This window comes from Bradyrhizobium tropiciagri (assembly GCF_001189845.1).
GTDB lineage: Bacteria > Pseudomonadota > Alphaproteobacteria > Rhizobiales > Xanthobacteraceae > Bradyrhizobium > Bradyrhizobium tropiciagri.
This window is the reverse complement of the sequence record NZ_LFLZ01000028.1, coordinates 1-57,671: the sequence shown is the minus strand read 5'-3', so window position 1 is coordinate 57,671 and position 57,671 is coordinate 1. Positions and strand designations below refer to the sequence as shown.

The 57,671-nt window shown below is 65.5% G+C and carries 41 protein-coding genes, 2 pseudogenes and 1 riboswitch (1 of these 44 running past the window's edge); of the genes and pseudogenes, 10 read left to right on the top strand and 33 right to left on the bottom strand.

The window, feature by feature from the left end; translation table 11 throughout:
• Positions 1-209, bottom strand: partial view of an alkaline phosphatase family protein gene (locus AKN84_RS22355; protein ID WP_050422769.1) — the beginning only. It extends 1,561 nt beyond the left edge of the window; only the first 209 of its 1,770 coding nucleotides appear in the window; it begins with the start codon at positions 207-209; its stop codon lies off the left edge, out of view.
• Between the two features lie 325 nt (positions 210-534).
• On the opposite strand from AKN84_RS22355, the gene AKN84_RS22350 reads away from it, so the two are divergent.
• Positions 535-1,950, top strand: coding sequence for a cytochrome c peroxidase (locus tag AKN84_RS22350; protein ID WP_244485384.1), 1,416 nt, complete (start codon positions 535-537; stop codon positions 1,948-1,950).
• 11 nt (positions 1,951-1,961) lie between these two features.
• Here the strand turns inward: AKN84_RS22350 and AKN84_RS22345 are convergent, their stop codons facing one another.
• The 4 genes from AKN84_RS22345 to AKN84_RS22330 all read right to left on the bottom strand — a co-directional run bounded on the left by AKN84_RS22345 (position 1,962) and on the right by AKN84_RS22330 (position 7,226).
• The gene (locus AKN84_RS22345) at positions 1,962-2,648 is read right to left on the bottom strand and encodes a hypothetical protein (RefSeq protein WP_244485382.1); all 687 of its coding nucleotides are present in this window, start codon (positions 2,646-2,648) and stop codon (positions 1,962-1,964) included.
• 132 nt (positions 2,649-2,780) lie between these two features.
• Positions 2,781-4,829 (bottom strand): phospholipase C, encoded by a 2,049-nt coding sequence (locus tag AKN84_RS22340; RefSeq protein WP_244485380.1) that lies wholly within the window; start codon positions 4,827-4,829, stop codon positions 2,781-2,783.
• Between the two features lie 238 nt (positions 4,830-5,067).
• Positions 5,068-6,444, bottom strand: coding sequence for a cytochrome c peroxidase (locus AKN84_RS22335; protein ID WP_050422767.1), 1,377 nt, complete (start codon positions 6,442-6,444; stop codon positions 5,068-5,070).
• Positions 6,441-7,226: an EfeM/EfeO family lipoprotein gene (locus AKN84_RS22330; RefSeq protein WP_050422766.1), complete on the bottom strand. Its 786-nt coding sequence runs from the start codon at positions 7,224-7,226 to the stop codon at positions 6,441-6,443. Before AKN84_RS22330 ends, AKN84_RS22335 begins: the two co-directional genes overlap by 4 nt.
• Positions 7,227-7,469: 243 nt before the next feature.
• On the opposite strand from AKN84_RS22330, the gene AKN84_RS22325 reads away from it, so the two are divergent.
• On the top strand, positions 7,470-7,961 hold the full coding sequence (locus AKN84_RS22325) for a prepilin peptidase (protein ID WP_050422765.1): 492 nt from the start codon (positions 7,470-7,472) through the stop codon (positions 7,959-7,961).
• A 7-nt stretch (positions 7,962-7,968) separates the two neighbouring features.
• Here the strand turns inward: AKN84_RS22325 and AKN84_RS22320 are convergent, their stop codons facing one another.
• Genes AKN84_RS22320 through AKN84_RS22270 form a run of 11 tightly spaced genes read right to left on the bottom strand, consistent with a single transcriptional unit; the run spans position 7,969 to position 16,195 of the window.
• On the bottom strand, positions 7,969-8,613 hold the full coding sequence (locus AKN84_RS22320; RefSeq protein ID WP_244485379.1) for a hypothetical protein: 645 nt from the start codon (positions 8,611-8,613) through the stop codon (positions 7,969-7,971).
• A complete protein-coding gene (gene gspM / locus AKN84_RS22315) occupies positions 8,613-9,173 on the bottom strand; it encodes a type II secretion system protein GspM (protein WP_050422763.1) in 561 nt (186 codons plus the stop codon). The genes AKN84_RS22320 and gspM overlap by 1 nt, the downstream gene beginning before the upstream one ends.
• Positions 9,170-10,243, bottom strand: a complete 1,074-nt coding sequence (locus AKN84_RS22310; RefSeq protein ID WP_050422762.1) for a PilN domain-containing protein — start codon at positions 10,241-10,243, stop codon at positions 9,170-9,172. The genes gspM and AKN84_RS22310 overlap by 4 nt, the downstream gene beginning before the upstream one ends.
• Positions 10,243-10,635, bottom strand: coding sequence for a hypothetical protein (locus AKN84_RS49200; protein WP_347337362.1), 393 nt, complete (start codon positions 10,633-10,635; stop codon positions 10,243-10,245). The genes AKN84_RS22310 and AKN84_RS49200 overlap by 1 nt, the downstream gene beginning before the upstream one ends.
• Complete coding sequence (locus tag AKN84_RS49195) at positions 10,632-11,201, bottom strand: hypothetical protein (RefSeq protein ID WP_050422760.1); 570 nt, start codon at positions 11,199-11,201, stop codon at positions 10,632-10,634. The genes AKN84_RS49200 and AKN84_RS49195 overlap by 4 nt, the downstream gene beginning before the upstream one ends.
• Complete coding sequence (locus tag AKN84_RS22295) at positions 11,201-11,896, bottom strand: PulJ/GspJ family protein (RefSeq protein ID WP_244485377.1); 696 nt, start codon at positions 11,894-11,896, stop codon at positions 11,201-11,203. The genes AKN84_RS49195 and AKN84_RS22295 overlap by 1 nt, the downstream gene beginning before the upstream one ends.
• Entirely contained in the window at positions 11,893-12,324 is a 432-nt protein-coding gene (locus AKN84_RS22290) for a prepilin-type N-terminal cleavage/methylation domain-containing protein (RefSeq protein WP_244485375.1), read from the bottom strand. Before AKN84_RS22290 ends, AKN84_RS22295 begins: the two co-directional genes overlap by 4 nt.
• Positions 12,290-12,754, bottom strand: a complete 465-nt coding sequence (locus tag AKN84_RS22285) for a type II secretion system protein (protein WP_050422807.1) — start codon at positions 12,752-12,754, stop codon at positions 12,290-12,292. The genes AKN84_RS22290 and AKN84_RS22285 overlap by 35 nt, the downstream gene beginning before the upstream one ends.
• A 15-nt stretch (positions 12,755-12,769) precedes the next feature.
• Entirely contained in the window at positions 12,770-13,285 is a 516-nt protein-coding gene (gspG, locus tag AKN84_RS22280) for a type II secretion system major pseudopilin GspG (protein WP_050422759.1), read from the bottom strand.
• Between the two features lie 17 nt (positions 13,286-13,302).
• Positions 13,303-14,514 carry a type II secretion system F family protein gene (locus AKN84_RS22275; RefSeq protein ID WP_050422758.1) on the bottom strand — a complete coding sequence of 404 codons (1,212 nt, stop codon included), beginning with the start codon at positions 14,512-14,514 and terminating at the stop codon, positions 13,303-13,305.
• 4 nt (positions 14,515-14,518) lie between these two features.
• The gene (locus tag AKN84_RS22270; RefSeq protein ID WP_050422757.1) at positions 14,519-16,195 is read right to left on the bottom strand and encodes a GspE/PulE family protein; all 1,677 of its coding nucleotides are present in this window, start codon (positions 16,193-16,195) and stop codon (positions 14,519-14,521) included.
• A gap of 327 nt (positions 16,196-16,522) precedes the next feature.
• Between AKN84_RS22270 and gspD the strand changes: the two are divergent.
• Both gspD and AKN84_RS22260 read left to right on the top strand, forming a co-directional pair.
• A pseudogene (gene gspD, locus AKN84_RS22265) lies at positions 16,523-18,897 on the top strand (type II secretion system secretin GspD).
• Between the two features lie 76 nt (positions 18,898-18,973).
• On the top strand, positions 18,974-19,447 hold the full coding sequence (locus AKN84_RS22260) for a tetratricopeptide repeat protein (RefSeq protein WP_050422806.1): 474 nt from the start codon (positions 18,974-18,976) through the stop codon (positions 19,445-19,447).
• Between the two features lie 104 nt (positions 19,448-19,551).
• Here AKN84_RS22260 and AKN84_RS22255 read toward each other — a convergent pair whose 3' ends face one another.
• From AKN84_RS22255 to AKN84_RS22205, 11 genes and pseudogenes are all read right to left on the bottom strand, one after another.
• A complete protein-coding gene (locus tag AKN84_RS22255) occupies positions 19,552-23,217 on the bottom strand; it encodes a filamentous hemagglutinin family protein (protein WP_050422756.1) in 3,666 nt (1,221 codons plus the stop codon).
• Complete coding sequence (locus AKN84_RS22250; RefSeq protein ID WP_128971064.1) at positions 23,184-31,754, bottom strand: two-partner secretion domain-containing protein; 8,571 nt, start codon at positions 31,752-31,754, stop codon at positions 23,184-23,186. Before AKN84_RS22250 ends, AKN84_RS22255 begins: the two co-directional genes overlap by 34 nt.
• A 196-nt stretch (positions 31,755-31,950) precedes the next feature.
• A complete protein-coding gene (locus AKN84_RS22245; RefSeq protein ID WP_050422754.1) occupies positions 31,951-32,931 on the bottom strand; it encodes a FecR family protein in 981 nt (326 codons plus the stop codon).
• Positions 32,932-32,993: 62 nt separating this feature from the next.
• Entirely contained in the window at positions 32,994-33,536 is a 543-nt protein-coding gene (locus tag AKN84_RS22240) for an RNA polymerase sigma factor (RefSeq protein ID WP_050422753.1), read from the bottom strand.
• Positions 33,533-34,315 carry an STN domain-containing protein gene (locus AKN84_RS22235; RefSeq protein WP_128971063.1) on the bottom strand — a complete coding sequence of 261 codons (783 nt, stop codon included), beginning with the start codon at positions 34,313-34,315 and terminating at the stop codon, positions 33,533-33,535. Before AKN84_RS22235 ends, AKN84_RS22240 begins: the two co-directional genes overlap by 4 nt.
• A 59-nt stretch (positions 34,316-34,374) precedes the next feature.
• A complete protein-coding gene (locus AKN84_RS22230; protein ID WP_050422751.1) occupies positions 34,375-35,868 on the bottom strand; it encodes a cytochrome b family protein in 1,494 nt (497 codons plus the stop codon).
• A 2-nt stretch (positions 35,869-35,870) separates the two neighbouring features.
• Positions 35,871-38,150 carry a TonB-dependent receptor gene (locus AKN84_RS22225; RefSeq protein ID WP_050422805.1) on the bottom strand — a complete coding sequence of 760 codons (2,280 nt, stop codon included), beginning with the start codon at positions 38,148-38,150 and terminating at the stop codon, positions 35,871-35,873.
• Between the two features lie 106 nt (positions 38,151-38,256).
• Positions 38,257-38,452: riboswitch (cobalamin riboswitch) on the bottom strand.
• Positions 38,453-38,676: 224 nt separating this feature from the next.
• Positions 38,677-39,600 (bottom strand): CobW family GTP-binding protein, encoded by a 924-nt coding sequence (locus AKN84_RS22220; protein ID WP_050422804.1) that lies wholly within the window; start codon positions 39,598-39,600, stop codon positions 38,677-38,679.
• Between the two features lies 1 nt (position 39,601).
• Complete coding sequence (locus tag AKN84_RS22215; protein WP_050422750.1) at positions 39,602-41,092, bottom strand: amidohydrolase family protein; 1,491 nt, start codon at positions 41,090-41,092, stop codon at positions 39,602-39,604.
• A 153-nt stretch (positions 41,093-41,245) separates the two neighbouring features.
• A complete protein-coding gene (locus tag AKN84_RS22210) occupies positions 41,246-41,647 on the bottom strand; it encodes a hypothetical protein (RefSeq protein ID WP_244485373.1) in 402 nt (133 codons plus the stop codon).
• 152 nt (positions 41,648-41,799) lie between these two features.
• Positions 41,800-43,655, bottom strand: a pseudogene (locus AKN84_RS22205) (ABC transporter ATP-binding protein/permease).
• Between the two features lie 194 nt (positions 43,656-43,849).
• On the opposite strand from AKN84_RS22205, the gene rpmE reads away from it, so the two are divergent.
• A complete protein-coding gene (gene rpmE / locus AKN84_RS22200; RefSeq protein ID WP_016845230.1) occupies positions 43,850-44,077 on the top strand; it encodes a 50S ribosomal protein L31 in 228 nt (75 codons plus the stop codon).
• A 340-nt stretch (positions 44,078-44,417) separates the two neighbouring features.
• Here the strand turns inward: rpmE and AKN84_RS22195 are convergent, their stop codons facing one another.
• From AKN84_RS22195 to AKN84_RS22185, 3 genes are all read right to left on the bottom strand, one after another.
• Positions 44,418-44,972 carry a hypothetical protein gene (locus tag AKN84_RS22195; RefSeq protein ID WP_050422748.1) on the bottom strand — a complete coding sequence of 185 codons (555 nt, stop codon included), beginning with the start codon at positions 44,970-44,972 and terminating at the stop codon, positions 44,418-44,420.
• A 218-nt stretch (positions 44,973-45,190) separates the two neighbouring features.
• Positions 45,191-45,808 (bottom strand): LysE family translocator, encoded by a 618-nt coding sequence (locus AKN84_RS22190; RefSeq protein WP_050422747.1) that lies wholly within the window; start codon positions 45,806-45,808, stop codon positions 45,191-45,193.
• Between the two features lie 144 nt (positions 45,809-45,952).
• Complete coding sequence (locus AKN84_RS22185; protein ID WP_050422746.1) at positions 45,953-46,579, bottom strand: FMN-binding negative transcriptional regulator; 627 nt, start codon at positions 46,577-46,579, stop codon at positions 45,953-45,955.
• Positions 46,580-46,677: 98 nt separating this feature from the next.
• On the opposite strand from AKN84_RS22185, the gene pdxR reads away from it, so the two are divergent.
• The gene (gene pdxR / locus AKN84_RS22180) at positions 46,678-48,186 is read left to right on the top strand and encodes a MocR-like pyridoxine biosynthesis transcription factor PdxR (RefSeq protein ID WP_050422745.1); all 1,509 of its coding nucleotides are present in this window, start codon (positions 46,678-46,680) and stop codon (positions 48,184-48,186) included.
• 16 nt (positions 48,187-48,202) lie between these two features.
• Here the strand turns inward: pdxR and rcdA are convergent, their stop codons facing one another.
• Positions 48,203-48,715, bottom strand: coding sequence for a protease adaptor protein RcdA (gene rcdA, locus AKN84_RS22175; protein ID WP_050422744.1), 513 nt, complete (start codon positions 48,713-48,715; stop codon positions 48,203-48,205).
• A gap of 448 nt (positions 48,716-49,163) precedes the next feature.
• Positions 49,164-49,355 (bottom strand): DUF1192 domain-containing protein, encoded by a 192-nt coding sequence (locus AKN84_RS22170; RefSeq protein ID WP_050422743.1) that lies wholly within the window; start codon positions 49,353-49,355, stop codon positions 49,164-49,166.
• A 269-nt stretch (positions 49,356-49,624) separates the two neighbouring features.
• On the opposite strand from AKN84_RS22170, the gene metG reads away from it, so the two are divergent.
• The 3 genes from metG to AKN84_RS22155 all read left to right on the top strand — a co-directional run bounded on the left by metG (position 49,625) and on the right by AKN84_RS22155 (position 55,369).
• Positions 49,625-51,304 (top strand): methionine--tRNA ligase, encoded by a 1,680-nt coding sequence (gene metG / locus AKN84_RS22165; protein WP_050422742.1) that lies wholly within the window; start codon positions 49,625-49,627, stop codon positions 51,302-51,304.
• Positions 51,305-51,373: 69 nt separating this feature from the next.
• Entirely contained in the window at positions 51,374-52,372 is a 999-nt protein-coding gene (locus tag AKN84_RS22160) for an NAD(P)H-quinone oxidoreductase (protein WP_050422741.1), read from the top strand.
• 120 nt (positions 52,373-52,492) lie between these two features.
• Positions 52,493-55,369 carry an EAL domain-containing protein gene (locus tag AKN84_RS22155; protein ID WP_050422740.1) on the top strand — a complete coding sequence of 959 codons (2,877 nt, stop codon included), beginning with the start codon at positions 52,493-52,495 and terminating at the stop codon, positions 55,367-55,369.
• Between the two features lie 264 nt (positions 55,370-55,633).
• Here AKN84_RS22155 and AKN84_RS22150 read toward each other — a convergent pair whose 3' ends face one another.
• On the bottom strand, positions 55,634-55,891 hold the full coding sequence (locus AKN84_RS22150; RefSeq protein ID WP_050422739.1) for a DUF7662 domain-containing protein: 258 nt from the start codon (positions 55,889-55,891) through the stop codon (positions 55,634-55,636).
• Positions 55,892-56,007: 116 nt separating this feature from the next.
• Here AKN84_RS22150 and AKN84_RS22145 point away from each other — a divergent pair, with 116 nt between their 5' ends.
• Complete coding sequence (locus tag AKN84_RS22145; protein ID WP_050422738.1) at positions 56,008-57,501, top strand: GGDEF domain-containing protein; 1,494 nt, start codon at positions 56,008-56,010, stop codon at positions 57,499-57,501.
• Positions 57,502-57,671 lie beyond the last annotated feature (170 nt).

Below are 57,671 nucleotides of genomic sequence, written 5' to 3'. Positions count from 1 at the left end.
CTGTGGTTTTCCTGAAAGATGACGACGATGTGCTTGTACTGATGCACGCCTTCATGGCCGCGGTCGCGCAACTCACGCAGCTCGTCCCGCACCTCGTGCTTGAACTCATCAACGATCTTTTCGACCAAATTCTCGGCGTTTGCCACCGGTGAGATGGCAACGGCGCCAGCAACAACTGCGAGCGCCGGAATGGCTCCCCAAAGCCGCATAGTGCTCTCCTGATTTCAGAAAGAAATAGAAATGGAGTTACACGCTATGCAAAACACATTTCGCTGGGATGACTGTTTTTCGACGCGCGCACAAACGCGTGAAAAGACCCGCACACGCCGATATTTTTTCTTTCTGTCACATGCAGCCCGGATTGCGGCTCGTTGATCGATCGTCATCAAACCGCAATCAACAGTCGTCTATCCAAACAGATGGTCATTGATCCTGCCGACAGGAAACTGTCACCTCCGTGACATCTTCTGACTTACGGCGGCGCATATGCATTGTGACAAGGGGCGTTTTCTCGCAATGGCTTGGGATATTCTGGTGTCCGGCTCCGGAAAATGTCATGCGGCATCTGCCGTTCGCCGCGGCGTCACACCGGCGCGAACCGCATTGCTCGCGCTCGTGGTTGCCTTGCTGCCGTTGCAAGCGCTGGCGTTTCCGCTCGGCGGCGATCAGACCGTGCTGCCGGCCGGCACGGAATTATCCGAGGACGCGCTGGCGCGGCCGCGCGAGCTCTTTCATTCCGAGGCGATGGGCGGGCGAAAGTCCTATTTGGTCAATCTCGGCGATCTCGCGTTCAACTCGCCGTCCATCTTCGGCGGCAAGGCCCGTCAGGCCGAGATGAGCTGCGGCACCTGCCACGTCAACGGCGCATCGAACCCGAAATTGTTCGTTCCGGGCCTATCGTCCCGCCCCGGCACCTTCGACACGACGAGCCTCGTCTTCAACGCGAAGACGTTCAACAGCATCCTCGATCCGGTCAGGATTCCGAGCCTGCGCGGCGCCCGCTTCCTCGCCCCCTATGGCCATGACGGGCGCATCACCTCGCTGCGTGAGTTCGTCTATAATGTCATCGTCAACGAGTTTTCCGGGCCGCGGCCAAGCGACGAGGTTCTCGACGGCCTCGTCGCCTATATCAACGACATCGACTTCCTCCCCAATCCGAAGATTGCGCCCGGCGGCAGGCTTGGCGCGCAGGCGAGCGTGGCCGAGCGCCGTGGCGAGGCGCTGTTCTTCAAGCCGTTCCCGAAGCAGGCCGAGTTAAGCTGCGCCGGTTGCCATCTTCCGGCTGGAACCTTCAACGACCAGGTGCGTCACGACGTCGGATCGGGTGGACTGGTGAAGACCCCGACCCTGCTGAACGCCAATTTCAATGCGCCGTACTTCCACGACGGCCGCTACGACACGTATGAGCAGGTGGTCGAGCATTTCGACCGTGTGTTCGACCTCGAACTGTCGGCCCAGGACGTGCAGGACCTCGTCGCTTATCTGAATGCGGTCGGCGACGGCGAACGTCCGTTCGACAAGGACGGCGTCGTGCTCCGGATGAAGGAAGTGCTGGAATTGTCGAGCGTGCTCGAGGCCGCGATCCCGGCCGCCGATACCGCGGTGGTGTCGCTGGCCGTGACCGGGGTCGGCGCCGAGCTGCGCGAGTTGACCGAGCACATCCCCGACATCAGGAACACTTCGATCGGCGGCAAGGACGAGCGGCTGGCGGCGCGCGCGATCCTGAAGGACCTCGTCCTCACGCTGCGCCGCATCGACCTCGAAGTCGCGGCCGGTCATATCGACGAAGCGATGACGGAGTATCGCAAATTCGCCCAGCTGGTGAATTTCGACGTTTCCGTTGCGCTAAAGAAGGCCGAGCCGTGGTCGCTGTTCAACGGCAACGTGCATCAAGCCCACTACACGGCGCTCGGCCGGATGCTGCCGGTGACGAGCGGGCAATCGCAATAGCGCGCGGCCCATCACTGCGACGCCGGCGGCTCGACCCATACGTCGCTCTGCTGGATCCGGCGGATCAGTGCTTGCGGATCGAACTTGCGCAGACCCGCGGGAATTTCGAAGCTTTGCGCCGGCTGGGGCTCGTCCCGAATGTGATCGGCTGATATCACCGTCCCGTCCACGGTCTTGATCTGCACCGGAAAGCTGCGCGCGCGGTCGATCCAGCCGGTAAAGCTCAAACCGGGCGGTCCGGCGATTCGATAGATTTCGGTGCTGCGTCCCGCGATTGCTTCCTGTCCATCGTGCTGGCAGTGCCAGGTCGAAAGATCGACCGTCGCAGATAGCTGCGCCATCGCCAGCCATTGCCGGCACGGATCGTCGGGATCGACCGGCACGAACAGCTGGGTGAGCGGGCTCGATTGCATCGCATTCATGTAGACATATGCGGCCGGCCGCACGAAATAGGCGGCGGATCTGGCCGCATCGATCAGGAAGAAGCCGTCGGGCAGCGCAGTCGCCTCGATGCGCGCTTTTCCGCCCGAGACCCGCAGCGTTCCTATGACCGTTGCCGTATCGTCCTTCCGCGCGACGAGGTCGGCGGAGAATTGCTGCGCCGTGGCCGGCATCGGCGCAGCGGCCAGGATGGCGGCGACAAACAGATAGGCCGCCGCGCGTCTGCGTCCCTTGCACGTCCTCTCGCTGCGCGTCATCGCATATCCCCGGTCGTTCGGCTGATGGGCAGGCAAAACATGACGGCGCCGACCAAACCAAAGGTTCGATCGGCGCCGGCCTTGGATGGATTCTTGGATGGATTCAAGACCTCGTCCAGGACGAGAGCTCGATCACTCGGTGTAGGACAAATTGACCGGCTTGCTGAAGTCGAACGCGTCGAACAGGTCAGACAGCGCCGGGCTGTTGGTCGGGACGTACTCGTTGTTCTTCGAGTAGCTCGGGTTCGGCAGGTTGTCGCGGCTGCGGTTCGTCAGCGGCTGGAGGCCCCAGTTGCGTTCGATGAACTTCAGCAGCGAAACGTGGTCGGCGTAGTTGTGATTGACCTTGCCGCCCGTCGAATAGGGCGAGAGGATCAGGGTCGGAATGCGCGGTCCGTCGCCGAAGAAGTCGATCGACTGCTGGTAACCGGAGTCCCAGTAGCCGCCGGCCTCGTCCCAGGTGATGAAGACCGCGGTGTCAGCCTTCAGCTCCGGATTGTTCTCCAGCGCGTTGAGCACGTTCAGGACATAGGCCTCGAACAGATCAACCTTCGAGCTCTGCGGGTGACCGTCGAGCAGACCGTCCGGCTTGCCGAACGACACCGCAGGCAGCTTGTTGTTCTGGATCGCCGTGATCAGATCGGCAGTGTCCTTCATGTGAGCCTGACGCACGGCCGGGTTGGCCATGATCGAGGTCGCATACTGGAACGGATTGCAGATCTGGCAGTAGGCAACGCCGAGAGCGTGCGCCGGATCGGCGAGCGCAGCGGCGCCAAGGTTGGGGTTCGACGGATTGGCGGCAACCGCGGCATTGGCAAGCGCCACGGCGTCGTTGAACGCGCCACCATAGAACGCCCAGGAGATGTTCTTCTCCATCAGCGCATCGCCGATCGTGCGAACCGACGACGGCGGAACGTTGTTACCGCCCGACAGCGCGCCGTTCGGCAGATAGCCCGGATTGACGTTATTGAGCATGTAGTAGTGGTTGGGCTTGCAGTTCGGCTCCGCCGCGTACGGCAGATTGTTGAGATAGGTGACGATCGGCTTCACGCCGGGCTGGAACACATCCGAACAGTTGCTCCAGTTGCCGTCGACGGTGTAGCGGTTGACCGAGCCCGTGACCGGGTTCGGGTTGGCGATCAGGTTCGCCGGCGGCGTCACCGGATTGCCCTTGCCGTCGCTCCAGAAGGCCGCGTCGCCGGTGCCGAGCATGAAGTGGTTCGCGCCGGTGCCGCCATGGAACGACTGGTGGAAATTGTCGCTCAGGGTGAAGCGGTCGGCGAGCATCTTCAGGACCGGGGCCTGACCCTGCTGGGCGTTGTAGAAGCCCATCGAGTTGGCCATGCTCTTGTTCGACGCCGAATAGGTCGCCATCACGAACGGGAACAGGTCGTTCAGGCAGCCCGAATTGTTCTTCTTGGTGGCGTTGGCGGCGCTGCAGTCTTCCTGCTGCCAATCCTGATAGAAGCGATGGGTCGAGTCGCCCGTGTAATCGTCGTCGCTGATCTGCTCACCCTGCAGCGGGAACGGTCCGTTCAGACCGCCGGCGCCGGGAACGCGGGTATCCAGCACACCGGTCGGCAGGCCGCTGAAGCCGGTGGTGAGGATGTCGAGATCGGCCGGGTCCATGTCCTTCTCGACGCTGGCCTCGGTGATCGTCTTGAACGGGGGCGCCGCGTCGCTCTGCGCCGTCGGCGTGCCGTTGGTGTTCGGCTGCGGCATCAAATTGGTCGCGTTGTAGGGCGACTTCGAAATCGCCGGCGCACCGATGTAGTACAACGGCTGGCCAGCCACCGAGGCCTGCTGCGCCTGCGCGAAGTTCGGTCCCGGCGTCCCGTCCTCGTTGACGATGCCCTTCGACAACAGGTTGGAGATGGTCTGCCCCTTGCCCTTCGGCTTGTAGATCCCGAAGGTGTGATCGAGACCGCGGTTCTCGCCGATCAGAATGATGACGTGCTTGATCGGCGACGCCGTCTTGCCCTTGTCGTGATCCTTGTCGCCGTGATCATGCTTCGCACGATCGCCCTCTTCGTGCGCCTGGTGATTGTGATGCGAACGCTTGTCCCAATCACTGCGACCGCCCGGATAGTGAGCGGCATATGCGGCTGTTGCGACGAGCACCGATGACGCGATGCAGAGCGCGGTGCTGGTTCGCCAGTGCTTTTTGTAATTCAAACTCATTGTCGACCTCAGGGTGTTTGCGGTTAGCAACACGCCCTGCTTAGTGCGACAGTATGACGCATGCTTTTCGCTTACGTGAAAGCGCGCGAGAAATTTCGAAACGTTCAAAGATTTTCTGTGAAGACATCTGCCGCCGCACGCTGCATCTCCACGATTCGACTCTTCAACTGAAGATCGAAAATTGACGAAGCAATGCACGCAACAGCGTGTTGCGCGACTGCACTACAATACAAGTCAATCAATGCGAACCGTGCCTCGATCGCATCACCTCGCGAAGTGCAGCGTAATGCTGGTCATGCACGCCTTGATTGAACAGCGACCACGGCTCGGCGCTGGCCAACAACGCAGGCACCGCAGCAGCCATCAGGTTGCGATAATTCCTGAACTCGGTCGCAGCGTCCGCATTGCGCCCCGTTGCAACGGCCATCTCGATTCGCCGCAGCGTCAGCACGAGCTCCTTCAGCCCGTTGCGCGCAAGCACACGCTGCTGCTCGCCGCCCGACACGCTGGTGTTCTTGCGATCGGGATATTGCTCGGTCAATTCGCGCAGCTCGCGGCCGATCGTATCGACCGCCAGCGCGACAACGTCCTTGTCCCCGGCAGGAATCGCGGTCGCGAGCACCGTCGAGAAATCGTTGATCTCCTTCAGCGTCGCACCGGCGCCGTCGCGTTCATAAGGCTGCACGCCATCGCCGACGGCCGTGAGGTAGGCGACGAGGTCGCCCTTGTCCTGCGCCGAGAGCTCGAGCTGAAAGGTCCGGTCGAAATAGTCGACCACCTGGTTGTAATTATCGAACCGGCCGTCGTGGAAGTACGGCGCGTTGAAGTCGGCGTTGCGCAACGTCGGCGTCTTGAACAGTCCGCCCGAACCGACATCGTGCTGCTGGTGATCGACAAAGCCGGACGACGGAACGTGGCACCCCGCGCAGCTCAGTGCAGGATCGTGCTGGAACGGCTTTGCGAACAGCGCTTCGCCGCGGCGCTCCGCATCGGTGATCTTGCCGGCCAGCCGCCCGGCGGGACCGAGGCTCGGATTGGGCAGGAAGTCGATATCGTGAAGATAGGCAACGATCGCATCGAGCGTTGCCGGCGACGGCTCGGGTCCGGCGAACTCGCTGGTGATGACGTTGTGGACGAAGTCGCGCAGCGAAGCGAACCGGCCGTCGGCGCCGTAGGGCGCAAGGTAGCGCGCGCCGCGCAGGCTCGGAATCCGCACCGGATCGAACGCCAGGTTGTTGGCCTTCGGATTGAACAGCGGGCCGGTGGTATCGAACGTGCCGGGCCGGCTCGACATCTTCGGCATGAAGAATTTTGCGTTGTTGGCGCCGTTGACGTGGCAGGTGCCGCAGCTCACGCCGGCCTGCCGCGCCACCTCGCCAAGCAGCCCCGGCGAGTTGAAGGCGAGATCGCCGAGATTGACCAGATACGACTTGGCTCCGGTCCGCTCCGACTGGAACACCTCGCGCGGCTTGTCGAGCGCATCCTCGTTCAGCTCGGTCGCGACCGGCAGCACGGTCTTGTCGCCGTCGACCGGAAACGCCACCGCATGCCCGTGCAGCGCAACGGTGATCACACCGGCGAGCAGCGCAGCCAGACGCCGGTGAAGCGATGTCATCGCGCCTGCGCCTCCAGGGTCGGGCGCTGCAGCCCGAGCTTTGCCGAGGCGCTCTGCAACGCGACGACCAGCTCTTCGCTGGTCCGGCGCAGATCGGCGATATTGACGTGAGGCAGGTCGGGCGTGGCGACGATCGCCTGCAGCTGCTCGATGCGGTTCGTCACCATCTCGTCGAGCTTGCCGTCCACCGTGTTGAGCGCGGCAGAGAAAATCGTGTGATAGGCGAAGTCGATGCCGGCGATATTGTTGCGCATATCGTCCAGCGAGGTGCCGCTGATGCGCGACTCGCCGCCATCGGCCTTGCTCTCGCCGACTTCGTAGGCGAGCCGCGCCGTGCCGTCCAGCAGCCCCTGCGGCGTCAGCTTGATGTCCTTGATCTTGCCGTGAAGGTCATTCAGATGCTCGACGAGCCCCGTCGCATCGGTCGCAACGTCAGTGCTCGCAGCGCCGAACAGCTTGGCCTCGATGGCATGAAACCCGCTGTCCGCGTTCGGCCAGGCGTCGATCTGCGCATCGAGCTCGGGCACGAAGCCCGCGGTGAACACTTCCGAGCGCTCCCAGCCGGCGCGCGCCGACAACCAGGCCTTCTTTGCACCGGGCAAATCCGCAGCAGCGGCGCGTTCACGCAACGCACGCGCGCCCGCCAGCGCGCTGCCAACGCCCTCGATCAGGTACGGCCGATAACGCTCGGCGCCGTCCTCGAGAGCGCCCGCATTCGCGGCGCGCACGTTTGCCGACGCTGCCAGCAAAGCCAGGCACGCCGCCACTCGCATCTTGTACATAGGCAACCCACTCATCTGCCGCGAAGGGCTCGCGGCACGTAGCGGAGCGAACTATTGTCGGTATCCTATGCGGATTTGTGACAGCGCAGACTTTTTGTCGCATCTTTTCTGTTTCGTCATCGGTGATGACGATCACAATCCCGCAAGCGCCTCACGCGGCTGCCGATCGATGAAAATGCACTGTTCAACGCGCGCGAGTTGTTGCAACACAATGTGTTCACGCGTCACACTTGTCCCGTCACCATGCAGATTGATCACGAAGCTCTTTATTTCATTGCATCTTACGGCGCGCTCTGCGTGCTCTGCTGCAGCGTTGCGCTGATCGATCTTCGTCACGGCATCATTCCCGACTGGCTGAATCTTACGATCGCAGCGCTCGGGCTTGCCAACGCCGTCATCACTGACGGCACGACGGCCGCGCTCACTGCGATGGCGATCGCCGCCCTCGTCGGCATCGTGTTCTGGCTGTTGCAGCGCCTTTACTTTGCGCTACGGCACGTGGACGGGTTGGGACTTGGCGACGTCAAGTTTCTTGCAGCAGCGGCGATCTGGGTCGGCGCGTCGGGGATTCCGACCCTGCTGCTGATCGCGGCGCTCGCGGCACTTGGTGTGGCCGGCGGCCTGCAACTCGCAGGACACGAGATGAAGCGCCAGACGTCGATTCCGTTCGGCCCGTTTCTTGCGCTCGGGCTTCTCCTGACGCCGGCCCTTCAAAACTGGCTCGCGTTGAATTAGCGCGCAATCACCTCTGGATCCGCGCGGCCAATGGCTTCCGCTCGGTGCTGACCGGAACGAGGCGAGCCTCGCCGCTCTCATCACCGCCGGGCTGCGGCAGTGTGAGCACCGCGCCATGCTCGTCTTTCTCCATCGTGGCTTCGCGCGCCTTGATGGTTCGCAGCTTCCAGCCCTGGAAATCGTCGCCGATCCTCAGCCGCAGTGCAGTCTTGTTCGATTGATCGAGAAAGATCCCGAAGCTTTCATCATCTCCGGAGATGGTGCCGACCAGCGACAGCGGCGGCGGCTCGGTCGCGACCTTGCGCGGCGGTGGCGGCGGCGGCTTGCTGACCTCCGGCTCCGCAACGGCGACAGGCGGCGGCCGCCGCGACGGCGAGAACACCGGGCGGTCGCGGGTGTTGGACAGCGTGGTGAGCGGGATGCCCCACAATGGATTGGCGCTGAGCGGCCGGGGCGTCGGCGCCGGCGCAGGGGCCACGCGGACCGACGTCACCGGCTCTGAGGCCGGCGGCGAACTCAGCACCGGTCCACCCAGGCGGGTTTCGTCGAGCAACCCGGCATCGAGCGCATCGCCGGACCGGTCAGGCACGGCAGCCAATGCGGCATGAACCGACACCGCCAACAGCACGATGGTCGCAGCATAGCGTCGCATCATTTGGCTCCTCGCCATTGTCCGGAGACACCAAGCAGCACCCGCAACTTGCCGGGATCGCGGCCCTTGGCAGCTTCGTCGGCAACCGGTTGCACCACCAGTTGGTCGATGAACAGGAACGGCATGCCGGCTTCGAGGTCGTAGAGCACCTGCTGCAATTGCGCCTGCTCGATCTCGCTGCTTGCCACCATGCTGATGAAGCCGGCCTTGGCCGGCGCGTTGGGCACGTCGAGCTGCGTCGACAGCACATTGCCGCCGGCCTTGATCACCGCGCCCGACACCCGCTGCAGCAGGGTGGCGCCGGCGACCGTGACGGTCGCCCCTTCGAGATAGGCGGAACCGGTCGGCATGGCCGCCTCTCCGGGCGCGGTCTTCGCCTTCGATCGTCCCTCCAACTGCTCCAGCATCCCGGCCGACGCCGCGACATCGCTGCGCAGGCCGATGATGTCCGAGAGCGACGAGATGACGACAAAGAGCAGCAGCACGAACAGACCGAGATAGCTCGCGGTCGCGACCAGTGGCGAGGTGCTGACGGCGGTCAACGATCGGGATGCGCTCATGAGCCGGATCCAAAATAAGCAGAGATATTGGCCTCGACGTGGAACCGCTCCGCCGATTCATTCGCGGCGCGGGTCGTCGGCGCGAAGAACGTCGCGCGGGTGAATTGCGGCGACTGCTCCAGCAGCCGGATCAGGGACGGCGCATCCTGGGTCAGCCCCACCACCTGCACCTTGTTGCCCTCGATGCGGAGCTCCGTCACATAGGTCGTGTCGGGCAGCACGCGCGAGATCGCTTCCAGAACCATGACGCTCGACGGCGTCGTCTGCTTGCGCTTGGCCAGCAGGCCGAGGCCGGACGTATCGCCATTGGCATCGAGACGCAGCGCGGCACGGCGCTGCGAGATGCGGTGTTGCAGGTCCTCCTGCTCGGATTGCAGCCAGCCGCCGACATAGATGTTGAGCAGCAGGCAGACCGCGGCCGCGGCCGCCGTCGAGGCCAGGCCGATGCGCAGCAGCCGCGGCACCGCAGGTCCGGCGAGGCCGCGCAGCGATCGGTCGAGCAGCGTCACCTGCTGCGGGGTACCGTCGCTGCCGACCGCCGGCGCCGTGACCGCAATGGAGGCGGCGCCGAGCATCCTGGCCATCCGGATCAACGGATCGACCTTGGCCGCCGCGGTGGCGCTGAACGCGACTTCGATGCGGTCGTTGGAAATCGGCTGCGGCGAACCCCAGCCGAAGACTGCATCGGCGGCGGTCCATGGCGTCAGCCGGTCGACCTGCGCGCGGATCATCCCGTCAAGGAAGTCGGCCGCCTGACTCGGGAAGTCGAGCACGCGGCTGACGACATGATCCGATCGCAATCGCACCTCGATGCGGCTGCCATCGAGGGCCGTCTTCCAGTCCGCCGGCAGCGGAGGCTGCGGCGCGTCGTGATCGAGCCGGAACGACGCCGGCGTCAGGGGCGAGCCATCCTTCGCCACCGCGAGACGGGCGGTGAACGTGCCGTCGCCATTCTCGTCGAACTCGACGCTGCGCCGGCGCATGAACCTGCCCGCGACGCCGTCAACGGCAGTTGCGACCGCTCCGATCCATTGCTCGAACCATTGCCGTGCTTCGGCCAGCATTGCCATCACCCTCTCCCGCGCAACAGAACCGGGCTTCTCGGTTCAAGGTCGTTCTGCCAGGACAACACACGATAAGGCTCCGCTTTGTCGCCGAGCGCGATCACCGCTTCAGACGTGGTGCGGTGACCGTTGCGGAACCGGATCGAGATCGCGATCCGGTAGCAGGGGCTCTGCGCCGTCGAGGCCGCACTTTGCGGGTTCGGAGCCTGCGCTCCCGCGGCGAGGCCGTTCGGCGCCGCGGCATTCGAGCCGGGAGCATTCGAGCCGAGCACATTCGATCCAGGAGCACTCGCCCCGAAACCGTCCTGTGCTTTGCCCGATACCTTATCCATAGCCAGCACGACTTCCGGCGCGGCGATTTTCGGATCAACATCCGGACTGCCGTTGAACACCGTCACGAATGGCAGCACGCGATCGACAAAGGCCTCGGGGATGCCGGCGACCAGCGCAAGCTCGTTGACATGGGTGAACAGCCCCTGTCGCGGCGAATAGCCCAGCGCGTTGTAGCGCGCGCCTCGACATTCTCGCTGCCCGGCGCAGGCCGGGTCCGCCAGCCGACGATCCGGTCGGCATATTCGCTGGCGGCATCCTTCGGAGCGCCGAGCACGACGAAGAGGCCGATCAGCATCTCCTTCGACGCGTAATTCAGGTCGACGCGGCCGGCTTCCGACGTGAAGCTCACATTGACGCTGGCATCATCCAGTCCGAAATGAAACGCCCCGTATTGCGGCCGCGTCTTCTCATCCGTCAGCGTCAGCTGATAGGCGGTGAGCTCGAGCCCGGCCGAGACCAGCGCCTCGGTCTGCAACGACACGTCGCTCGCCGCCAGCGCTCGCGCCGATGCAGCAAGATAGGCCGAGAAGATGATCGCCAGCGACGACAGCGCCAGCAGGATCCAGAGCACCGCAACGATGACGAAGCCGCGGTCGGCCGGCGATCGGCCGCTATTGCCGGGCGCGCCCATCACGTCTTCCCCTGATCGGTCGGAACGTTGGCGCTGCCCTTGTCGCCGCAATTGCCGTCCGGCTTGGTGCAGTCGCTCGGAATCTGGACATGGACCGGCGCAATGGTCGAAACCGACAAGACGCGCTGGCTCGCCGCGTCACGTACGGTCAACCGGATCATCGCCGGCAGCCGGTCGGCATCCTTCCACGCGCTCCTCCAGGCCCGGTCTGCACCGGCATAGGCGAAGGACAGCCGATAGGGCGCACGCAGCAGCACCACGGGGCTGCCGAGATGCACCTGCTCCGACAGCGACACTCCGTCGGCGAGCGGGGTGAAGCGCGCCTGCGAGCGAACCGTGACGAACTCGCCGCGTTCCCGGACCTCGCCGAGGTGCACCACGTCGAGCCCCGGCCCCGCATTCGGCCCCACCGAGGTCCGCACGAACGTGACCGACAGTTCCGATCCGTCGAACAGCGGCTTGTGGGTATCGCGGTTGGCCGCAACGAACTCGGCCGCGGCGAGATCGGCGCCGATCCGTTCCAGCGCGATCCCGATCAATTCACTGCGCTGGATCCGGTCGAGCCCCCTGTTCCAGCTCGGCAGCCATTCTCCCGTGATGCCGGCAAGTGCCGACAGCAACAACCCCATCAGCGCCAGCGCGACGATCATCTCGACCAGCGTGAAGCCGCACTCATTGGTTCGCCGTGCTGTCACTGCCCGGATCCTTCCGAAGACCTCGGCATCAGGCGCACGGTGCGAATGTCGGACAGCGCACCGCCAGGAGATTTGACGCGAATCCGCACCAGCTCCGGAGCCCAGGGCGCGTTGCCATCAGGGACTTTCCAGTCGCCACCGAGCGGGCTGACCTCGATGGTCCAGCGATAGCCCTCCGCCTGTCCCGTCGTCGCGCCCGACTGCAACTCGGCGCGCGGCGGAATGCCGACCGTCATCAATGTCCGCACCGCCTGCATCAGCGCCACGTGCTGCTCCATGGCCCGGACGCCGCGCGTCTTGACGCCCATGACGGCGCCGATCGCAACGATCGAGACAGCCACCAGCGCCAGCGCCACCAGCACTTCGATGATGGTGAACCCCGCATCAGCGCGGTCAGTTGGCGGCGACGTCGCGAGCAACGATTTCAACCCTTCCGGTGAGCCAGTTGACGCGGACCTCATAGCCAGCATCGAGCCGCGTCAGCGCGATGGAGCCGCCGCAGGAACCGCCATTGGCGAAGAAACGGATGGTCGACAGCGCCGCGCGGCGCTCACAGCTCTGCGGCAACACTGCATCGAACCGCACGTCATCGGGAATCCGCACCGTCATGCGCGACGCCCCTGAATGGATCACGCGGCTCGGCGCGTCGACCAGCGTCGCGACGCTGGTGCTGCGCTCGATGGCGGCGTTTCGATCGGCCTTCAGCAGCGTCGCGGTCTGCAGCGCATAGGCTTGCAGGCGCGACCGCGAGGTCTGGTGCGGAATGAACGGAAGCAGCACGGCCGCCAGCAGCGCGATGATGGCGAGCACGCACACCATCTCGAGCAGGGTGAAACCGCGCTGCGCCGCCTCATTCATGCTTGCCATGCATCCTTATTGGTCGGTGTTGGCGGCCGTGGTCTTCTCGAGCGAGATATCGGCCGAGGTGCCGCTGCCGCCCTCCTGACCGTCAGAACCGTAGGAGACGATGTCATAAGGGCCGTGCTCGCCGGGCGAGCGATAGATGTAGGCGTGATTCCAGGGATCGTTCGGCACGTTGCCGCCCTTCAGATACGGGCCGTTCCAGGCCGCGACCCCGGGCGTGCGCCGAACCAGCGCTGCGAGCCCCTCCGCCGTGGACGGGAAGCGCCCGGCGTCGAGATAGAACAGGTCGAGCGCGCTCGAGAAGCTCTGCAGCTGAATGCGCGCGGTCTTGATCTTGGACTCGCTGAGATAGTTGAGCACGCGCGGCCCGATCAGCCCCATGATGAGGCCGATGATCGCAATCACCACCAGCATCTCGACCAGGGTGAAGCCCGCCTCGCCCGAACGCCTTGGCTGTTGCGATCGGGCGCGATCGCGTCCCGCTCGCGTGGAAAATGCTTCGATGATGCTGTTGCGCGATATCATGACCGATGACCTCTGCTTTAACCGACTAGCTGCGTGACCGAGAGCAGCGCCGTCATGACCGAGACGATCAGCCCGCCGACCACGGTGCTGATCGTGATGATCGCCAGCGGACCGACGATGCCGACGACGCGGTCCAGGCTGCGCTGCAATTTAGCTTCGTAGAATTCCGCGACCCGCCCGGCCAGTACCGGCAGCTGCCCGGTCTCTTCGCCGAGTCGCAGCATGCGGACCGCCATCGGCGGCAGGCTGTCCGCCACCGCGAGTGCTTCGGATAATTTTCCGCCATGACGGACGCGGTCCGCGGCGGCGGTCCAGTTCGCCTCGCTCCCGGTCACCGCCATGATGTCGACGAGGATGCGCAATGCGGCCGTGAGGTTGACGCCGCTGCCGAGCAGGACGCCCAGATTGCGGCAGAACAGGCTGGCGCGATAGAACTGGAAGGCGCTGCTGATACCCGGCACCCGCGAAATGCCGTTGACCAGCGCGGCGCGCACCCGCGCCTGCCGCAGCAGCCACCATGCGAGCGCAATCGTCGCCGCGCTGATCAGGCTTGCCGCCGTGGCGTTGGCGCGCAGGAAATCCGACAGCGCGATGAAGCTGGCGAGCGCGGTATCCGACTTGCCGCCGAAATCGCCGAGCACGGTCGAGAATTGCGGCAGCACGAACAGCAGGAAGAACAGCATCACGCCGGATGCCGCGACCAGCACGAAGGCCGGATACTGCATGGCGTCGGTCAGCTTGCGCCGCATCTGCTCGGACCGCGCGCGCTCGGTCCCGAGCATCTCCAGCACGGAGTCGAGCGTGCCGGAGATTTCGCCGACCCGGACCAGCGCGATGTACATCGGCTGGAACAGGGTCGGATGATCCGCCACCGCATCGGCAAAGCTCTCGCCGGTGAGCAGGGCTGCGCGGATCTTGGCCACCACCGGGCGCATCCGGCCGACATCGGCATCGCCGGACAAAAGCTCCAGAGCATCGTCGAGACGCGCGCCGGCCTTGAGCAGCAACGCGAGGTCGCGCGTGAAGGTGGTGACCTCGGCGGCACTCGGCCCGCCGAACAGGCTGCGGCCGCCGGCGGCACTGGATGCGCGCTTGTCCTCGGTGGTCTCGATCGGCAGCAGCTTGAGATATTCGATCCGCCGCGCCACCTCGGCCGCGGTCGGAGCCGAGATCGTGCCGTTCACGATCTCGCCGGCCTGGGTCAAAGCGCGATAGCGATAATTCGGCACGGCGTCACCGCACCGTGGCAACGCGGAGGATCTCGGCGGGCGAGGTCAATCCGGCGCGGCATTTGGCGACCCCGTCATCGAGCATCGTGGTCATGCCCGCCCGGATCGCCATCGTATCGATCTTCAGCCCGTCGGTTCGCTCTCCGATCAGTTCACGCAGTTCGTTGGATAGTTCGAGCAGTTCGAACACGCCGAGACGGCCGCGATAGCCGGTGCCGCCGCAGCGCTCGCAGCCGCATGGCTCCTGGATGATCTCCTCGGCCCGGAAGCCAAGCGCGGCGAGCCGGGGATCCTCGGTGAAATCGGCAGCGGCCAGCGGCCGCGCCGTCTTGCAGCGCTCGCATAATTGCCGGACCAGACGTTGCGCGATCACGCCGCGCAACACCGAGCGCAGCAGATAGCCTTCGACCCCGAGGTCGAGCAGGCGCGGCACCGCGGCCGCCGCGGTCTCGGTGTGCAGCGTCGTCAGCACCAGATGCCCGGTCAGCGCGGCATGCACCGCGACATGCGCGGTCTCGGAATCGCGGATTTCACCGACCATGATGACATCAGGGTCCTGGCGGACAAAGGAGCGCAGCGCGGTGGCGAAGGTCAGGCCGATCGCCGGCTTGATCTGGGACTGGTTGACGCCGGGAATCTCGTATTCGACCGGGTCCTCGATGGTCAGGATCTTGCGGCTCGGCTCATTGAGGATCGACAGGATCGTCGCCAGCGTCGTGGTCTTACCGCTGCCGGTCGGCCCGGTGATCACGACCATGCCGTGCGGCAGCTTCAAGAGCCGCCGCAGCTTGCCTTCGTCGGTCGCGGAGAAGCCGAGCTTCTCGACCACCAGCAGGCCGCGATCCTTGGGCAGGATGCGGATGACGGCGGATTCGCCATGCTGCGTCGGCATGATCGCGACGCGGATATCGATGTCGGTCCGTCCGGCCCGCAGCCGTGCCGCACCGTCCTGCGGCAGGCGCCGCTCGGCGATGTTGAGATTGGCGATGATCTTGATGCGGGAGACCACCGCCTGCGGCAGCACGCCCGACAGCGCCGCAACCGGCCGCAGCAGGCCATCGATGCGTAGGCGGACCATCAGGCCGGCCGAGAACGGCTCGATATGGATGTCGCTGGCGCGAAGCTCGACCGCCTTCTCGATCAGATCGTTGACCGCGCGCACCACCGGGGCGCCGCTGGCCAGATCGCGCAGGCTCTCGATGTCGTCTTCCCGGGGCAGCGCCGCCGTCGTGTCGGCGGCCTCGACCTCCTCGGCGCTGGAGGCGTTGTTCAGCGCGATGGCGACATCCTCAGATGAGGCCACCTTCACATTGATGCCGGCGCCCAGCACAATCTGTGCCGCCCGCAGCGTCGCCTGGTCGGTCGGATCGACCACGGCGAGGGTAACGGTCCCATCGGCCGCCCGGCACGGATAGACCATGGTCTCGCGCAGGAAGCGCGGCGAGAACGAGCCGACCAGCGGCTCGGCCGAGGTCATATCCTGGAGCGTCAGACGGCCAAGCGCGAAGAAGCGCGCGGCCTCGTCGGCGAATTCGGTCGGCGAGAGACTGGTGACCTCCCACAGCTTCAGCTGCCTGACATCGGCGCCCGGCCCGGTCCGGTCAGCCGCCCCGTCGATCGGCGTCAGGTGATTGTTCTGACGGAGATAATCCACGAACCGAACGGACAGGTCGTTGGCCATTCCTTGTATCCCGCCACACTATCCTGGATCAGCTCGTGCCAAGGTCCGCGCGTTCGGCTCCCGGCGGTTCTGCGGTTATCGATCCGAAGTGTGACAGCTGTGCGAAGCCGCATCGTTCGCCTCGCTCAAGAAGCCTTGACGTGGCTTCGCGGACACGACGACGGGGCGTCGGCTGCACAGATTTTGGTGCGATGCGACGGGCAGGCCGCGAACGACAATCATGTAACCAATTTATTTCTGTCATGTTCGATCGCTAAGAGTCCTCCCGGGGTAGGACCGATCGTCGCAAGCAATCGAAATTTCAGTTAGTCAGAGCGAAGGGCCTTCATGCAACGCGTAGGCACAGTGGGCCGCTGCCCGACGATCCGCGGCGGCCTCGCAGCCATTTTTGCCTTGACGTCGTTGGGGTTGCTGGCGTCCTGCAATTCCGCGACGGTCGGCGAGAGCGTCGACGCGTCCCAGCTCGACGTGACGGACAAGGTGCGCTCGCTGGATCTGGCGCAGCGCCAGCCGCAGCCGGTCAGCGCGCTGGCGGCGACGGGCAGCGGCCAGAGCGGCAGCGTCCGCGCGGCGATGTATGATGGAAGCGAAGTGACCGGCATCGCGGATGCGCGGCCGCAACCGACGTCAAACGGCAATGGCTTCGACCTGAATTTCGAGAGCACGCCGGTGGCGACCGTCGCCAAGGTCGTGCTCGGCGACATCCTGCATGTCGGCTACACCATCGACCCGCGGGTGCAGGGCACGGTGAGCCTGGTGTCGGTCCGCCCGGTGCCGAAATCCGACATGGTCTTCGTGCTCGAAAACGCGCTCCGCCTGAGCGGCGTCGTGTTGCTGAAGGATACGTCGGGCTATCGCCTGACGCCGCTCGGCGATGCCGTCGGCGGCGGTCGCGTCGATGCCGCGGCAGCCAATCCCGAGGCCGGATTCGGCGTCTCGGTGGTCCCCCTGCAATATGTGTCGGCCCAGACCCTGCTGAAGCTGACCGACAGCTTCGCCACAAGGGCCGGCTCGGTCCGCGCCGACACGACGCGCAATCTGCTTCTGATCCAGGGCACCGGCGCCGAGCGCCGCACCGCCGTCGACACCGTGCTCAGCTTCGACGTCGACTGGATGCGCGGCCAGTCCGTCGGCATCTTCCCGATCTCGAGCGGGTCGCCCGCGCCCGTCATTGCCGAGCTGGAGAAGATCGTCGATTCCGGCGAGAACGGCCTCAGCCAGAACGTCATCAAGTTCATGCCGATCCAGCGCCTCAATGCGGTGCTGGTGGTGACCAAGAAGCCGGAGATGCTGCACACGGCTGCGACCTGGATCAAGCGCCTCGACCGCAACGACACCGCGCGCACCTCGGTCCATGTCTACCGCGTCAAATACGGCGACGCGCGCCAGATCGCGCGGGTGCTGACCGACATGTTCCTCGGCGGCTCGTCCGGCAATTTGCTCGACAGCGCCGACAGCCAGCTCGCGCCCGGCTCCGGCACTTCGTCGACCTCAAGCGTCGCCGATCGTCTCTCGCTCAACAACAACAGCGGCTCGAATTCGGGCATGAGCGGCTTCGCAAACCGCGGCACGTCGGGGACGGGCCAGGGCCTCGGCCAGGGATTTGGCACGGGCGGGCAAGCGAACAATCCCAACAATCAAGGCCAGGGCAACAATGCCGCCCTGGATGCCGGACGCGGCGCGTCGGGCTCCGGCAATGGCCAGCCCGTCATGCAGGACGTGCGCATCACGCCCGATGTCGTGAACAACAATCTGCTGATCTATGCCGACCAGGCCAATTATCGCATCATCGAGGCGACGCTGGTGCAGATCGACGAGCCGCAACTCCAGGTCGCGATCGACGCGACGATCGCCGAGGTCACGCTCAACAACACCCTGTCCTATGGCGTGCAGACCTACCTCACCAGCCGGAGCCTCGGCCTGAAGCCGAACATGGGCTCGTTCACGGGCACCCAGGCCACCACGCGCCCGCGACCACCACGGACGCGACCACCGGCGTCGCCTCCGTCGCCGGCTCGGTCACCAACGCCTTCATCAACCGGGCCTTCCCCGGCTTCAACTTCCTGGTCGGGTCCGAGACGCAGCCGAGCTTCATCCTGGATGCGCTGCATGCCGTCACCAGCGTCAAGGTGCTCTCCAATCCGTCGCTGGTCGTGATCAACAACCAGGTCGCGACCCTGCAGGTCGGCGACGTCGTCCCGGTATCGACCGGCAGCGCGACGGTGCTGACCACGAGCAATACGGTGGTCAACACCATCGACTATCGCAACACCGGCATCATCCTGAAGGTCTCGCCGCGCGTCAGCGTCAACGGCACCGTGCGGCTCGATATCGAGCAGGAGATCAGCAACGTTCCGCAGAGCAGCACGGTGAACCTGACGCCGACAGTGTCCGAGCGGCGGGTCAAGAGCCAGATTTCGGTCGCCAACGGCCAGACCGTGCTGCTGGCGGGCCTGATCAGCGAGCAGCAGAGCGGCGCCCGCAACGCGCTTCCGGTGCTTGACCAGATTCCCGGCCTCGGCGATGCCTTCGGGCATCAGAGCAACGGCACCCAGCGCACTGAGCTGATCATCTTCATCCGCCCGCAGATCATCCGCAACGGTTCCGACGCCCAGACCGTGGCCGAAGAGCTTCGCTCGAAATTGCGCGGCAGCATCGCCACGACAACGACCAATGCGCCGATCACCACCAGCTATCACTGAGCCGGGCATGAGCGCACGCAGCCTTTTCACATCGCGCAAGCCGCTCTGCGCCTCGCTTGCTGTCGCGCTTTGGGCGATGACCGCATCCGTCGCGAGCGCCGACGGCGTCGCGCGGGGCGCAGCCGCCTTCCATCGCGGCGACTATGTCAGGGCGGCTCAGGAGCTCGCGCCCGCCGCCGAGCGCGGCAACCCAAGAGCGCTCGGCTTGCTCGGCTTCATGTATGAGCACGGCTTCGGCGTCCCGCAGGCCTACGCCGCTGCCGCCGACCTCTACTATCGCGGTGCCGTGCAGGGCGATCCGTTCGCGCAAGCCCAGCTCGGCCTGATCTATGACAAGGGCCACGGCGTCCCGACCGATTTTGTGCTGGCCTACAAATGGCTCAATCTGGCGGCGGCCCGCGCTGGCGGGCGGCAGCGTGACGCCTATCTCAGGTTCCGCGATGCAGTCGCATCGAAACTCTCGACCTATGAGATCATTGCCGGCCAGCGGTTTGCATTGGAATGGGTCCCGGAGCGGCCGGCGTCGGACGTGCACCTGACGGTCAAGTAATCAGCGACCGCTAGCCCGCGCTGCGCGAGCTGTTGCGGTCCCGCGACAGCGAGATTTGCATCGCGCTGTCGCTCTTCCCCGGCCGCGATCCCGCCCCCTCGCCGTCACCTGCCGGACGAGCCCGTCGCGTCGCCGAGCCCGATGACCTGGAAGGCGCTGTTCTCGTTGTAGGTCTGCTTCTCGCGCCGCTTGCGCTTCTGCTCCGGCGTCTCCTCCGGCTGGGTCTCGTCATCGCCACCGCCGCCGCCGTAGCCCATGACTTCGACGATGATGATCGAGGGCTGGTCGTTATTCTTTGGCGGTGGCGGCACGGCCTGCTGGCTGGCGGCAGTGGTGTTCGACGCTGCCGTCAGCGCGCCAACTGGCGGCCCCTGCACCGTCGGAATGCCGGTCGAGGTGCCCTGCACCTGGATGTTGGCGGCGTTGACCACCTGCAGCGCCGCGAGGTTGACGTTGCCCGAGACGCGGATGCCGGCTTCGCCTGCATCGATGGTGCCGAGCGGCGCGATCAGGTCGATGTTTCCGGGCGGGACTTCGGGAATCGGATTGAGCGTCGCGATGCCCGCGCCGGTCGAGGGCACGCTCGGCGACAGCTTGACGCTGCCGTAGGGATCGTAAGTGCGCTTAGGCGGCGTGAAGATCGTCGTCGTCTTCGAGCCGCGGCCGGCGTTGATGTCGCCGGTCGCCGACCACGCGATGATGTTGCCGCCGAACGTCGTCATGATGCGGCTCTGGCCAAGCAGCACGCTGCCGAGCGAATAGACGTCGATGTCGCCTTGCCCTTGCGTGATCAGGCCCGCGCCGGACACCGGCGTCACGCCCTCGACCCCGATGATCGTCTGTCCGCCGGGATTGAGGATCTGGATGTCGCCGCCGAACTGCGTCTGAATGCCGGCATCGGCCAGATATGTCGTGCCGTCGCTCTTCTTGGCGACGCCGCTGAACAGGGTGATGTTGCCCGAGTACGGGACCGGATTGCCTGACGCATCCTGGTCCGGGAACAGCGTGGCGATCGCCTGACGGCCACGCAGATAGCTGCCGTGGCGACTGCTGTCCCTGTTGTTGTACTCGCGACCGCCTTCCCTCAATTCCGCGTAATAGACCTGGCGGACAAACACGCCCTGCTGCTCGATCGGCAGCGCCAGGAAGAAGCTGAGCGCATCGTCCTTCGTGCCTGTGAAGACGTAGAGCTGGCCGTCATGCGAATAGTTCCGGCTCGGCGAGAACCGCTCGCGCAGCCAGTCGTACAATTCGTCGGCGTAGGTCTTTGCCACCTTGCCGCTGCCTGCGAGCGGCCGGCCGTCGCCGGGGAGCTGGTTCGCGGCATTGAAATACAGCTTGGCGAAATCGGTGTAGTCGGGGCCGCTGGCGCCGACGCCGGCGATCGTGACAATGCCCGCACCGCCCGTTGTGTTGGATTGATTGACGATATCGCCAACGCTGACCAGCGAGCCGTAGTAGCCCTGGTAGAGGTTGCGGCCGGCCTGCAGCTGCAGCAGACCTGGGCCGGCAACGATGACCGATTGATAGAAGATATCGCGGCCGGCCTGCATCAGGGAGATGTCGTTCGGCCCGTTGTTCAGGAATACGCTGGCCACGGGACCGGTGCCGACGATATCGCGACCGGCGATCACCTCGAACGGCTTGGCGGCGATGTACCAGGTGCTGTGGGTGGGATAGAAACCCTGGGAGAAGCTTTGCGTCTTTGGCAGCACCTCTCCAAGGGTCAGATCGGTGATGTCGACGCCGGCATAGACCAGGGCCGGCAGGTTGTCGGCCGAGTGCAGGTTGGAGACCGGCAAGTCCTCGCCGAAAGCGATTGGATTGAGCGGGTTGTCCCGGAAAGCGGCGTTCGCCCAGGCATTGCTGTCACCACCCCCACCCGTGCCGGTGCTGAAGACAGCATTGAACGGCGTCGCCAACGTGCTCATGTCCGCGCCGGACATCGCCACCACCTGATCCGTCCCGTAGATCGAGCCGGCCGCCAGCAGCGCGAGTTGGCCGAATGGCGACGGCATCAGTTCAATGGCCGGACTACCTCCACCAGCTCCAGGCTCTGCAAACCGGATGTCGCCATTGGCGGCCACGACAGTCAGCGTGCCTGGAAAGAAACCGGTGCTGTTGAAGGAAATTCCGGCCAACACGGCTGCATCGCCGCCCGCGGCGTAAAGACCGATCGCGGTTCGCGGCGTCCACAACGTGAAGTTCGATTGCCCGCCGCTCCTGAGCATTGTGGTGCCGTCCGCGTTGCGGACCGTGTAAGCGATCCCGTTCAGATCGACCGGCGTCGCCATGCCGGCGTCGCCTGCGCCGCCGAGCACGAGGTCGCCGCGCGTCACGATGCTGACGCTACCGTCACCCGGGATGACGAGCGGGCCCGGCGTCTTGAGCGAGCGCTTGAAGACAGTGGGATCGACGGCACGCGGATCGTAGGACACCAGATAGGAGGCCCAGGTGTTCGGGGCCAATGCACCGACGGCTCCGGCGCTGACGGTGACGTCGCCGCGCAGATTGGTGATCGAGCCGTAATAGTCCGGCACCGGTCCGAAAGGCGTGGTCGCTGCCACCGGATTGAGTCCGCCGCCGACCTTCACGACAAGATTGCCGCCGCCGGCTTGCACCAGCGTGCCGTCCGGCAGCACGCGGCCGGTCGAGGCGACTGCCAGATCAAGGCCGGTCGAGCCGTTGCCGGTGACGCCGGCATTGCCGCCCGCGATCACGGTCAGGTTGCCGCCGCCGAGCGTGCCGATCCCCTGGAAACCGATCAGCTGCTGGCCGCTGCTCCATGCGTAGGTCTTCGCGAGCGTACCGAAATTGATCCACCACGCGACCGGATCGGAAGAGGCGCCGCCCCCTTGCAGGTGGAGCCAATTGGCGGTGAGGTTGGAATCGACGAAGCGGGTGTTGTTGTCCGCGATCTGGATGTTGCCGGTGATATCCCGTTGCGCGGTGAACAGGAGGTCGCCGCCATGCTCGGTGTACCACGCGTGCGAGTTGCCGCTGCTGGTGACCCCGACGAGATCGTAGGGATTGCTGCCGTCAGCGGCCAGCATCGGCTTCGCCTGCGTGCCGGCCGTATAGACGCCATATGGCGTAGCCTCGCTGAAGCTGCCGCCGGCCATCAGATCGAGGCTGCCGGTACCCGTGCGCACGACGCTGAAGAAGGTGCCATTGCGCGACGCATCGTAGGCCGGATCGCTCAGCGTCAGGTTGCCGCGCCCGTTCAGCGCCTGCGTTGTCTGCAAGGCGCGCTGGTCGGCGCCGGCAAGATCTGCACCGCTCACGAGCCGGATCGATGCGGAGAGCGAGCCGGGCGCGAGCATTGGCGCTGCAGCCGACGTGGCAGCTACGCTGGGAATTCCAGGCGTGACCACCGCTCCAAGCGGAGGTAACGTAGCAATATCGAAGATCAAGAAGCCGTTCCCACCTAACGAAGGTCCGGGATTCAGCGTCGTGCCGGCCGGGATCGTGTTACCCGGCCCATATTGATGGCCATTGACGTCGACGAATGGGATCCCATACAGCGAGACCATAGACTGGTAGAACTGATCGTCCGGTACCGTCCAGTCATTCATCAGTGTCACACTGTTGGAATAAACGTAACTGGAATTGTTCAGGCCGGTATCGCTGGGCGACCACAGCTGCGCGTTGGGATCATGAGGGATATCGATCAGCTTGTAGACCGCTGGCGTTCCCGGTGACGACTTGAACCCGTCCGAGATGCTTCCGTTGACCGTCACGTTGCCGCCGGCGCGAATTGCCAGGGCCATCGGTTCACCGGCGCCGTAGCTCGCCGAATTCGGATCACGATCCGCGCGCGCGCCGTAGCGGTACTTGGCAAGGTCGATATCGCCTGATGTCGACAGGTCGCCACTCGATGTGATCTGGACGCCCGGCCGCAGGTGTAGGTGCTGCCGTAAGCCGACAGGCCCGCAACGCGCGCCGCCAGGCCGGCGTTGCCCAACGCAGCGTTGATGAAGGCAGTGCTTGCGGTGTCGTAGCCGTCGAGCGTCGTCTGACTGATGGTGCTGCCGCCCGGCAGGTCATAGGTCCAGAATGCGTTGAGCGCGATGCTGTATGCACCCCTGATGTAGAGCGGAGCCGCCGCGTTGATGGCGATATCGCCCGAGGTCTCGCCGGTGCGCTGTGCGTTCAGCACGACGTCGCCATAGGCGACACCGTTCGGCGCCGAGAGATCCATGGTCGCGCCCGGCGACAGCGTGAGCACGCCGCCCGCCGCGGTCAATTCGATATGGCCGCGGTTCTTCGCCTCGATCGGCTGGCCGTAGCTGTCGACCTGCAGCACCGTGCCGTGAACGTCGAGCACGGCGGTCGGCGCAAGCGTAAGCCCGTGGCCGGCCGAGAGCCGGATTGTGCCGGGCGCGACGCCGGACGCATCGATGGTGCCGGCGACGGACAGGCTGCCATTGTCGACGGCAATCGCGACGTTGCTGGCTCTCACGCCGTCGCCGACGACCAGATCGCCATTTCTGATGTCGAAGCCGCGTGCATCGAAGAAGCCGCCTTGGGTCAACAGCGCATTGAGTGCCGCGAAATCCGCGCTGGACAGCGTGCCGGTGGTGACGCTGAAATCGCCGCTGGCGTAGCCGTTCGTCGCCGCACCATAGAGCGCACCGTTGAGCACGACCGGCCCATTGGCCGCAGCGATGCTGATCGATCCGGCGCCGGCATTGGTCGCGGAGACATCGATCACGGAGCCGGCAACCTGCGTCAGACCGCCCTGCGCGCTGTTGAAGATCGCGGTGCCGCCGAAGCCATAGACGGTTGTCCGCTGGATCGCGGACGGCCGACCAGCCAGATCGACACGGCTTGCGGACCCGAGCACGATATCATCAGTCGCATTGACGACGAGCTTGCCGCTCGGCAGCAGGATCGTGCTGCCGATCCCGACGCTGCCGCCGGTCAGGTCGATCTCGGCGCCGGCCACGGTGGAGCTCGCCGTGCTTGCCGCAAGACCCGCAGGCGTAACCACATTGAGCGCGCCGCCCGCGGCATAGGCCATGATCGACTTCTGCGCGCCGGTGAGAAGCGGCGTCGCCAGCGTCAGGTTGCCGCCGGTGCCGCTCTGGCCGAATACGGCTGCGGGATCCGAGCTCGGCGACTGATAGACGAACAGCTTGCTGTTGCCGGCCGAGACGATCCGGGCGTTGCCGGTGATGTCGACATTGCCGAAGCCGTAGATCACGCGGTTCGCAGTCGAGGTGTCGAGCGAAGTAAACCTGCCGAAATCGATCTCATCGGCGACGAGGTTGAACGTGCCGATTCCGGTTCCCGGCCCGCCTGCGGCGATGGCCGGCGGCGTCGCACCGCTGATGCCGTTCCACGTGATCTTGCTGGCGGCGATCGTGGAGCTGTCACCGGCCGCACCATAGCCATAGATCGCCGACGTGTTCAGCACCAGATTGACGCCGCTGCCGGTGGCGTCGAGGCCGGCGCCGCCGAACAGGTTGATCGAGTTCCCCGCGGCAAGCGTGATGGTCTTCAACGCCGGCGCGTAATGCAGGGGATCACCATGGACCAGCGTGTTGAATAGCGCCTGATCGAACAGCAAGCCCGCCCGTGCGCCGGTCGCGGCGATCGTCGCCGCGTCGCCGATATTGATCGTGCCGACCGCAAGCGCGATGTTGCTCGATCCGAAATGCGCTGTCGGATCGATCGTGGAAGCGCCGTTGGTGACGAACGCCAGCGTTCCATCGGAGTAAAGCGATGAACCGGCGCCGATCGTGATGGAGCCGCTGCCGACGTTGGAGGGCAGGAAGTTGATGTCTCCGTTGGACAGCGCCAGCACCGTGGCTTGGCCGGCAGCATAGCTCATGCCGGTGGACGCCGAATCGAACGGAACCACGCCTTGCCCGACGGTGCTGAGCGTGACGTTGTTGCCGACGCTGATGTTGTTGCCGATCAGGAACATCTCGCCGGCGGAGAGAGCAACGCCGTCCCGGATGAAGAGGTCGGTTGCTCTTGGATTGAGGGTCAATGTACCGTCCAAAATCCTGACGGTTCCATTGACCAGCAGACGCGGCGCCCTGAGCCCGTCGATCTCTGCGGCGCGAATCGAGACACCGGTGAACCCCGCCGTCGGCGCATCGGCATAGATCTCGCCGACACCCAGCAGCGCCGCCTGACCGGCGGCGCCCCCTGGCGCACCCTGAAACAAGGCGGTCCCGTTGAAGGTCAGCGCCGCACCGATCGTGGTGGGGTCCTGTGTCTCGAACAGCACTTCCAGCGTCTTTCCGTCGCTCGGCAGCAATGGACGCAGGCCGCCGAATTGGGTGACGTTGGCAATCAGGAAGTCGCTGTAACCCTGCTCGTTGAATTGCGAGTATTTGCGGACGGCGGTGCCTGCGGTGATCAGCGCCGTCACCGGGAGGCTCCCCTTGATCGTGGTGTTGGCGATGCCGGTCGCGACCGAAGCGGCGTAGGTGCCGTTGCCGATCATGATCGGGCTGCCAACCGGCGTCGTGCTGCTGCCCCCGAGCTCGACGCGGTAGGCACCAGGCAGCAGCGCGTAGTTGGAGGGCAGCAATGTATAGGTTCCCGCCGGCAATCCCGGGACGCCGGACGGCACCGTGATCTGCTGACCGACCGCAGGATCGCCGGCGCCGTTCTCGGGCGCGATCGGCGCATAGCTGGAGTTGTAGCCGGGGAGGATGGCATAGACCTTGTCGGTCGCCTTGCTGACGGGGGTCGTGGGGTTGGCGTTGACGAGCGGCGTGTTGATCACATTGACCGAGCCGCCGCGTCCGGAGACGAAGCCCGCGCCGGTCAGCGTACCGCCGCCCGACATGTCCAGGACCGCACCGCTCGCGACGTTGATCGACTGACCGTCCAGGATGATGCCGGTCTGCGGCCCGTTGTTGTTGAAGTTGGTCAGGTCGATCTTGCGGATGCTCGCGCCATTATACGTGTAGGTGACGCCGTCGATCGTGCCGCCATAGGGGATGGTCAGGCCAGCCATCGAGACCGAGGTCAGGCTGCCCGGAAGCAGATCGACATGCGGCGTGAAGACCGGCCAGCTTAGTCCGAAGGTCAGGAGACCGAGTGGTGCGCGAACGATGCCGCCCTGCTCGATCACCGGCGCCTGGAAAGCGAGCTGGCCGAACACCGACAGCGGTGCATCCGGAATGGTGTCCGTCGTACGCCCGATGGTCAGCGTCGCGGTCGGATCGGAGTTGCCGCTGCCGGCGAAGACGGTCGCGATGGTGTTGGTCGCGGGATAGATCTGCGCGGCAAGAAGTTCGAGATTGCCGCTGGTGGACAACTGGGTGGTGATCACCCCGGGCATCGACAGGAAGCGGATATCGCCCTGGCTGACCAGCTTCGTGGTCAGGAATCCCGCCGCAAACATGTTGTTCGGCGAACGCGCCGAGAATCCGATCAAGCCCTGGATGTCGATCTGGTTTGCATCGGCCTCGAAGGTCGCCGTGGTCGGCAAGACCGCACCGCCGGGATTGCGGATGCTGCCGCTGATGGTCCCGTCAGGGACGACAGCGGTCGCCTCACGGAACAGGATGTAGGGCGCCGACAGCTTCACGCTGCCCATCGTGGTCGGCATCGAAGGAACGATCGGTCCAACCACCGGAGCTCCCGACGTGAAGGCTGCCGCGGTCAGCGTCAGGCTGCGACCCAAGGCCAGCGAGACGTTGCCGGAGAACTGCATGTAGTCGCCGGAGGTCAGCGTCAGGCTGTCGAACCCGCCGGCCTTGACCATGTCGGCGCTCACGGTGGCTTGTCCGAACGCGAGATGCGACGCTCCCGTTCCCGGGGCGAGATCCGCCGGCAGCGAGGAATCCGGACGCGTCTGCACCACGGTCATCAGGCTTGGAACGATCGCATTGGCCGGCGGCGTCACCCCGTTGGGGAATGAATTGCCGTCGAAGTTCGGCGTCGTGAGCGCGATCGACAGTTTGCCGCCGGCAGCACCGCCTCCGCCGGAGAAGGCATGGATATCGCCGTCGAGATAGAGCCCGCTCTGCGACGCCAGCGTGATGGAGCCGCCATTCGTCGTGATCATCTGCGGCCGGCTTGACGACGGCGCGCCTCCCGCTGCGAGATCGATCGCAAGCTGGGTGCCGTCGGCATTGAGCTCGGCACCCGGGCGCAGGATCACGAAGGCGCCGCCGCCGTTGACGGTGATGGAGCCGCCATCGGTTGCCCGCCCGAACGGATGTCCGGAAGTGTCGGTCGCCTGATAGGCCAGCCCCGAGACATCGAGCTTGGCAGCGGCATCGACCCAGATCGAAACGCCGCGGCCATTGCCCTTGAGGTCGAAGTTAAAACCGCCCTGAACCGGTGAACCGTAGGCGTCATTGACCAGATTGATGCTGCCGCCATGCGCGGTGAGGCTGCCGAACACGCTGATCTGACCGAAGGCATCGAGCGTGATGCTCTGGTTCGGATCGACGCTGAGCGAAGCGCCGTCGCCAACCACGATGCCACCGCCGTTCACGAGGGCACCACCTCCCGATTTGATCAGCGAGCGCAACGTGACGCTGACGCCGCCCCGCTGGCTCACCGTGGCCTTGACCGGATCCTCGGTGAACAGCGGCGGCGTCCACAGCAGCAGCGCCGACGACGGATCGCTGCCGGAAGGTGCGGCAAAGCTGTTCGCGGTGAACCGGTAGACCGGCATCGCGGCCGCAACCACCGTGTTGTTGGCCACCACAACACCCAGCCCGCCATTGATGTCGTAATTCGAGAAGCCGGCCGTGAAGAACGAGGATTGCAGCGCTGGCGCAGGCTCGATCGCCACAGTCTGCGGCAACGCCGTGCCGACCGGAATAATGCTGCCGATCGGGTAGGTCATCGGCGTGGACTGGATCGTTCCGGCCGCGTAGGTCACTTGGTAGGGTTTGACCGGAAGACCGTCCGGGAACACGTTTGAAGGAACGATGCTCCCGGCGGGAATGACAGCATTTCCCGCCCAGTTCGTGATGGTCGAGCCGGCGGGCACAACCGACGACCCACAGGGCCATCCGCCGTAGCAACTGTTGCTTCCGCCACTGGTCGCCCACACTGTCAGCCCGTTCGGAACCTGCCAATCCGCGCCGGTCGGGCCGCTTGGCAACGTGTCGCTGAGCGGCACGTCAGCGAGCAGCGGCGTATCGAAGGTCATTTTCGTGAGCGTGAGCGTCAGCGCAGTCGGCAGCGGTTGCCCCGCCGGAATGGTCATCGTCTGCTTCAGCTTTACCGCGGCCGGCGCCGGCATGCCGGCCGGCAAGATGCCACCCGCGAGCTCGGCATTGTCGCCGATCAGGATGTTGCCGGGCGTCGATATCGTCAGCGTGCCGCCGCCGGTGACGCCAAAGGCGCGGATCGCGCCGTCGAGAACCAGGTTTCCGTCACCCGGCGTTCCGCCATCCTGCTGGGCATGGCCCGCGATGATCGTGACGTTGCCACCCTTGCCGCCTTTCGTCTTGCCGGTGGCAAGAACGGCCGCGCCGGAGGACACGTCGATGACGCTGCCGGCGGCGAGCGTGACGTCCTGAGTGGAATCGAAGGTGACGTTGCCACCGTCGAGGAGGGCAAGACCCGCAACGCCGGTCGGATCGGTCTGCGCATTGACCCACAGGCCGCGCGTATCGATGGTGACGCCGGACTCCAGCGTCAGCGCAGCGCCGCCGGTCGCATTCGTCAATGTAATCGTACCGGTCGCGGTATTGAGAATGTTGCTGATCGTGACGCTGCCGGAGCGCGCGGTGATACCGGCCGCGATGTCGACGGTCGGAGCGATCAGCTTGACCTGCGCGCCCGGCGCAAATTGCAGCGGCGCATCGATCGCGATCTTGCTGGATGTGTTGACGTTGAGGCCGCCGAGGCCGAAGCCGTTGAGCGTCGGCGCATCGAAATACGCGGTGTTGACGCGATTGGCCGGCAGCGCGGAGGTCGCATCGAGGTTGCCCGCGACCGGCGCGACGTTGCCGAACGACACTTCGGTGTTGTACGCGCCGGCAAGACCATAGCTGTTGTACTGCCCGAGCGCGAGCGTGCCGGCGAGCGGCACGGTGGTCTGCGTCAGCTTGTAGCCGTCGGTGACAGCGGCCGGGCGCTTGGAGAGCTGCGCTTCGCCGTCGATCACATTGGCAAGGATCGCACCCTCGAACACCGAGGTCGGGGTCGCAAGAACGAGACTGCCTGCATCGCGCCCCACGGTGTAGCCGCTTTCCCAGCGGCTGCTGCCCTTGCCGAATGGGCTGAGATAGACCTCGACGACGTTCCAGTGCGCGTGATTGACGATGAAGCCGTTCGCCACTGCGACATAGGTCAAGTTGGCCGGCGCATCGTCGGCATTGTAGATGCGGCCGTCATTGCCGAGCAGAAGCGTCTGCCGCACATAGCCGCTCTGATACTGCACCGCTCCGCCGGAGATGTTGAAGAGCGAGCCCCGCTGCGCCACCACTTCCGGCGCCGACAGCGTGATGGTTCCGCCGACCGCGGTCCATTCGCCGATCTTGTGGCTGGTGTTGTTCAGATAGCCCGAGACCTCAAGGAGTCCGCCGGCGGTGTAGTAGCGGTCCGTCGCATAGCCACCGGTGCCGGCAGGCACCAGCGTGAGATCACGCGCGTCGATCCACATGTTGCTGTTGAGCAGCGTGCCGCTGTCGCGATTCTGCGGGCTGTCGCGCAGCTCGTTGCCCTGGACGTTGACCTTGATCGCATTGGCGGACACCGACAGCACGGTGCCGACCGTACCGGAGACATCGATCACCGAGCCGGTCTCGGCGAACACGCGCTTGCCGGCGGAGGCCACGACCTGGCCGCCTTGCGCCATGGTCAGCGAGCCGTTCCTGAAATCGATCGTGCCGCCGGTGACGATCTCGATGCGGGACTGGTCCGGACGATCGGCCAGCGTCGAGAGATTGTCGAACTGGCCGGTGGCCAGCAGGTTGGGGCCCGCCGAGGCGATCAGGGCATCGCGCTGCGAATTGAATGCGGTCGCGCTGGGATCGACGCCGGAGATCAGCGCCGCGGCGGCATCGGTCTCGGGCAGGATCAGGCTGATGCCGTTATTGGTCAGCGTGACGCTGCCGGTGGCATTGGACGCCGAGTTGAGCAGATGGATGGTGCCGCGCTGATTGACCGAGGTGGTAGAGACGACGATGCCGTCCTGAGTGACGGCATGGCCGGCCAGCGTGATGTCGCCCTGCTGGGCGAGGACGAGACCGGTGTTCGTGACCGTGCCGCTGGCGCTTCCGCTGCGCAGCAGTGGCGCGATCTCGTTGCCACGCGTGGTCGAGTTCTGGTTGGAGTTGGTGCCGTAACCGGCGCGCAAGACAAAATCGTCGCCGGCGGCGAACTGGGTCTGCCCCTTCGGCGTGGTGATGGCGCCGGCATTGTTGACCTCGGTGCCCATCAGCAGCACGAAGCCGCCGCCCGCCGTCACTGAGGACGGCGCATTGGTCGTGATCAGCGCGCCGCTCTCGACCACGATCTTGCCGCCGGCGCCGGTGAAGCTCGGCGCATAGACGATTTGTGCGCCGCTGCCGGTCGTGGTCGAGTAGATGCCGTTGCTGAGGAACTGATTGTCTACGATATTGGCGCTGGACGCGATCAGCGAGCCGACATTGATCTGGCTGGCGCCACCGAAGATGATGCCGTTCTGATTGATCACCAGCACCTGACCGGGAGCCGTGACGCGGCCGAGGATCTGGCTCGGCCCGGTGTTGCCGACCACGCGGTTCAGCGCGGTCCAGCTGCCGGCCTGCTGGTTGAAATTGAGCGTGGTCTGGCTGCCGACGTTGAAGCTCTGCCAGTTGAGGATCGCCTGCGGCGCGGTTTGATTGATGGTGACCGTGGTCTGGGCGCCGGTTGCGGTCTGGCTCGGCAGCGCAGCGCCTTGCCAGAGGCTAGAGCCCGGCACGGCGCCCGGCGCAACCTGGAGCCCGCCCGCAGCAAGGCCGTTCGGCACCGCCACTTGCGGCAACGTGCTCGATCGCTGCGAGGCGGCAGCGGCGCTGCGCGCGGCGGACTGTGCGGCCTGCAAGGCCTGGATGGCCTGGGTCGCACGCGTCAGCGCACCCTGGCTTTGCCTGGCGACTTCGGTCGCCTGCTGGGCCGCGGCGGTTGCCGCATCGCTCGCAATCGTCGGCGCCGACGTCGTCGTCGCGAAATTGCCGAACGGGCGCGCGGACACGCCCTCCAGCCCGGTCAGCAGCAGCGCCAGCGTGCTTGTTCCCGCGAGCAGCATGGAGCGGGATGCCAATCCAATCCGCGGGCGCGGAGGAAGCGGCGCGACCCGGCGCTGATCGTGGCGGGAACGGTGGGCGACGCGCTGACGAGACGGCATGGGATGTCCCCTGGGAACAACGGACGGAAAGCTGCGCAGATCGGATCTGCACAGGCGCTCGTCACACGGCGAGACCGCATGCCGGGCTTCTCGTCCCCAAGGACGCCATTTGATCGGCGGGACCGAACAACAAAATAGCACGCTGCATCACAATCCCCGCGCACACGCGATGCACGCTTTCATGGCTCGCCCGACATCAGCTCAGCAGCACGATGCCGCCGGGCAGGTGTCGCGCCTTCGCGCCGAAAATTTGCTGGAGCATGTTGAGGATACCGTCGACATTGTCGATGCGGAACCGGCCGTTGACGAGACGGCGTTCCAGGTCCGCATTCGTCACCATGACCTTGCCGGGCCGATAGCGATTGATCTCCGTCACGACGTTGCCAAGCGGCGCGTCATGAAAGATCAGCATTCCGTCGCGCCACGCCGTCACCTCGGTGGGATCGACCGCCATCGGCGCGGCGAGGCCAAGCGCCGCATAGCCGACCTGCTGCCCGGCGCGCAGCAGCGCGACGGCGCTGTGCCGGCTGACCTGCACCTCGCCATCGAGACACGTCACGCAGGTGCTGCGCGGCTCGTGGCGGACGTTGAATTGGGCCTGGCGTGCACGCATCTCGCCGTCGCCGGCAACGACACGCACCTCGCGGCTCGCAGAGACCGCCGCGATCACCGCTTCCCCGGTCAGGATCTCGATGCGATCCTGGCTGGCTTCGCCCGACTGAACGTTGACGCTGGTTCCGGTGTTCAGCGTCACCTTGACGTCGCCATCGATCGTGAGCTTGCGCTGCTCGCCGGCAGCGGTGCGGTAGTCCGCCATGACGTCCCGCAGCGACGGCCACAGCTGCAGGGGCGGCGACACCACGAGATAGGCGGCAGCCGAGGTCGCAAGCGCGCCGCCGAGCACCGCCCGCCGCGTCATTCGCGGCTGCGGCCTGACCGCGGCCAGGATGGAATCGCCGCGCCGCTTCAACAAATTGGCACCGGCCGGGCCGAGTTGATCCCACAGCAGGCTGGCCTGCGCCAGCGCCTCCGAATGGGCGCTGCTCTGGCTGCCCCAGCGCTTGGTGTCCTCGATGTCCCGCCGGGAGGCCCGCCCCGAACCGAGCCGCTGGACGCGCGCAAGCGCCTCGCTCTCGATCGCGGTCAGTTCCTCCGGCGGTTCGTCGCTACGGGTCATCGATCAGGCGTTTCTCTCGGCACCACTTCCATCCAAATGCGCAACACTCTGACGCTCTCCTATCAGGACGTTTCTCGCGGTGCCGGACCGAAACGCCTTGTGACCTTTTTACCAAACCGCTTGGCGCAATGCTCGAGCGCGGCTTTCAGCTCAAGCTCCACCAAGCGCTGGGAAACCCCGAGACGCTCGGCGATTTCCCGCAGCGGCGTGCCCTCCAGGCGGGATGCGAGCAGGATCGTCCGGCGGCGCGGCGTGAGCTCCTCGAGCACCTGCTCCAGATGCGCAATCTGCTCGCGCGATTCGACCTCCCGTTCCGGCCCGGGCGCCGCGTCGACGATCTCGAGCATCGGCTGCACCTCGAACCGCTTGATCCGCCGCGTCTCCTGGCGCTCCCGGCTGATCGCGAGATTGAGCGCGCTGCGCAGCAGGTAGCCGATCGGGCTGTCCACCACGCCCGGGCCGTTCTTGTCGCGCAGATGCAGCCACGTCTCGTGCAGGGTCTCGCGCGCCTTCTCGTCGCCGAGGCGCCGCGCGAGGCGGCGGCGAAGCTCGTCGTAGCGCTCAACGAGCACCTGCCGAAGCGTCGTCCCGGTGGTCTCTGTCATCGCGCGACCAGTCCCTGGCGCCGCGGATCCCGGGCCGCACAGTCACCGGTCTCGGAAGGCGGCCGCGGCGTAACCGCCATCATGACGGGCTGCGGCATGTCCGGTGGCGGCGGCCGGCCGATCACCACGGCGCGCAACATGGTGGCGATCGCCTGGTCACGCGCGCTGTCTTCGGTCGAACCAAGCAGTTGGGGCTGCAGCACTTCGCCCGCATGCCCGATCCAGAACCTGAATTTGATCCGATAGCCCCCCGGCGCGGTCAGCGCGGAGCGGCAGAACGCCTCCTCGACGCTGCTCTGGACGGCTGCAAGATATGGCATGAAGCTGCGCATTGACGCCGTCTGCGGCGGGGTAGCCGCAGGCACGATCGTGAAGGTGTTCGCTGCGGCATAGACCGCGAACAGCCCGGTTCCTTCGAGCAGAACCTGCAACGCCATGTCAGGCGTCATCGATCCCTTGACGGCCTGCGCGCGGCGTCCTCCGGCCAGTGTGGCGTCGTACACCACCTGCAGACCCGTGGCCGCGCTGTAGGCATCGAGCGCCGAGACCAGGGGTTGCCCCCCAATATCGAAATCGACCGTTGCCGGCGTTCGAACTGATTCAGGGCTCCCGGCCATCGTTACCGTCTGGATATTCCCGGCAACGAGAGTGCCTATGACCAGGGCGAGAAAGCGCTGCCACATCCGATCATGCTTCGCGCGCAGCCCAATCTTCCGACCCATTGAACAAAGTGCATGAGGCGCCGCCTTGATCCTCAAGCCCCGGCGGAACAGCACCATCCATCGGTGATCGATACAGCCGTTCGTCAAGTCAGCGGCAGGCGCAACATAGAAAGAGATTATGACAATCTGCTAACACGCGCGGCGAGCGTGGATCGCACCTTCCGCCGCCGCAGCCGGCGCCAGCCGATCACGATACCGCTGATCGAGACGACCGTGCCGACCACAGACAGCAACCACACCGCGACGTCGCGCGCCGGCCAGATGCGCAGCAGCGACGGGAAATCCAGGCTGTGCAGCGCGTTGAACAGCCAGCGATAGGACCGGCGGCTGTCGTCGCTGCGCTCGAGGATCTCGGCGGTGACGGGAGAGATGTGCAGCCAGGTGTGGGCGGGATCGTCGAAGCCGATGCGCAGCACCGGAAGCTCGCGCTGATGGTGCAGCGTGTACCAGTAGGCGTCCGGCTGATCGAGATGTCGCGCCGATGTCACCGCAGCGCTCGGCATCGCGCCCCGGGCAGCCGCGACGATCACGTCCTGCGAGAGCGTCACCGCCGCGCCGATCGCGGGATCGGCGAGGCTGCGACGGCCGCTGCGGTCGTCGAGCACCATCAGGGAGTGTCCCCCGATCCAGACGAAGCGCGCCTCCACGGCCGGCACCGACGGCGGCGACTGCAAGCGAGCGACGATATCCGGCGTGTCATGGCCGCTGTAGCCGACCGCGATTTCGCGCGTAAGCCCGCGGCCGGAGAACGCGCCGCCGGGATTGAGCGACAACCAGCCGCTGAACATCCAGGTGAGGACGAAGATGCCGCCGATCAGGCCCGCGATGTGGTGCCAGGCCATCCAGCCGCGATAGGGCGAGACGACACCACTTGCGTAACGGCGCGTCAGCCGCAGGCGGAGAATGCCGATCCAGAAGCCGGTGACTGCGACCACCAGACACACGCCCGAGATCCACAGCACCACGTCCCGCCACAGTGCGCCGTCCTTGCGCAGCACGGTCGGATAGATCCAGTGCGGGATCGAGCCGAGCCAGTTCCAGATGCGCTCGCGCCGCGTGGTGTCGAGCGCGATCTCGCCGCTGCGCGCGGAGACGTAGAGCTCGGTACCATCGGCATCGCCAAGGCCGATCAGATAAAGCGGCCGCAGCGGATCGAACCGCGCGGTCACCGACCATTGATCCCGCGTCACCGTGTCGAGCAATTGCGGCCGCACTGCATGCGGATGATGGGCGGCGATCGCCAGCGCCTGATCCGGCGTGATGCGATCAATCACGCCGCCATCGATTGCAGAAATGGTGACGGCGGCTCCCTTCCATCCGGTCACGCGATAGACCGGAACGTCGTCCATCATCGAGAGCCGGAGATCGCGCGGATATTGCTCTGCGCCCGCAATCGCCATCGCGCGATCAGGCGCGACCTGCACCTTGTTCCAGAGGATGACGGGGAGCGCAGCGAGGCGCTCGCCGTCAGTGAGGCGCGGAAACGCCACGTACATCATGACGAGGCCGGAGATGAACCACATCGCGAACAAGAGGCACGTCGCAATGCCGATCCAGCGATGGACGACATAGAGCCATCGCCGCGCTCGCCGGATCAGAGCCTTGCGCATGATCAGAACTTCAAGTTGACAGACAGTTCGGCGGTGCGCGGCATGCCGAGCAGCCACTGCCCCGTGCCGTTCGAGGTCACCGCGTAAACCTTGTCGAACAGATTGTAGACGCGGAAGGCGACCGTGGTGCGGTCGTCCGGCTTCCACTTGATGCCGCCATTGGCCACGTTGTATCCCGGCCGCAACTGGGTGTTGGCCAGATCGGAATACATCGCACCGACGATCTGCACGCCGCCATAGGCCGACCAGTTGGGTGCGAAATCCCAGGTCAGCCAGACGTTCGCGACCTGCTGCGGCACGTTGACCGGGACATTGCCGTTGTAGCTGACGATCTTGCCGCCGACCACCTGGCTGTTGTTGTCGTAGCGGGCGCGCAGCAGCGCAAGATTGGCGTCGACGCGCCAGCCGTCGTTCAGCGCAAGTCCGACCGATCCTTCGACCCCGCGCGATGATTGCTGGCCGATCTGCAGTGCCAGGCCGGCGGTCGGATTGCTGGGGTCGGGAATGGTCAGGCCGGTCTTGACGATCTCGTAAGCAGCCAGCGTCCACTCGCCGCGGCCGCCCCAGAACGACTGCTTGACCCCGACCTCGGTCTGCTTGCCGGTCGCGAGCTGGAAGGTCTTCTGCGAGGTCGACAGCGAGATCAGATTGCTGACCGGATCGACGCCGACGGCATACTGGCCGTAGAGCGCAAGGTCCTTGATCGGCTCGTATACGAGGCCGGTGCGCCAACTGGTGCCCGACAGCGCAGTTTCGAAACTGTTGCCCGGTGTCTTGTAGTCGGTGCGATCGATGTCGGGACGATCGTATCGGACGCCGGTCACGAGCGACAATTGATCGGTCAGCTTGAGCCGGTCCTCGGCAAACAGCGCGTATTGATTGACGATCGTATTGAAGCCGGGTGTGGTCGCCGTCGTCGTTGCGAAAAACGATCCGGGATCGAACACGTACGGATTCACCGACGACGCGCCGCCATAGGGTGAGTTGTTGGTGTGGAAGAACTCGATGTGATTGACGTCGAAGCCGGCAACGAACTGGTTCGCGAGCCCGAAGATGTGACCGCTGAACGTCGCATCCATCCGGTTGCCGGACTGCTTCTGGTCGTGGAAGATCTCGATATAGCTGGAGCGATCGATCAGCTGCGTCTTCGGATTGAAGGTGTAGTTCTCGATGTCGCGCCAGTGCCGCTCGCTGGTCAGGTAATACAGCGTGTTGTTGACCTTGATGCCGTCGGCGACATCCCACTCGGTCTTGAACTGGGTCCAGCTATCCTGATAGCGGATCGCGCTGTCGGATGCGTTGTAGTTCTTGAAGCGTAGCGCATCCTGGATCGAGCCGTTGATCAGCGGAGTGCCGAAATAGCGCGACGGGCTGCGGTCGCCATAGTCCTCGGACAGCGTGAAGGCGAGATTTTCCGACGCCTGCACCCGCACGGCAGCGGAGACCACCGCATTCGAGGTCTTGTCGCGATCGACCCAGCCGTCCGACATGTTGCCGGTCGCGTTGATCCGGTACGACACATTGGGATTGATCGGACCGGTGCTGTCCACCGAAAGCCGCCGCGTCATGTTGCTGTCGAGCGAGACCTCGGCCTCATTATAAGGCGTGCTCTGCGGCTTCTTCGGGATCACGTTGATGACGCCGCCGATCGCACCCTCGCCGTACAGCACCGAGGCCGGGCCGCGCAGCACCTCGATGCGCTGCGTCGACCAGGTGTCGTAGGGGAACGTCAGGGTGCCGGAGCCGATGTAGAGGCGCGTGCCGTCATAGAGCGTCATCACCGAGTTGCTGCCGGCAAAGCCGCGGGTGCTGAACGACAGGCCGCCATTGCCGGGCGCCGCTGTTGCGATGAAGCCGGCCGCGTTCTGGGTGACCGCATCGAGCACATTGTGCTGGCCGCGCTCGGCGATGGTCTGCGCCGTGATGATCTCGACGCTGGCCGGCGTCTGCAGCGGCGTCAGATTAAGGCGGCTGCCGGTGCCGCCCGGCATGGTGGCATTGAGTGTCGGCGATGCCGCCCCCGATGCGCCCGACGCTGCGGCACGTGGTGCGCCGGGCGCTGCTGCTGCCGTTGCCGGTCTGGCGCGTTGCCGCGCCGTCGCGGTGTTGCTGCTTCGCGCCGCGGGTTTGGGCTTGGCGGATGCCGACGGTGCGACCTCGATCGGATCGAGCGTGGTGGGTCGAGCTGTTTGCGCTCCGGCTTCGGCCGGCAGCAGCAACGATGAGAGGGAGCAGACGAGACCGAGGCGCCAATTGCGCGCAACGGCAGAAGACGAGGACATGAAACGACTCGCGGTAACGTGGCACGTCACCGCGAACGCGGACTGGCGCATTGCCCAAAAGGCAGTGCTCCGATCCCACCAGGACGCCCCCGCCCGATGTGCTCGCGTGTGACCACGACTGACGGCAGGTCTCCTGGCTCACGGGTCATCGCCTGTCGACGCCTTCCCGAGCTGAATAGCCCAGTGGCAAATTGACGAAAGGCTCGCCGTTTACAGTTGCGGGGACAGCTGCGGCGTTGAGAGTACTCTCGCACCGCATTCCCTTTTGATCCCCGAAGGGAACCGTCGGCAAAAACGATAGGTGCTGCCGGCAGGGCTGTCAATTCGATGCGATTGTCGCACGCATGCTTTGCGTGTGGTGCTGCGATCGGGACACAGCGATATCTACATGTTGACGCCGAGCTCGCTCTAACTCCGTCATCCTGAGGAGCCGCGAAGCGGCGTCTCGAAGGATGCACGGCCACCAGCCGGGCCGTCCATCCTTCGAGACGCGCTACGCGCTCCTCAGGATGACGGGGCATTCAGGTCATTCCACGCATCCCTGCATGATCTCATCGATCTCGGCGCGCGACAACACGCCCATCTCGGCGATGAATACGATTCGCGTGCGCGGCACACCGGGCGCGGGCACGCCGCGCGCAGCCAGCGTCGCGCGGCCGCCGGCGAGTTGAAATACCGTCAGCCGTCCGGGCTGCTCCACCGTCTCGAACAATCCCTTCGCCCGCGCCAGCTTCGGCGCCAGTTTGCCGATCGCCTGCTGCAAGCGCGGCAGCCGCATCGGATGCTCCGAGGTCCAGCTCAGCGTCTCGAACCGGTCGGTCGCCGGCCGTCGCGGCGCGGTCTCGCGCGGCGACGGCACATGATCGAGATCAGCCGGAAACAGCAGCGCGGCCGGCACCTCGCCATGCACGGCATCGACGATCACCGCCGCCGAACGCACCGCTCGCACCGCATCGCGGATCGCGGCACAGGCGGCTGCATCGGCGAGATCAACCTTGCTCAGCGCCACCACATCGGCCGCCCGCAGCTGCGAGCGGAGCAGCGCATCATCGAGCGCGGCCGCGGGCTGCGTCGCGTCGACGACGCAGAGCACGGTCTCCAGCGGAGCCTCCTTCCAGATCACCGGATCCATCAGGTTGCGAACGATATCGCTGGGATCGGCGATGCCGCTGGTCTCGATCACGATGAATTCGGGACGCGGATCACGCCGCAACAGTGTCGCGAGCGTGCGCAGCAGGTCGCCTTCCAGCGTGCAGCAGATGCAGCCATTGCTCAGGCTGACCACGCCATCGCCGGCGCCGGCGATCAGCTCCGCGTCGATGTTGATCGCGCCGAAATCGTTGACCACCGCGGCGATGCGCTTGCCTTGCGCATGAGCCAGCAGATGGTTGACGACCGTGGTCTTGCCCGCCCCGAGGAAGCCCGCGACCAGCAGGATCGGGACCGTCACCTCAGCCCCCGGTGACGGGCCGGCGCACCGGCCGGCCGGGACGTGCTGCGACGTCGAGCACGCCATCATTGATCAGCGGCTGGCCGCTGACCACGAGGTGGCGTACGCCTTCCGCCGGGCGGTTCATCGCCGAGAAGGTCGCGCGGTCGCTCAGCGTCTCGAAGTCGAACACCACGACATCGGCATCGGCGCCCGCCTGCAGCCTGCCCTTGGCACGCATCGCCGGCGTGCTCGCCGACAGGATCTCCGCCGGGATCAGCGCGCATTTGCGAATGCCCTCGAGCAGCGACACCTTGCGGCGCTCGCGCACCCATTCGCGGATGAAGCGGGTGAAGCAGCCGGCCGAGCGCGGATGCGAGGTGGCATCGTCAGGCAACGGCCAGGCGTCGCCGGTGTAGGGGCGGCCATCCGACAGCGTCCACGGCATCGCGTCGGACGCGATCGCACCGCCCGGATACAGCACCGCCATGTCGAGCAGATCGCGATGATGCGCGTTGTTCTCGATGTCGAGCACATGCCACAGCACCAGCGTCGAGGGCTCGGCGGCCTGCGCCGCCAGCAGCTCCTCGCGGCTGCCGAAGCGGTGACCGTCGGTCACGCGCTGCACCGAATCATAGCCGAGGCCGTTGCGCTCCTCGAATTTCGGATCGCTGAAGAAGGTCGCCGCCAGCACGGTCGAGCCGGTGCCGTAGGGATAGGCTTCCACCGTGATCGGCAGGCCCTGCGCCTGCGCTTTCGCGATCAGCGCGACGCAGCGTTCGATATCGGTCTTGCTCGACGAGTTGAAGTGGCAGATGTGCATATGCGCGCCGGTGGCGCCGGCATAGCCGATCAGGCGGATATAGGCCTCGGCCGCGCTCTCCGGATCGATGCGCGACATGTAGGCGACGTGAGTGAAGGTCGGCACCGCATGATCAGCCGCGAGCTGGCACACCGCGGTCAATTCCTGCACGCCGGCGCCCGGCGCATAGGCGTTGAGAATGCCGATGCCGATGCCGCCCTCGTTCAGCCCGTTGGCGAGGCGCTCGAGGATGCCGCCGACCTCGCCCTCGGTCGCCACGTTCTCGATCCAGCGGCGATCGCGCATCGCTGCACCGAACGATTCCAGCGAGCTTTCCGAATTCGAGCCGGTCATCGCGCCGATCCGCGCGAACGCCCAGTTCGCCGCGGCGCCGTAGTTCAGCACCCGGCCCTTCTCGGCCTGGCGCTTGTACCAGGATGCGACCGGCAGCACGCCGGCCTCGAGGTCGAGCGACGTCGTGACCCCGTCGAACGCCTGCATCCGATCGGCCGGAATGGTCTGGCCGTGCGCGTGCAGGTCGATGAAGCCCGGCGCCACCACGAGCCCGGTCGCGTCGATCTGCCGCTCGGCGCCGCCGAGCCCGGTGCCCACAGCGGCGATCTTGCCGTCGACGACAGCGACGTCCCCGATCGCGTCCATCCCGCTGGCCGGATCCACCACCCGGCCGCCGCTGATCACCAAACCACCCATCTCGCCACTCCCCGCATTCCGAAACCGACCGGTCTCTTTTGGGGCACAGAGAAGCGCATCGCACGCATCGCGGCAACCCGGTCAGGGTTGTGGCGACATGCTCTGGCGGAATATCCGCCGCGCCGTGCTGCCGATTGCAGAGAGCGATCCTCCCTATGTTCCGGTTGCACGCCGCGACGGCAGCCCGCGCCAGAGATCGTTGCCGGGTTTCGCGCGGCTGGCCACCAGCTTCGGCGGCGTGCGGTGCGGCGTACGTTCCCTGGCGATCGCCGCCTCGACCGCGCGCTTGAGCCTGACATTGTCGATCTGTGCCAGGAACCGCCCAATGACGACATCCTGATCGGGGCGACCGGAGACCGCGGCGCACAGCTCCGCGGTCGTCCGGCGGAAAAAGTGGAAGGCGTCGTCGGCTGCGCCGCTCAGCCGGTCTACCGCTGCCGCTACACCGAGCGCGTGCATCCGATCGTCGTCGTCGAGCGTCACTGCGAAGCGCAGCACGGCAAGCTGCCAGGCACGGAGCAGCTTGCTCTCCGGTTCGGTCGCATCCTCGCGCATCAGTCGAACACCCCGCGCGCCGATGCCCCTTCGGCTGTCGGGGGAGGTCAGACGCGGCGCGACTATCCCTGCGCGGCAATAGGTTTTCGAGGGGAGCGCGTGCGCGATCGCATAGGAATCGCATAAGCGGAGCGCACGGAGTCCCGATCCGCTCAGATGCCCTCGAACTGCAGCCGCGCCAGCCGCGCATAGAGGCCGCCCGCGGCGACCAGCTCGGCGTGGGTGCCCTGTTCGACGATTTTGCCCTGGTCCATCACCAGGATGCGGTCGCAGGACAGCACGGTTGCCAGCCGATGCGCGATGACCAGCGTGGTGCGATGGCGCATCAATTCCTCGAGCGCGGTCTGCACCAGCGTCTCGCTCTCGGCGTCGAGCGCCGAGGTCGCTTCATCGAGCAGCAGCAGCGGCGCATCGCGCAGGATCGCGCGCGCGATCGCGATGCGCTGGCGCTGGCCGCCGGACAGCGTCACGCCGCGCTCGCCGAGCTGGGCGTCGAAGCCCTCCGGAAGGCGGCGCACGAATTCGGTGGCATGGGCGAGGTCGGCGGCGCGCTCGACCTCGGCATCGGTGGCATCGGGCCGGCCGAACCGGATATTCTCGCGGGCCGAGGCGGCGAACACCACGGAATCCTGCGGCACCAGCGCGATCCGCGCCCGCACCTCGGCCGGATCGGCCTGCCGGATCGGCACGCCATCGAGCGAGATGGCACCCGATTTCGGATCGTAGAAGCGCAGCAGCAGATGGAACAGGGTGCTCTTGCCGGCGCCGGAGGGACCGACGATCGCGACCTTCTCGCCTGATCGGACCGAGAGCGACACACCATCGACCGCCAGCGCATTGGGCCGGGTCGGATAGGCGAAGCTGACATTGTCGAAGCCGACATCACCGCGCACCGGTTGCGGGAGCGCGCGCGGCGAAGCGGGAGCCGCGATCTGCGGCCTGACGCGCAGGATCTCGAACAGCCGTTCGGCGGCGCCCGACGCGGCCGAGACCTCGCCCCAGACTTCGCTGAGTTGGCCGAGGCCGCTGGCCGCGAACGCGGTATAGAGAATGAACTGGCCGAGCCGACCGGGGCTGATGGTTCCGACCAGCACGTCGTGCGAGCCGACCCAGAGGATCACGACGACGCTGGCGAACACGATGAAGATGACGATCAGCGTCAGCACCGCGCGCGCTTTGGTCGAGCTGCGCGCGGCCTGATAGGCCTGCTCCACCTCGCCGGCGAAGCGCGTCCTGGCGAGCCGTTCGCCGGTATAGGCCTGCACGGTGCGGATGGCGTTGACCAGTTCGCTCGCATAGGCGCTGGCATCGGCCAGCGTATCCTGGGCGGTGCGCGACAGCCGCCGCACCCAGCGGCCGAACGCGACCAGCGGAATCACGATGATCGGAATCGCCAACAGCACGAAGCCGGAGAGCCGCGGACTCGTGATCACCATCATCGCGGCGGCGCCGAAGAACAGCATCAGGTTGCGCAGCGCGATCGACACCGAGGCGCCGACCGCGGACTTGATCTGGGTGGTGTCGGCGGTGAGCCGCGACACCAATTCGCCCGAGCGCGCTGAATCGAAGAACGAGGGCGACAGCGAAATCAGATGCGCGAATACGTCGCGCCGGAGATCGGCGACGATGCGCTCGCCGATCGTCATCACGAGGTAGTAGCGCGAGGCGCTGGCGCAGGCGAGCACCGCGACGACCGCGATCATCACGCTGAAATAGCTGTTGATCATCGCGATGCCTTCGGGCGTGAAGCGAGGTCGATCATCCGCCGCACCGCGACCGGCACGATCAGCGTCGTGATCGCCGCGATCGTCAGCGAGATCAGCGCGAGGATCGCCCGCCCCTTGTAGCGCGCCACATAGGGCGCGAGCGCAAGCAGCGGCCGCAAGCGGGCACGGCTCTTCGCCGGCTCCGTGATCTGGCTCTCGATGAAGGCTTCCTCATCGAGCAGCGCGTCACGCGGAGGCTCGGGGGCGCCGCGAGGGGTCTCAAACTGTTCGGCTACGCTCATTATTCTTAGACCGGTTCTATCGCCCCCCACATAGGCCCGCCGACCCCCGGCTGGCAAATCCGGTAAAGTCCCAATCCGGTGATGGGCTTAAGCCCTTTCTTGGCTTGTTTTGGGGGGCACCATGCGTTATAGAGCCGCCCAAATCCCGTACTGAGATGTCTTGAGATGGGCGCCAGCGCGCCGAAGGAACTGTCATGAAAGCCGATATTCATCCGAATTATCATACGATTAAGGTCGTCATGACCGACGGCACCGAGTACCTGACCCGCTCCACCTGGGGCAAGGAAGGCGACACGCTGAACCTCGACATCGACCCCAAATCGCACCCGGCCTGGACCGGCGGTACCCAGCAGCTGATGGACCGCGGCGGCCGTGTCTCGCGCTTCCAGAAGAAGTTTTCGGGCTTCCTCAAGAAGGACTAAAGTCCGCTTCGGGATCGTCCTTTCGATCACACGCAAAACGCCTCCCTCGCGGGGGCGTTTTTGTTTTGGGCGGGCGGCTGCGAATCGGCTGATTGAGAAGCGCGCCACTCCCTCCACGTCGTCCTGGCGAAGGCCGGGAGCCATAACCACAGGGTTGTGTCGTTGAAGAGGGCGGTCGCCCCAGCGTCGCTCAGCAACTGCCATTTGGGGCAATGGGTCCCGGCCCCCGTGCGCAATTGCGCACTAGGCCGGGACGACAGTGAGTGTGTGGCACGCTCGCGACGTCCAGAGACGCAGGGCTTGCGTTCAACCGGAACAGACTGCCTGCGGGAGGTCCGACCTAGCGCGGACGTTTTGGTCGCTTGAGCTCGGCGACCTTGAACTTCCCAGCGGCCTGCAGGCTGCTGCAAAGCCACCAGGCCCGGTTGCGGTACTCGCCCAGGAACCATTTGGTCTCGACGCAATCCACGTAGGATTTGTAGGTGAGATTATCTCTGCAGGTTGACGAGAACGGTCCATAGGTTTGTCCGCCCGCCGACTCGCTGCAGCCGACCCAAGGGTCCTTGCCGTGCGGCATGCTCGATTCGCATCCACCGTTGCAATTGCTGGCGACTTTCTCCAGCGCAGCAATCCTGCCCAGCACGGAATCCGGCGCCGGCGATGGCGCGCGCGCGGTCGAAGATGTCGTCTGGGTGGTTCTCGATCTCCGGTGCGATGCCCCTGCGGTCGCCTGCTGCGTCGGGCGATTTGGCCGTGCCGCCGGCTGCGGCGCTTCGACCGTGATGGAAGGAAGCGGTTTGGCGGAATCGGTTTGTGACGCTGCCGGGCCGCACAGCACGACGATCGACAAGACGGCGGCAGCTGAAGGCGCGACAAAGCGTGACGACAATCTCATGACATGCCCTCCCAAATGCGGGACGGAACAGCCGTCCCGAGAAGCGCACGGTACCATACATCCCGGATTGCGCTACCGAGGGTTGAGGACATTTCTGCCGATTACCAGCCGTTTCCGAGACCGATGAATATCCGCCCTGGATCCACGGAAGCAGCTCGTAGCGCAGGTCGGCGAAGCCGTCGATCGCCCCCGTTGCCACTGATCGACAACGCCTGCGCCTAGCGATCCCCGAAAGCCAGCCGCGCGCCGAGCGCGACCAGGATGCTGCCGCCGATCCGCTGCATGATCCGCTGCGACCTCCGGGAGCGCTGCAGCTTCGCCATCACGGCGCTGGCGAAGAACACACAGACGATATCGACCGCCGAGAAGGTCAAATTGACCGTCGTGCCGAGCAGGAACAGCTGGGCCCAGACCGGCAGGCTCGCGGTCGCATCGACGAACTGCGGCAGGAACGCCAAGAAGAAGATCGCGGTCTTCGGATTGAGCACCTCGACGACGATGCTTTGCGCGAAGGCGCGCTCCGCGGAAAGCGGCGCCAGCGTGGGGCGCTTGGCGTTATCTCGATCGCGGAACAGCGACAGCCCGAGCCAGACCAGATAGGCCGCACCGGCGAGCTTCATCGCGGTGAATAGCGGCGGCACCGCGTGAAAGAGAAGCGCGAGGCCGGCGGCCGCGGCGATGACATGGACATAGCCGCCGAGATGTAGCCCAAGCGAGGCCATCAGCCCCGCACGCCGGCCGCCCGCCAACGTGCGAGCCGCGGCGTACAGCATGGCGGGACCTGGGATCAGTGCGAAGGTCGCGGTGGTGATTGCGAAGGCGAGGTACAATTCCATGTGCGGGCACAATGTCTGGGCGATAACTTCCTCCGCCGTCATTGCGAGCGAAGCGAAGCAATCCATCTGCCCGCATATGCCGATGGATGGATTGCTTCGTCGCTATCGCTCCTCGCAATGATAGGCTGCATTTGTTCAAGCATCTCAATTCGCCGGGATCATCGCCGCGACCGCGTGGTCGACAGGATCGTCGCTTTCGCCGAGCCCTGCAATCACACCGGCGCGATCTTCGAGCTTGCGGTTCTGGCTCATCTTCTTCTTGGCGTCGATCCGCGTGATCGGCATCCGGAAGCCGACGATGCCGCGCAGCTGCGCCTTGATGAAATCATCCGGCGCATCGCTGACCTGCCAGATCTCCTTGCGCGAACTCTCGTGCAACCTGGTCAGCCGGGTCACGACGTCGAGCAGGCGATCCGCATCCTCGAAGAACTCGGCTGCGCCATAGGCGTGGACGGCGACGTAATTCCAGGTCGGTACCACCTTGCCGTGCTCAGCCTTGGTCACATACCAGGACGGCGTCACATAGGCGTCGGGACCCATGAAGATCGCCATCGCTTCGCCCACGGCAGGCAGCTTCCACTGCGGATTGGGTCGCGCGACGTGACCGTACAGCGTGCCGTAATCGCCCTCGCTCTCATTGAGAATCAGCGGCAGCGGCGTGCCGATCAGACCGTCCGCGGTGGCGGTGACCAGCGTCGCGAGCTTTGAGGCCCGCATCGCGGCATGGATCGGGCCGAGCTCTTCCATCTTGAAATGCGGCGGCAGGTACATCGCAGACCTCTTGATCGTCCTCATCAATTGCTGCTCGCACCATAGCGCCGAAGTGGCCTATGATAAGAGCCACTTTCGATCATTATTATTGGTCCACTATGCCCCGCCTGCGCGCCACCATCAGCATCCCCTCGCTCGGCGCGATCGACCGCGCCGCCGGGCAGGTCGGGCGCCAACTCGCGCAGGCCCTGCGCGCCGCGATCGCCAAGGGCGAATTGAAGGCCGGGGAATTCCTGCCGTCGACGCGCGCGCTGTCGGCCTCGCTCGGCGTCGCGCGCGGCACGGTCACGGAGGCGTTCGAGCAGCTGCAGGCCGAGGGCTATCTGGAATCGCAGGTCGGTGCCGGCACCCGGGTGGCGCCGACGCTTGCGGAACAGGCGCGGCCCGTCGCGGTCGATCGCAGCCCGAGAAAATCCGCGCCGATCCAGCTGCCTGCCCGCGCGGCGCGGCTCGCCAAAGTGGTGACGGCCTTCACGCCGATGCCCGAAATCCCGTTTGCGATCGCGGTCCCCGGCGGCGCGGTCGCCCCCGACGACAATTGGCGCCGCCTCGGCAACCGCGTGCGCGCATCGCGCGCGGCGGCGCCCGCGAGCTATGGCGATCCGCGCGGACTGATGGAGCTGCGGCAGGCGATCGCCGACTATGTGCGCAAATCCCGCGCGGTGCATTGCGAGCCGGAGCAGGTCGTGATCACGGCCGGCACGCAACAGGGCCTCTATCTCGCCGGCCGCGTGCTGCTGTCATCGGGCGACCCCGTGTGGGCCGAGGATCCCGCCTATCCCGGCATGACTGCCGTGCTCGACGATCTCGACCTCGTCACCACGCGCGTTGGCGTCGATGCGCAAGGCATCGATGTCGATGCCGCGATCGATGAGTGCCCCGATGCCCGCGCGGCGTTCGTGACGCCGTCGCATCAGTACCCACTCGGCATGCCCTTGAGCATGGCCCGCCGCAACGCGCTGGTGGCGTGGGCCGCGCGACGCGATGCCTGGATCGTCGAGGACGATTACGACAGCGAGCTGCGCTATGCGGGACATCCCTTCCCGTCGATGCAAGGCCTCGCCCCGTCGCGCGTGATCTATCTGGGCACGCTGAGCAAGGTGCTGTTTCCCTCGCTGCGGCTCGGCTACGTCGTGGCGCCGCTGCCGCTGATCGACGCCTTCGCCGGCGCGAGGGCCTTGCTCGACCGGCATTCGCCGACCGCCGATCAGCATGTGCTCGCGGCCTATATGCGGGAAGGTTTGTTCGAGGCGCATATCCGGCGCATTCGCGGCGTCTACGCCGCGCGCCGCGCGACACTGATTGCGGCGCTCGAACGACACATGCCCGATGACGTCACGCTGCAGCCGAGTGATCAGGGCATGCATCTGCTGCTCTGGCTGCCGCTCGGCTTCGACGATGTGCGATTGGCGAAGGCCGCGCTCGCCGACGGCATCGTGGTGCGGCCGATCTCGCCGATGTACAAGGCTGAGCCGCGGCCCGGCCTGATGCTCGGCTTCGGCGGATTCGAACCGGAGGAACTGGAGGCAGCGGCGGTACGGCTGCGGCGCGTGATGGATCAGCACAGGCCGCAGCGGCGGGCCAAGCCGCGCCGCGCGTCATACTGATTTGACGGTTCGATTCTTACTGCTCGAACGCAGCCTTAAGCCGGTTGAGCTGCGGCACCAGCGGGTTGCCGATCGAGGAGCGATCCGGCGCCGGCGCGTGGATCGTGGTGTCGAGGCGGCGGACGCGCGCCTGCAAATCCATCGAACGGGCGATCAGCTGCTGCAATTGCTCGGGAAGCTTCACGACCATGTCGGCCGGGCCGGGATCGGCGGCCGACAGCTTCACCTTGGTCTTCTCGCGATTGGCCTGGGTCAGCGTCATCTCGCCTTCCTTGACCGCACGATGCAGCAGCAGCCAGGACGCGAGCTGCATCAGCCGCGTGGTCAGGCGCATGCTTTCGGTGGCATAGGTCAGGCTCACGGACCGTTCCAGCGCCTTGGCCTCGGTGCGGCCGTCGCCGTCGAGATAGGCCGCGGTCTGCTCGACCAGGTCCATGCCTTCCCGGAACAGCACGCCGAATGCCGCAGAATTGGTCAGCCGTTCACTGAACAGCACAAGCCCGGCTTCGTTCTGGGAACGATCGGCCATGGTTAACGCCCTCACACCATCTTAACGTCCACTGGCATCTCACGCGCCAGCTTATGATGAACAAATCATTGCGCGGGCGCGCCGAAGAGTCCAGCCGCAACCGGATTTATGGTTTCCAGCCGCGGACGCAACAAAAAAGAGCCGCCGTTTCCGGCGGCTTTTGAAGTTGATAACAGGGAGGCGTCAAACAGAGTGGACAGGAGCCACTCGGTGTCCAAACGAGGACAATGCAGTCATAATCGAGAAAGCTTAACCGATCGTAAATGAACGGTTTTCTTCAGGCTTTGTTTGCCATGTCGGCCATTGACCTAGTTTGGGACAGGTGCAGGCACGCCGATGCGTAGCCCGGATGGAGCGCAGCGAAATCCGGGATTGGTGCAAGACGAAGGGGCGGCCCCCGGATTGCGCTTCGCTTCATCCGGGCTACGACCTGTTGTGATGTAGCTGGCTACGACTTGAAGAACGCGTTCGCGGCATCCTTCGACGCGCGCTTCTTCGTCATCGCCTCCTTCAAGCGATCGACTTCGGCCGTGAGCAGCACGATGCGCTCAGTCAATTCCTCGACCGACAGCAGCGAGAGATCCTGTCCGATCTCGTGGCTGATTTTCTTCCGCGGCCGGTCCTCATCCTCAATCGGCATGTGTCCTCCCGGCGATGTGATCTGGCGCCCTGCGTCCAGAGATGTTAGATTTCGATACAAGGAGAATTTTGCAGTGACTTTCGTGTGCGCGCAACATCTGACGCGAATGCCCCGGCCCGACCGCAAGGAGTCTGACCGGACGGGATAGTGCGCGCCTGCGCGCCAGGCATGAGCCGACCCCAAGCCCTTCCGATCATGCGGGAGGGCTTTTTGATTTTCCGGTTTGATTTCTCGGGGCCGGCATCACTAAACGCGAAAGGCCTCAACCCATGAGCAAAATTCTCGTCACCAGTGCCCTGCCTTACGTCAACGGCGTCAAGCATCTCGGCAATCTCGTCGGCTCATTGCTGCCCGCCGATGTCCACACCCGCTTCCGGCGGCAGATCGGCGACGACGTGCTGTTCATCTGCGCGACCGACGAGCACGGCACACCGGCCGAGCTCGGCGCGATCGAGGCAGGACAGGATGTCCGCGCGTTCTGCGATGCGCAGCACGCCGTCCAGGCCGACATCTATCGCCAGTTCGCTCTGTCCTTCGATCATTTCGGCCGCACCAGCGCGCCGCATAATCATGCATTGACGCAGCACTTCTATCGCCGGCTCGACGAAGCCGGGCTGATCGAGGCGCGCACGACAAATCAGGTGTTCTCGCCGGCCGACCGGCGCTTCCTGCCCGATCGCTATGTGCTCGGCACCTGTCCGCACTGCGGCGATCCCAGCGCGCGCGGCGATCAGTGCGACCGTTGCGGCACGCTGCTCGATCCGCCGGAGCTGATTGAGCCGCGCTCGGCGTTGTCGGGCGACCGCGCGCTCGAGATCCGCGAGAGCCGTCATCTGTTCCTGCGCCAGTCGCAGCTTGTCGACCGCATCGGCGCATGGATCGATGGCCGCAGCGGATGGCCGGCCTTCGTGGCGTCGACCGCGAAGGGCTGGCTCAATGCGGACTTGCGCGACCGCTGCGTCACGCGCGACCTCGCCTGGGGCATCACCGTGCCGCGCGAGGGTTTTGACGGCAAGGTGTTCTACGTCTGGTTCGATGCGCCGATCGGCTACATCGCGGCGACGCAGGAATGGGCGGATGCCGCGCCCGGCCGCGATTGGCGGCAATGGTGGTGGCAGGCCGATGACGTCAGCTACATCCAGTTCCTCGGCAAGGACAACATCCCATTCCACACCGTGAGCTTTCCGGCGACGCTGCTCGGCTCAGGCGAGCCGTGGAAGACCGCCGACGTGATCAAGGGATTCCATTGGCTCAACTACGAAGGCGGCAAGTTCTCGACCAGCCGCAAGCGCGGCATCTTCACCGACGCCGCGCTTGAGGAGTTGCCGGCCGATCTCTGGCGCTGGTGGCTGATTGCCAATGCGCCGGAGAGTGCCGACACCGATTTCAGCGTCGCGCGGTTCGTTGCCGACGTGAACAAGGACCTCGCCGACATATTCGGCAATCTCGCCAACCGCATCATCAGCTTTGCGCATCGCGCCTTCGACGGCTGCATCCCGGAGGGAGGCGCCCCCGGCGACGCCGAGCGAAAACTCGCGCTTGATCTGGAGCAGCGCATCGCAGCGCTGCACGTTCACCACACGTCGCTGGAGTTTCGCGCGGCATCGGCTGCGACCCGCGCGATCTGGGATATCGCGAACGCTTATCTGCAACACACCGCGCCGTGGACGGCAATCAAGTCCGATCCTGACCGTGCAGCGGTCGTCACCCGCGTCGGGCTCAATCTTGTCGCGCTCTGCGCGACGCTGGCGTGGAGCATCCTGCCAAGCTTGTCCGAGCGCGTGCTCGGCGCGTTCGGCCGCAACGATGCCGTGCCGCGCTGGCCCAATGGCCCACTCCTTCCGCTGCTGGATGATGGCGTCGGCACGCCGGTCGCGAGCTTCGGCCCACTGGTCGAGAAAATCAGCCCCGAAAAAGCCGACCATCTGACGAGCCGGTTCGGGGCCTAATGGCGTTTCGCTTCGCTGGAAAAGGCGGTATGCCATCCGCCAAGCCTCTTCTCTGACCAGGGACCAGCCATGACAAACCTGCCCGCGCAAATGACCGTCGTTGCCATCAGCAAGCCCGGTGGCCCGGAGGTGCTGGTGCCGGAGACCCGCGCGTTGCCGGTGCCGAAGGCCGGCGAGATCTTGGTCAAGGTCGCGGCCGCCGGCGTCAATCGTCCCGACGTCGCGCAGCGCTCCGGCTCCTATCCGCCGCCGCCCGGCGCGAGCGACCTGCCCGGCCTCGAGATCGCGGGCGAAGTGGTGGCACTCGGCGAAGGCGCCAAGCACAAGATCGGCGACAAGGTGATGTCGCTCGTCGCCGGCGGCGGCTACGCGCAATATTGCATCGCGCAGGACGCGCAGGCGATGACGGTGCCGCCCTCACTGTCGATGCAGGAAGCAGGCGCCATTCCGGAAACGCTGATGACGGTGTGGCACAATGTGTTCGAGCGCGGCGCGCTGCAGGCCGGCGAGACGCTGCTGATTCACGGCGGTTCCTCGGGCATCGGCACGATGGCGATCCAGCTCGCCAAGGCATTCGGCGCCAAGGTGATCGTCACCGTCGGCTCGCAGGACAAGGCTGATGCCTGCCTCAAGCTCGGCGCCGATCATGCGGTGAACTACAAGACCGAGGATTTCGTCGAGGCCGTGAAGAAGGCAACCGGCGGTGCCGGCGCCAATGTCATCCTCGACATGGTGGGCGGCGACTATATCGACCGGAACTATGACGCCGCCGCGGTCGAGGGCCGCATCGTCCAGATCGCGTTCCTATCGGGAACACCGAAGGCCACGGCCAATTTCGCCAAGCTGATGGTCAAGCGGCTGCACCACACCGGCTCGACCCTGCGCCCCCGTAGTAATGCGGACAAGGCGGCGATGGTCGCGGCGATCGAGGCAAAGGTGCTGCCGTTGCTGCGCGAAGGCCGCGTCAAACCGCTGATGGACAGCACATTCCCGCTGGAAAAGGCCGCCGACGCGCACCGGCGCATGGAGACCAGCGAACATATTGGCAAAATTGTGTTGGTGGTTTAACTCTCGCAACGGAAGCAGGGGCGGAAACCCTTTGATTCCCTTCGCTTTCGTGTCATTTATCGCGCCACCTCCGGGCCGGTCGCCGGGCCCGGGCAGTTTGTCGATCGCGGAGTACTGACATTGCGTCTGATCAGGTGCCTTGCGCTGCTCGCGCTGGGCCTCATGATGTTTGCCGCTGCGCCTGACGCGTATGCGATCGACGCCGTCAGCGTGCGCAGCGATGCGCCGGCGATCGATTTGACGGCGGTTCTCGACCATCAACGCAGTGAAACCGACCGGATCCAGGTCTCCACCGCGCCGGGAACCGACGGCATCGTGCGCCGCATCGAAGTTCGCGCCCGCGAAGGCGGCCAGAACTGGGTGGTGTTCGCGCTCGCCAACAACACCGACGACCAGCTCGACCGCCTGATCGTCGCGCCGCATTATCGCATCGTGTCGTCAGGCCTGTTGTGGCCCGACCTCGGCCTGTCGCGCATCGCGACCATCACGCCGTCGGTCGGCGATCGTCCCGAGCGGCAGGAGAGCCCGACCGCCGACGTGTTCCGCATCACGCTCGATCCCGGCGCCGTCGTCACCTATGTCGCGGAACTGCGCACCGACAAGCTGCCGCAGCTCTATCTGTGGGAACCCGACGCCTACAAGGACAAGGTCAACTCGTTCACGCTGTACCAGGGCATCGTGATCGGCATCTCGGGCCTGCTCGCGCTGGTGCTCACGATCTTGTTTGTGGTCAAGGGCAGCATCATGTTCCCGGCCGCTGCGGCGCTGGCCTGGGCGGTGCTGGTCTATATCGGCGTCGACTTCGGCTTCTGGGGCAAGGTGCTCGACATGTCGAACAACGCCGAGCGCGTCTGGCGCGCGGCGGGCGAGGCGATCCTCGCGGCGACACTGCTGGTGTTCCTGTTCGCGTATCTCAATCTCAGTCGCTGGCATGTGCGCTACTCGCACATCACGATCGGCTGGCTGGTCTTCCTCGGCTCGCTGGTGGCGCTGGCGCTGTTCGATCCCGCGGTCGCCTCCGGCATCGCGCGCATGTCGCTGGTCATGATCGCCTTCGCCGGCTTCGCGCTGATCGTCTATCTCTCGACCCACGGCTTCGATCGTGCGGTGCTGCTGATCCCGACCTGGTTCCTGCTGGTGGTCTGGGTGGTCGCGGCCGGCATGACGGTCGCGGGCTCCGTCACCAACGATATCGTCGGCCCGGCGCTGCTCGGCGGCCTCGTGCTGATCGTGATGCTGATCGGCTTCACGGTCATGCAGCACGCCTTCGCCGGCGGCGGCGCCACCACCGGCGTCGTCTCCGACGTCGAGCGCCGCGCATTGGCGCTGACCGGCTCCGGCGACCTGATCTGGGACTGGGATGTCTCTGCCGACAAGGTGTTCACCAGCCCGGAGACCGAGGCCCTGCTCGGCCTCAAGCGCGGCACGCTGGAAGGCCCGGCGGCGAAATGGCTCGAGGTGCTGCACCCGCTCGACCAGGACCGCTTCCGCGCCGCGCTCGACAGCGTGCTCGACCAGCGCCGCGGCCGCCTGGTGCAGGATTTCCGGCTGCGCACGCCCGACGGCCACTTCATGTGGTTCGCGCTGAAGGCGCGCCCGGTGGTCGGCTCCGACGGCGAGGTCTCGCGCGTGGTCGGCACCCTCACCGACGTCACCGAGTTCAAGAACTCCGAAGAGCGGATGCTGCATGACTCGGTGCATGACAACCTGACCGGCCTGCCGAACCGACGGCTGTTCATGGACCGCCTCGGCGCGGTGGCGAACCTCGCCAAGACCATGCCGAACCTGCGGCCGACCTTGATGGTGATCGATCTCGACCGCTTCAAGCAGGTCAACGATTCCGTCGGGATCGCGGTCGGCGACTCCATCCTGCTGACGCTGGCGCGCCGTCTCACCCGCATCCTCAAGCCGCAGGATACGCTGGCGCGGATGGCCGGCGACCAGTTCGGCCTGATCCTGCTCTCGGAGCAGGACCCGGCGCGGATCACCAATTTCGCCGAGACCATCCGCAAGACCATCCGCGCCCCGATCGCATTCAACGACCGCGAGATCTTCCTGACCGCCTCGATCGGCCTTGCACTCTCCGATCCGGCGGCGCCGCTGACCGACGAGATCATCAAGGACGCCGAGCTTGCGATGTATCATTCCAAGCGGATCGGCGGCGACCGCATCGACGTCTACAAGCCGGCGATGCGGGCGCGCAAGACCGACCGCCTGACGCTGGAGAGCGACCTGCGCCGCGCCATCGAGCGCCAGGAGATCACGATCCTGTACCAGCCGATCGTGCGGCTCGAGGATCGCGCGATCGCGGGCTTCGAGGCGCTGGCGCGCTGGGACCACCCCAAGCTCGGCCGGATGTCGCCGTCGGAGTTCATCAATGTTGCCGAGGAGACCGGCCTGATCGTCGATCTCGGCATGTTCGTGATGGACCAGACCGCGCGCCAGCTCGCGGTGTGGCAGCGCGCGATGCGCGCGCGCGAGCCGATCTTCGCTTCGGTCAACGTATCGTCGCGGCAATTGCTGCGCCACGATTTGATCCACGACATCCGCACCGTGCTGTCGCGCTCCTCGGTGGCGCGCGGCACGCTGAAGCTGGAGCTGACGGAATCGCTCGTCATGGAGAACCCGGAGCACGCCGCGCAGATGCTGGCGCGAATCCGCGAGCTCGGCACCGGGCTGTCGCTCGACGATTTCGGCACCGGCCACTCCTCGCTGTCCTATCTGCAGCGCTTCCCGTTCGACACCATCAAGATCGACCAGTCGTTCGTCCGCACCACCAGCCGCGGCACCCGCCCGGTGATCCTGAAATCGATCATCGCGCTGGCGCATGATCTCGGCATGGAAGTCGTGGCGGAGGGCGCGGAGACGGATTCGGACGCCGTCGAGCTCTACCAGCTCGGCTGCGAATACGCGCAGGGCTTTGCCTTCGGCGAGCCGATGGACGCCGACGCCGCAACGCGCCTGCTCACCGAGGAACGGCTGGAAGCCGCGAGCTAAAGCGCGAACAGCGACGCCGGTGCGCTCCCTCGCCCCGTTCTTACGGGGAGAGGGTTGGGGTGAGGGGCCGCCTCCGCGTAAGCGCTGATAGCTGCATTCGCGGAGATTCCCCCTCACCCGGAACGCATCTGACGATGCGTCATAGCCGAAGCGCTGCTTCGGCGTTCTAAAGAACGGCCGCCGAAGGCGGCCTATGCCTCTCCCCGCACGCGGGGCGAGGTGAAGCGGCGCTCCACGGTCCGATTCAAAAAAAGCTATCGCGCTCTACCGCGGCTTCGGCATGCGCTTGAACTTGACGCTCTTGCCGTCGGCCTGGCGCGTGGCGATGTAGCCGGCCTCGAGGCAGGCTTCGCGCTGCGGCATCTTCTCCTGCGGACTGCGCAGGGTTTCCCACCACGACGCGCGCTGCGCGGCGCGCGGCAGCGCCGCGTCGATGATCTCCTCGATCTGCTCGAAGGTCAGCACGAATTCGGGCAGGTGCTGCTTCTTCAGATAATCCCGCAGCGCGTCGTAGTCGTTCACGTCATCCTCAAGGCTCAGGGTTCCAGCAACCACCCGTTAACCCATTCGACGGCCGCTGTCGCCATTTAAGGCGACAACAAGATTTCCCGTTGCATGACGGCGCTTTGGAGCGGGACATGCCATTTCGACGGGGACACGACGCAAGGCGGCGCTGGCGATTATCGGCCAAGCTGCTGGTCGTCGCGTCGGTCGCGACCGTCCTCGGCTTCTCCGCGGTCTGCGCCGGCGTGATGTTCGACATGCGCCGCGGCGAGGAGCAGCTGGCCCGCCGCACCCTGGAGAATCTGGCGTCGGGCATCGAGGCCGACATCAGCCGCAACATCGAGCTCTACGACCTGTCGCTGCGCGCGGTCGCCAGCAACCTGGAAATGCCGGAGATCCGCAATGTCAGTAAAGAACTGCGCCAGCTGATCCTGTTCGATCACGCCGCGACCGCGAAGCATTTCGGCGCGATCCAGGTGTTCGACAGCAAGGGCGATCTGACCATCGACGCGGCGAGCCTCGATCCGCAGCCGGAGAACCGCAGCGACGAGGAGTATTTCACCGTCCAGCGCGACCATCCCGACGCCGGGCTGTATATCAGCCGGCCGATGCTGCATCGCGGCGCCTACGCCATCGTGCTGAGCCGGCGCATCGTCGGCGAGGACGGCCGCTTTCTCGGCGTCGTGGTCGGCTCGATCCGCTTCAGCTATTTCCACGACCTGTTCGGGCGGCTGAACCTCGTGCCGGGCGACACCATCACCGTGCTGCGCAACGACCGCACCATCATCATGCGGACACCGTTCGATCTCGACGTGATCGGCAAGAACCTCGCCGACGAACTGGACTGGAAATCCGAGAACCTGAAGATCGGCGGCGCGTTCTCCGGCAAGGGCCCGGTCGACGACACGGCGCGTCTCTATGTCCGGCGCAGCAGCAGCGGGCCGCTTTACGTCGTGGTCGGCAAGCCGCTCGAAGCCGTCTTCAATCTCTGGCGCACCGAGGCGATCCGGATCGGCGCGATCATGGGCTTTCTGGTGCTGTTCGTGCTCAGCGCGACGCTGGTGCTGGCGCGCGAGATCGTCCGGCGCGGCAACGCCGAGGACAAGCTCGAGGAGCTCGCGACCACCGACGCCCTCACCGGCCTGAAGAACCGGCGCAAGTTCGATGCCGAGATCGACCGCGAATGGCGCCGCGCCAGCCGCTACGGCCAGCCGGTCGCGCTGCTGATGATCGATGCCGATCACTTCAAGGCCTACAACGACACCTATGGGCATCAGGCCGGCGACCAGGTGCTGGTCGGAATTGCGATCTGCATCTCGGATGCGGTGCGCCGCGCCGGCGATTGCCCGGCGCGCTTTGGCGGCGAGGAATTCGCCGTGCTACTGCCCAACATGACCGCGCTCGAGGCCTTCAACCTCGCCGAGACCATCCGTGGCAAAGTCCAGCAATGGTGCGAGGGCGAGCTGATCACCACGGTCAGCATCGGCGTCGCCAGCATGCGGCCGCTCGCCGGCCAGCAATGGTCCGACCTGATCGAAGCCGCCGACAAGGCGCTCTACGCCGCCAAGGCCAACGGCCGCAACCAGTCGGTGCTCGCAACGGCGCCGAAGATCGCGCTGGTGGCGTGAGACGGAGTTTGCCGCGGCAAGACGCCGGGCTGCGCACGCGATCAAGTTAGACGCGGAGCTCTCTCCACATCGTCGTCCCGGCGAAGGCCGGGACCCATAACCACCGCATTGGATTGTGAATGGGATTGTGGCCGCAGCGTCACGCAACAACGAGCATTCGGGGGTTATGG

Excerpts from the sequence above, each read along its gene's own strand:
- AKN84_RS22170 (WP_050422743.1), bottom strand. The coding sequence starts at position 49,355 with ATGCCGATTGAGGATGAGGACCGGCCGCGGAAGAAAATCAGCCACGAG.
- AKN84_RS22270 (WP_050422757.1), bottom strand. The coding sequence starts at position 16,195 with ATGGCCAACGACCTGTCCGTTCGGTTCGTGGATTATCTCCGTCAGAAC.
- metG (WP_050422742.1), top strand. The coding sequence starts at position 49,625 with ATGAGCAAAATTCTCGTCACCAGTGCCCTGCCTTACGTCAACGGCGTC.
- AKN84_RS22235 (WP_128971063.1), bottom strand. The coding sequence starts at position 34,315 with ATGGTGCTGTTCCGCCGGGGCTTGAGGATCAAGGCGGCGCCTCATGCA.
- AKN84_RS22230 (WP_050422751.1), bottom strand. The coding sequence starts at position 35,868 with ATGCGCAAGGCTCTGATCCGGCGAGCGCGGCGATGGCTCTATGTCGTC.
- AKN84_RS22185 (WP_050422746.1), bottom strand. The coding sequence starts at position 46,579 with ATGTACCTGCCGCCGCATTTCAAGATGGAAGAGCTCGGCCCGATCCAT.
- AKN84_RS22245 (WP_050422754.1), bottom strand. The coding sequence starts at position 32,931 with ATGACCCGTAGCGACGAACCGCCGGAGGAACTGACCGCGATCGAGAGC.
- AKN84_RS22250 (WP_128971064.1), bottom strand. The coding sequence starts at position 31,754 with ATGCCGTCTCGTCAGCGCGTCGCCCACCGTTCCCGCCACGATCAGCGC.
- rpmE (WP_016845230.1), top strand. The coding sequence starts at position 43,850 with ATGAAAGCCGATATTCATCCGAATTATCATACGATTAAGGTCGTCATG.
- gspG (WP_050422759.1), bottom strand. The coding sequence starts at position 13,285 with ATGATATCGCGCAACAGCATCATCGAAGCATTTTCCACGCGAGCGGGA.
- pdxR (WP_050422745.1), top strand. The coding sequence starts at position 46,678 with ATGCCCCGCCTGCGCGCCACCATCAGCATCCCCTCGCTCGGCGCGATC.
- AKN84_RS22330 (WP_050422766.1), bottom strand. The coding sequence starts at position 7,226 with ATGTACAAGATGCGAGTGGCGGCGTGCCTGGCTTTGCTGGCAGCGTCG.
- AKN84_RS22320 (WP_244485379.1), bottom strand. The coding sequence starts at position 8,613 with ATGCGACGCTATGCTGCGACCATCGTGCTGTTGGCGGTGTCGGTTCAT.
- AKN84_RS22260 (WP_050422806.1), top strand. The coding sequence starts at position 18,974 with ATGACCGCATCCGTCGCGAGCGCCGACGGCGTCGCGCGGGGCGCAGCC.
- AKN84_RS22195 (WP_050422748.1), bottom strand. The coding sequence starts at position 44,972 with ATGAGATTGTCGTCACGCTTTGTCGCGCCTTCAGCTGCCGCCGTCTTG.
- AKN84_RS22325 (WP_050422765.1), top strand. The coding sequence starts at position 7,470 with ATGCAGATTGATCACGAAGCTCTTTATTTCATTGCATCTTACGGCGCG.
- AKN84_RS22145 (WP_050422738.1), top strand. The coding sequence starts at position 56,008 with ATGCCATTTCGACGGGGACACGACGCAAGGCGGCGCTGGCGATTATCG.
- gspM (WP_050422763.1), bottom strand. The coding sequence starts at position 9,173 with ATGAGCGCATCCCGATCGTTGACCGCCGTCAGCACCTCGCCACTGGTC.
- AKN84_RS22285 (WP_050422807.1), bottom strand. The coding sequence starts at position 12,754 with ATGAATGAGGCGGCGCAGCGCGGTTTCACCCTGCTCGAGATGGTGTGC.
- AKN84_RS22225 (WP_050422805.1), bottom strand. The coding sequence starts at position 38,150 with ATGTCCTCGTCTTCTGCCGTTGCGCGCAATTGGCGCCTCGGTCTCGTC.
- AKN84_RS22210 (WP_244485373.1), bottom strand. The coding sequence starts at position 41,647 with ATGCGCGAGGATGCGACCGAACCGGAGAGCAAGCTGCTCCGTGCCTGG.
- AKN84_RS22255 (WP_050422756.1), bottom strand. The coding sequence starts at position 23,217 with ATGGCCCTGGCAATTCGCGCCGGCGGCAACGTGACGGTCAACGGAAGC.
- AKN84_RS49195 (WP_050422760.1), bottom strand. The coding sequence starts at position 11,201 with ATGGGCGCGCCCGGCAATAGCGGCCGATCGCCGGCCGACCGCGGCTTC.
- AKN84_RS22340 (WP_244485380.1), bottom strand. The coding sequence starts at position 4,829 with ATGAGTTTGAATTACAAAAAGCACTGGCGAACCAGCACCGCGCTCTGC.
- AKN84_RS22190 (WP_050422747.1), bottom strand. The coding sequence starts at position 45,808 with ATGGAATTGTACCTCGCCTTCGCAATCACCACCGCGACCTTCGCACTG.
- AKN84_RS22240 (WP_050422753.1), bottom strand. The coding sequence starts at position 33,536 with ATGACAGAGACCACCGGGACGACGCTTCGGCAGGTGCTCGTTGAGCGC.
- AKN84_RS22310 (WP_050422762.1), bottom strand. The coding sequence starts at position 10,243 with ATGGCAATGCTGGCCGAAGCACGGCAATGGTTCGAGCAATGGATCGGA.
- AKN84_RS22335 (WP_050422767.1), bottom strand. The coding sequence starts at position 6,444 with ATGACATCGCTTCACCGGCGTCTGGCTGCGCTGCTCGCCGGTGTGATC.
- rcdA (WP_050422744.1), bottom strand. The coding sequence starts at position 48,715 with ATGGCCGATCGTTCCCAGAACGAAGCCGGGCTTGTGCTGTTCAGTGAA.
- AKN84_RS22345 (WP_244485382.1), bottom strand. The coding sequence starts at position 2,648 with ATGACGCGCAGCGAGAGGACGTGCAAGGGACGCAGACGCGCGGCGGCC.
- AKN84_RS22160 (WP_050422741.1), top strand. The coding sequence starts at position 51,374 with ATGACAAACCTGCCCGCGCAAATGACCGTCGTTGCCATCAGCAAGCCC.
- AKN84_RS22215 (WP_050422750.1), bottom strand. The coding sequence starts at position 41,092 with ATGGGTGGTTTGGTGATCAGCGGCGGCCGGGTGGTGGATCCGGCCAGC.